This is a genomic window from Paraburkholderia piptadeniae (assembly GCF_900007165.1).
GTDB lineage: Bacteria > Pseudomonadota > Gammaproteobacteria > Burkholderiales > Burkholderiaceae > Paraburkholderia > Paraburkholderia piptadeniae.
In genome coordinates, this window is record NZ_CYGY02000084.1 from 1 (window position 1) to 40,998 (window position 40,998).

The following is a 40,998-nucleotide window of genomic DNA, read 5'->3' on the forward strand; positions in this document are numbered from 1 at the left end:
TAAGTGGATAGCCCTTATGGATATACAGTACCGGGATGCGATTGATAAGGAACGTGTGTCGTGGATATGCGCGTGAACAAGCCCGTCAGCCATCCTATGCCGGAGATCGCGGCTTTTGTCGCGGCCTTGAAGTCGGCATTCGGCGATCGGGAAATTGATGAAGCGATCCGCCGCGGCAAGGCTGGCGAACCCATGTTTTACGCATGCGAGAACGGCTTGTCGGTGGGAACGGCGATTTCGTCGGTGGGCGCGGGCCTGACGCACGAACATCCCCACGCGGCAAAAAACGATGCCCGGTAAGACGCGCGAGGCAAGGAGATAAAGCAATGAATGCAGGTCGTCGTCTCTTACCCGGAATGACAGCCGGAGTGCTCGCGCTGCTTATGGCTTCGGCAGCGCACGCGGAAAAGTACGTCGAGATCTGGAACCCGCCGGAGGCGCGCGGTCATTCCGCACCGGCGCCAAAGCACGTCCGCCCACACACGCAAACGGCACCACGGCTCGCGCGAAAGATCACCGAGCCGGGCGGCGCGCATCCGGATCAGGGCGCTTCATCGGTGGTGTCGTCGAAGAAGGCGCCGAATCGCAGCATTCCCCGCAAGATCGGTCCCGACGGCAACGTGTTCCGCGTCTGATGCAAGCGGGAAAGCGGCTGATGTTTGCGTCCCGCAAGCGCCGCTGTTCGAGCCGCTGTCGTGCGCCGCTGTTTTCAGCCTGTGTATTGCTAAACTCCACAACCGCGCTGCATAGCCCACTGCGTCACATGCAAGCCGCGCGAGCGGCGTCGGCAGCACCAACTGCGCACGTGGCGTATCGTCGAGTCAGGTTCTAACTGAAGCATCCGCCGCCGCAGTCCACATTCATCGCACGCCGCATCACGCAACATGAGCGTCATCACCCGCCGTATCGCGCATCTCGACATGGACGCGTTTTACGCATCCGTCGAACTGCTGCGCTATCCGGAGTTGCGCGGCAAGCCGGTGGTGATCGGCGGAGGGCGCAACTCGACGCCGGAAACGCTGCCCGACGGCACGCGCCGCTTCGCGCGGCTGCGCGACTATGCGGGGCGCGGTGTCGTCACCACGTCGACTTACGAGGCGCGCGCGTTCGGCGTCTTTTCGGCGATGGGCATGATGAAGGCCGCGCAACTCGCGCCGGACGCGATTCTGCTGCCCACCGACTTCGATTCGTATCGCCATTACTCGCGCCTCTTCAAGGCGGAAGTGGCGAAGTTCACGACGCGTATCGAAGATCGCGGCATCGACGAAATCTATATCGAACTGACGGACGTCCCCGGCGACGCCGCCGACATCGGCACGCGCATCAAGCAGGCCGTGCGCGATGCAACGGGCCTCACGTGCTCGATTTGCGTCGCGCCGAACAAGCTGCTGGCAAAAATCGGCTCCGAGCTGGACAAGCCCGACGGCCTCACGATCCTGACGCCCGCCGACATCCCCTCGCGCATCTGGCCGCTGGCCGCGCGCAAGATCAACGGCATCGGCCCGAAGGCGAGCGAGCGGCTGGCCGCGCTCGGCATCCATACTGTCGGCGATCTGGCGCATGCGGCACCAGACCTGCTGCAGGCCAACTTCGGACTCAGGTACGCGACGTGGCTGACGCACGTCGCGCAGGGTATCGACGAGCGTCCCGTCGTCGTCGAATCCGAGCCGAAGTCGATGAGCCGCGAGACGACGTTCGAACGCGATCTGCATCCGCGCCATGATCGCCCGGCGCTGTCGGAGTCCTTCACGCGCCTTTGCGTGCGCGTGGCCGAAGATTTGCAGCGCAAGGGCTATGTCGGGCATACGGTCGGCATCAAACTGCGCTTCGACGATTTTTCGACCGTCACGCGCGATCTGACGATTCCCGTCGCCACATCGGATGCAGCGGCGATCCGGCGCGCGGCGACCGAATGCCTGAAGCGCGTGGCGTTGACGCGCAAGCTGCGATTGCTGGGCGTGCGAGTGAGCGGGCTGTCGCATGCGAGCGAACACGCGCAGCCGTTGCCCGTGCAGGGTGAGTTGCCTTTTACTGCGTGAGGCGATTGCGCGGCGTCCGCTGGCGTACGCGTGCGCGGAACTGTCCACGGCCTTTCGACCAACGAATCGTCGACGCGCCGCATCCCCTCTCTGCCATCTCTTCCGACAAAACCGCGCGAAGCCGTCGACGTGATCGTGCAGGCCGCGATTATTGACGTGCCCGAACCACTGCGCGAGCCGCCCCGCATCCGTCACCGCAATGTCACGAAGCGCGGCTAATTTCGAAACGCACCCCATACAAAGCTTTCTGCAACTGTCTTGCATGGGACCAGAAAGGCGTGGAACGGCAGTAGGCACCAAAGCGCAAACTCTGGATCAACTGCTCTGCATGGGGCCGGCGTAAGTGCCAAAGCACTGACTCCGGCCAACCGCTAAATCGCCGACTCTGAATCAACAACAGGAGGTGACCATGAAACTCGCATTCCTCGCCGTGGCCGGCCTGATCGGCTCGCTGTCCAGTTCCTTCGCGCAGGCGGCCGACATCACGGGCGCCGGCAGCACATTTGCGGCGCCCATCTACACGAAATGGGCTGACGCTTATCAAAAGACGGGCGGCGGCCGCATCAACTACCAGGGCATCGGTTCGTCGGGCGGGATCAAGCAGGTGCTCGCGAAAACCGTCGACTTCGCCGGCTCCGACGCGCCGCTCAAGGACGACGAACTGGCCAAGGACGGCCTGTTCCAGTTTCCGACCGTCGTCGGCGGCGTGGTGCCCGTGGTCAACCTGCCCGGCGTGAAGCCGGGTTCGCTGGTGCTGTCGGGTGCCGTGCTGGGCGACATCTACCTCGGCAAGATCAAGAAGTGGAACGACCCGGCCATCGCCGCGCTCAATTCGGGCGCGAAGCTGCCGGATACCGATGTCGCCGTCGTGCGCCGCGCGGACGGTTCCGGCACGAGCTTCATCTGGACGCACTATCTGTCGCAGGTGAATCCGGAGTGGAAGAGCAAGGTCGGCGAAGGCACGACGGTCAACTGGCCGACGGGCACGGGCGGCAAGGGCAACGACGGCGTCGCCGCGTTCGTGCAGCGTCTGCCGGGTTCGATCGGCTACGTCGAATGGGCGTACGCGAAGCAGAACAAGATGACGTACACGTCGCTGAAGAACTCGTCGGGCGCCGTCGTCGAGCCGAAGACGGAAACCTTCAAGGCGGCCGCCGCGGGTGCCGAGTGGTCGAAGTCGTTCTACCAGATCCTCACCAACGAGCCGGGCAAGGACGCGTGGCCCGTCGTCGGCGCGACGTTCGTGCTGCTGCATTCGTCGCAGGACAAGCCGGACCACGGCAAGGAAACGCTCAAGTTCTTCGACTGGGCGTTCAAGAACGGCAACCAGACCGCGCAGGAACTCGACTACATCACATTGCCGGATGCCGTCGTGTCCGAAATCCGCACGCAGTGGAAGGCGAAGGTGAAGGACGCTTCCGGCAAGCCGATCGCCGATTGATCAGAATGCGCGCATAAAAACGGACCGGCGTGCAAAAACGCCGGCCGTCACTGAACAGTAACGGGGCGTCGTGATAATGCGAATCCTGGCCCGAAAGCGGGCACGAGGCGCGGCCCCCGTCGTTCGGGACGCAGCGCATCGGCCTGCATTCCTTTGAAAGAGCCAGAGACGTATCAATGACGATTCCCATGCTGACGACACACCGAGGCTATCGTTTGCAGGCCAGCGCCGCCATGGGCGACGACGGCATGCACGCAGCCGACCTGATCATCGAAAAGCCGGGGCTGCCGCCCCGCACGTTCAACGCGCTCGACTACTTCTACGACGGCGAACAGGCACTCAAATACGCGACCGCCTGGGGCCGCATCTGGGTCGACATGAAAGGCTGATGGAAGACTCCGGCGGCAGGCCTGCCGACAACTGCGGCGGGCCCTTCGGCCGCTTCAGCCGCAGCCGCCTCATTTCCACATAAGCGCCTTAAAAAAACCTTTAAATTCAGATGATTAGCGGCATAAAAGCAAATGTTGGGTGTCGCACACAGCCGTTTTTTCCTGCTCGACCGCCGCGTTTCCGCCCTATATGATGGCGCGTGACGGAACGCGTCTATTTGCTGGCTGATTTCGCATTGGGCCGGCGGTCCGATCCGTACGACGTGCAAGACGCGCTGGACATTCCAGCATGAAGGTCGTCTCGCGGCTGTCGTACGGAGCGCCGCATCGCGCCTGCATCCTTCGACCACAGACGCCGTATCGGGTCGGCTGCCCGGTGAGCGGAAAGGGGCGTGGCATGTTGAGCAAGTTGATCGATATCGCAAGAGATATCCGGCGCAGCGAACGGTTCAAACAATCGATCAGCACACCGGGCCGCATCTCGCTGCATGCGCAGCAGCGGTTGAACCACGGCTACTTCGCGATTGAAATTCGCGCGCATTCGGGCTTTTTCTCCGTGATGCAGATGGTGCTGTTCATCCTGATGTATTGCGACGAGAAGCACCTGACGCCGCTGATTTCCGCGCGCGGAGGGATTTACGGCGATCGGGAAGGCCAGGTCGACTGGTTCGCCGAATACTTCGATACCGTCAGTCTGTCCCCAAGGCCGGGAGCGAGCGTGCGGCTGCGAACGTCGGTTGTGCGCGATCTGAGCGTGCTCGGCTTTCGCAATCGCTACGAGCCGCGGCTCGAACTCAAGCATTCGAGCGCGCTCTTCATGGCGCATTACCGGCCCGCCGCGCCGATCCGCGCGGAAGTCGACGCAATCTGCCTGCGGCTCGGCATCGGCGCAGCGACGCTCGGCGTGCATTTTCGCGGCACCGACAAGAAGGTCGAGGCGCATACGATCGGCTGGGAAGAGTTGTGCCAGATCATCGATGCGACGCTCGCCGAAGAGCCGCATCTGACGAACATCTTCGTATCGAGTGACGAGCAGCCGTTCCTCGAGTTTTTCGCTGCCCGCCCGTTTGCCGTGCCCGTCAACGTCGCGCCCGCGCGGCTGCTGGCCTCGGGCGGCACGCCCGTGCATTTCAGCGGACATCCGGGGCTCGCCATCGGGCGCGAGGCGCTGGTCGCGAGCCTGCTGCTCGCGCGCTGCGGCTATCTGCTGAAGACGCCGTCGTATCTGTCGGCGTGGTCGAAGATCTTCAATCCGTCGCTGCCCGTCAAACTTGCCGTGCCGCCGCGCGCGACCGCGTTCTGGTTCCCGGACAGCCAGATCTGGAACGAGCAGCAAAAACGTAACGAGGAAACGTCAGAATCGGCCGTGCAGTTTCCCCACGAGAAGACGGCATAAACGGAAGACTGCATAACGAACGGCAGCGGAACGGCGGCGCGCGCCACCTTGCACAATGTAGAAGCAGCGCAACGTGAAGTGCGGTCCAGGCCACAACGGCGAATCGAAAGCCGGGGTGCGGGCGCGCCCGCGACCGGTAGGCTCGCTTAGGGTCGCGTAGAATCGACATAAAAGACAGCACGGCAATCGGGGAAGGGAAGGGCGTGAAGATTCACAGCCACTACGACAATCTGAAAGTCTCGCGGGATGCTCCTCAGGAAGTGATCCGCGCGGCCTATAGGACCTTGTGTCAGAAATATCACCCAGACCGACGGATCGACGATCCGGACGCCGAGCGGGTGATGAAGATCATCAACGCGTCTTACGCGGTCCTGAGCGACCCGGCGCAACGCAAGGAACACGACGAATGGCTCGCGCGCAAGGAGCGCGAGGCCTCGGCTGCCGCCGCGACGGCGGCGGCCTCGTCGCGTCCGTCCGGCTCGTCCCCTTCGTCGGCTTCGTCCACATCCGCCGCCTCGGCCTCCCAGCACATGCCCCGGTACGCCGCTTCGCAAGCCGAGGCGTCGGCGCGCTCCACGCCGCGCGGAAGCGGCTGGACGTCTCAGGCGAGGGTCGATCCGCGCGCCGCTGCGCGCAAGAAGTCGCGCGTGTCGTTCGGACTTGCTCTGCGCAGGGTCTCGTTGCGCGGCTGGATCGCGATTGCGGCATGCGCGTTTGTCGGCTACGTCGTGATCACGGAATCGATGTCGCCGTGGCCGTTCACGCGCAATATCACCTCCGGTGCGCCGTATCGCGAGCATGGCCATGCCGATGCCGACGGCGCGGCAGCAACCGATGGCAACGGCCGCGCACTGGCGGCGATGGCGTCGGCGCAGGCAGCGACGTCGCCGTGGACGAACGACGCATCCGTCGCCGCGAGCGACGCGAGCGGGCAGGCCGGGGGTTCGCCCGCCGCGTATGTGCGCCCCGGCGTCGCGCCGAACGGGGCGCCGTGGCCGGCCACGGCGGGTTATCTCGACGGCATGCCAGTCGGCGCATCGGGCGGGCATTCGTCGGTGACGATCGACAACTCGATCAACCACTTCGACGTGTTCGGCAAGCTGGTCTACAACGCGTCCGTGTTCGATCAGCCCGTGCGTCACTTCTTTGTGCCGGCAGGCCGCACCTTCACGCTGAAGGACGTCGCGCCCGGGAGCTACGACGTGCGCTACCAGAATCTCGACGACGGCGGCATTTACAAGTCACAGCCATTCGGGCTCACCGAGCAGGCTGTCGGCAACGGGCTCGACGCGACGCATATCAGTGTCATGCTGTACGCGTCGCCGGGCAGCATGCAGGCGACGACGATCGGCCGCGGCGAGTTCTAGTTTCAGGCGGTCCTTCCGTCGCGCAGCGGCGCCGCCATGCGCCGTCATGCGCCGTCATGCGGCTTGCAGATCGCACGGCGGCATGACAACGGTATCGATCCCAAAGCGCTATACGGCCGATACGCTCACGAGCTTCGACCTCTCGCGCGAGTGTTGCGGCGGGTCGTTCTCTTGCGGCATTCTCCACGCGGCGCGTAGCACGCGCATGAACATATCCTCGCCTTCGGAAAGATGCCCGTCGGCGTGCGCGCTTTCCTTGCACAGCGCAATGACTTCGCGTCGCAGACGCGCATCCTTGACGTCCTGCGCCAGCTGAAAGATCACGGCGGGGTCGAGCCGGCAGGTGTCGCCCCAGTTCAGATAGGCCGTTGTCGTGAGGTCTTCGCACATCTGCTGGATGACGGCGAGCAGTTGTTCGCGGTTCAGCCTGAGCCGCTCTTCCATGCCGTAACGGTCCAGTGCTTCGAGTTCGTGGATGCCCACGTGTCCATCCGAGAGCAGGCAGGCAGCGACGATACGCGCTGCGGCTTCGGGGCTGTCGCATCGATAGTGACGCATTTCAGATCTCCATTTGCATTGATCGATTGAATCCGGTCTTGCGCGGCGTGCCGCCGCTCATGCGATCCAGTCGCGCGGCATGACGCTCGAATGCACGTGAAACGGATGGCCGCCGTCGTCGAGCAGACGCATGCGCCGTTCGAGATCGGCGACATCGGTCGACGAAGCGAGGAAGGCATCGCGTTCACGGTTGCGCGAGAGCATGAACAGCGTGCCAAGACGATGAACGAGTTGGGTCAACATGATGGGCTCCTTCAGTGATGCAAAGAATCAGGAACGTGCGGGCGAAGGATGGGTTCGCGTCGCTGCGTGGATGCGATGCGCTTGAAAACTGCGTGCCCTCTGTTGCTCGGAGTCGGGCCGCTGCATCGACGGGTTGCATCGTAGTCAGGCCGAATTAGCCGGAAATGAGTCAGGCATGCAGAAAACGGGCGGCGCGACGATGAGATAGGGCACGACGTGACATATCGGGGTCTGTGCCGGCGGGATTAGCGGCGCTCAGTCTGTGCTCACTATTGGCGCCCAGAATGCGAATGAACCGATGCGTCGAACGCACGGCATCGGAGACTCATTCGATAACCTCTGGAGAGAAACGTCATGAAATCGCTGATTCAAACCGCTACTGTCGCTGTGGTCCTCGCATTGCCCGTTGCATCGTTCGCGCAGACGAACGCACCCGTCACGAGAGCCGACGCGCGGGCCGAACTCGTGCAACTGGAACGCGCGGGCTACAACTCCGCTAGCGACCACGTGCACTATCCGGCCAACCTCCAGGCGGCGCAGGCATGTATTCAGCCGCAGGACGCAAGCGAATACGGTGGCGTTGCCGAAGGCACATCGCAGAGCGGCGCATTTGATCATCCGCGATACGACGTCGGATTGAAGTCGATCTACGTCGGGCATTGAACACCTGCCAGCAACGTCTTTCGTTGCACATGAGTTGCGGACGCGCGGAGCACTCTGCGCGTCCGCACCGCCGCTTCGAGAACGAGAAGAGCGCATAGCGCGGTGTAGAATCGGCTCGCAACGACGAAGCGCGAGCGCGTCTCTCTCGCGCGCCTTCGTTGCGTTCAAAGCTGCAAAGCTGCGCGTACAACGCTCTTCGGACGGCACGCTTCATCACCATGTCCATGCCCAAGATCCGGTCGTTAAGAAATCAGCTCGTGCTCGCCTTGTGCGTGCTGGTGAGCATCGTCGGCGTGGTGCAAGGCGTCAGTTCATATCAATTGTCCAAAGCGGGCATGAGCGCGCTGCTCGACCTGCGCCTCGAACAGGTGGCGACGCGCCTGTACCGCAGCGGTCTCGCCGAGTCTCTGCCCGCGATACCCGCGCGCGGTTCGCAGCCCGAGCGCGATATCGTTCTCACCGTCTGGAAAGAGGGCATCGAAACGCCCTATCGCTCGACGGAACCCACGCTCGCGTTGCCGCGCAATGCTGAAGCGGGCTTCCTGACCACGGAAGTCGGCGGCGAAAGCTGGCGCATCTACACGCTGCGCGAGCCGGGCACGGTCGTCCAGGTCGCGCAGCGCTCGCGTGTGCGGCACGAACTCGCGCAGGCCCGCTCGCTCAACACGCTCTGGCCGATGGTCGTGCTCGTGCCGCTCGTGTGGCTTGCCGTGCTGCTGGTCGTGCGGCGCGCGCTGCGCCGTCTGACGCGCCTCGGCGCCCAGGTGCAGGCGATCGACATGACGCATTTCGAGCGGCTGTCGACATCGGGCGTGCCGACCGAAATACGCCCGTTCATTGTTTCGATCAACACGATGATCGAGCGTCTCGCGCAATCGATCGAAAGCGAAAGAAAGTTCATCTCCGACGCCGCGCACGAATTGCGCACGCCGCTCACTGCGTTGCAGTTGCAGGCCGACAATCTTCAGCCGCATATCGCGCCCGGCAATCAGGTGCGCTTTCGCGAGCTGCAAAGCGGCATACGGCGCAGCGGCAGACTGATTGCGCAATTGCTGCGGCTCGCGCGCGCCGATGCGGCGTTGCAGCCCGATACGCTGATGCGCGTCGACGTGACGAAAGTGGTCGTCGATGCCGTGGCCGAAGTGCTGCCGATTGCGATGAAGCGCGGCATCGATATCGGCGCCGACGAAATGGCGAGCGCGCATGTGCGTGCCAACGAAGCCGACATCTGCATTGCGCTGCGCAACCTCGTGAGCAATGCGATCCGCTACACGCCGGATGGCGGCAAGGTCGATCTGAGCGTGCACGTGCGCGACGGCATGGTGTGGATCGAAGTCGTGGACACGGGGCCTGGCATCGACGAGGCGCTGCTGCCGCGCGTGTTCGACCGCTTCTTTCGCGCGAACGCGCAGATAGAAGGCAGCGGGCTGGGGCTGTCGATCGTGCAGGCAATCGTGAACCGGTATGGCGGCGCGGCGAAGTTGCGCAATCGTACGGATGGACAGTCGGGCATCGTCGCTTCGATCGGATTCGACGCCGTGCCTTGAGCGTTGGCGCGCGCGGGCGACGCTCATTCGCTCATTGTTCGCTAAGTCTGCGCGCCGATGATGGAACTGTTGGAGCAGGCCCCTCTGGTTCTGGCGCGGCGACCCGCGTACGCCGGAATCCTTGCGCCGACTGCGCGAGCGGTCGGCTTTTTTTCGCCCTCGCCATCGCTGACAGCCGCGCAACGCACGGCGAATAAACGCGAGCAAATCGACGGAAACAACTCGGCTATCATGCGTTGTGGCCGGTGCGCCGTAGGGGGCTTGCACCGGCGGGCTACGGCCTGGAATCACAATTCGCCGCCTGGGCGCGAGTCGTCCCGCCGCGAACGGTCCTCGCGCCGCAGCCAACGACAACGCTTCGTTGCTGTGGACACGACATCATGCGAGTGCTACTGGTTGAAGACGATCTGCAGATCGGCCAGAGTCTGCTGCGCGCGCTTCAGGACGCCGATTACAGCGTCGACTGGGTACGCGATGGCAAGGCAGGCAGCGCGGCCATCGCGGCCGCCGAATACACGGTCGTCCTGCTCGATCTCGGCTTGCCCGGCATGGGCGGCATCGAATTGCTGAAGTCGGCGCGCGCGGCGGGCAACACAGTGCCCGTGCTGATCCTCACGGCGCGCGACGATCTCGACGCGCGCGTCCAGGGCCTCGACGTGGGCGCCGACGACTACATGCTCAAGCCCTTCGACGTTCCCGAACTGCTCGCGCGCATTCGCGCCGTGCTGCGCCGCAAGGCGGGCTATGCATCGTCGCGGCTCGGCGACGACGCGTTGAGCCTCGATCTCGACAAGCGCACACTGTGCTGCAACGGCGTGTCGTCGGTGCTGTCGGCGCGCGAGTTCGCGCTGATGCTCGCGTTGCTCGAACGCCCCGGCACGATCCTGTCGCGCGATCAGCTCGAAGACAAGCTGTACGGATGGGGCAAGGAAGTCGAGAGCAACGCCGTCGACGTGCTCATCCACTCCGTGCGCAAGAAGTTCGGACAGTCGGTGATCCGCAACGTGCGCGGGCTCGGCTGGACGGTCATGCTCGGCGATACGCCGAAGACCTGAAGGCCGCCGGCGCATCGCTACACTTCCACTTCAAGCGCGCGCCGTTTCGATCGACGCGCCGCTCGCGTGAACCGTATCGTCGATGGGGAAATGCAGCAGCGCCGCGAACAGTCCCGCCAGCGCCGTCGCGCCCCAGATCAGCGAATACGAGCCCGTCACGTCGAACACGAAGCCGCCGAGCCACGCGCCGAGAAACGAACCGATCTGATGGCTCAGGAACACGACGCCGAACAGCGTCCCGAGATGCCGTGTGCCGAACACCTTCGCGATGAGTCCGCTCGTGAGCGGCACCGTGCCGAGCCATGTCAGGCCCATCACGGCCGCGAACAGCACGACGGAGAGCGTCGATTTCGGCAGCAGGAAAAACGACGCAATCGTCGCGCCGCGAATCAGGTACAGCCAGCCGAGCACGTGCTGCTGACGGAAGCGCCCGCCCAGCCAGCCGCACGCCCAGCTGCCCGCCATGTTGAAGAGCCCGATCAGCGCGAGCGCGGTGGCGCCGAGTCCCATCGGCATATGGCACAACGTGAGGTATCCGGGCAGATGCGTCGCGATGAACGCAAGCTGGAAACCGCACGTGAAGAAGCCGAGCGTCAGCAGCCTGTAGCCGCGATGGCGCGTCGCGTGCGCGAGCGTCTCGCGCAGCGACGTTACGGGCGCCGACACCGCCGCTTGTGAAGCCGCCGCATGCGGCACGGCCGCGCCTCTGTTGCGGCGGTCGAGCACGATGCCGAGCGGCGCGGCGATCAGCATCAGGAACGCAAGCGCGAAGAGCGACGTCGATACACCCGACGTTTCGCGCAGCGTCAGCGCGAACGGCACCATCAGCACCTGCCCAAGCGAGCCGCCCGCGCTGGCGATGCCCATCGCCATGCTGCGCTGCTCGGCCGTCGCGACGCGTCCGACGGACGTCAGCACGACCCCGAACGTCGTGCAGCTGACGCCGATGCCGACCAGCAGCCCGAGCCCCGCAATGAGCGAGAGCGCTGACGGCGCGCCCGCTGCGAGCGCGAGGCCCGCCGCGAACGTCGTGGCGCCGAACGCGACGACGGGTGCTGCGCCGTAGCGATCGGCGGCCGCGCCCGCGAACGGTTGCGCGAAGCCCCACACGAGATTGTGCAGCGCGATCGCGAACGCGATCAGCGTGACGGGCAGGCCCCGGTCATACGAAAACGGCCCGATGAACAGGCCGAATGTCTGCCGGATGCCCATCGCGGCGCTCAGGATCAGCGCGGCGGCGACGATCACGTAGAACGTCGGGTTCTTCAGTGTTGTTGCGTAAGTTGTTGCATGAGCGCGTTTGGCCGTCGACATGTTTCCGTTCCTCCTCGCGGCCATCGTCGCAGCAGCGACGCCACGCGACAAACGAAAAGTTTTCGGCGACAGGTGAACGGAATTCACTCATGGCGAAAGACTCGCGGCGGTGAGAGCTTTGGGAAGAGCCACTAGCGCTACCGCGACGCAGCTATCGCGGACGAAGGCGCCTCGTCGGCTGGATGCTGGTCGTCGAATATCTGCGCTTCGTGAAGCAGCCAACGCTTGAACGCCTGCAGATCGGGCCGCTCGTCGGCGCCCTGCGCGCTGACGAGCCAGTACGCGGTCTTTGCTTCGACGGTCGGCGCGGCGGCTTCGACGAGCGTGCCTGCATCGAGCTCGCGGTTCACCAGCGGCCGGCGGCCGATCGCGACGCCCATGCCCGTCGATGCCGCTTCGAGCGCCAACTGGATCGTGTCGAAGCGCAGCCCGGGCGCCGCGTCGACGTCGCCGATGCCCGCGCCGTCCAGCCACGCCTGCCAGTCCTCGCTCGCGGTATCGACGTGAATCAGCGTTGCGCGACGCAGATCGACGTGGCCGTGCTGATCGACGAGTGTCGCGCGATAGGCCGCGCTGCAAACGGGCACGAGCCGCTCGCCGAACAGCCGGCTCCAGTCGCTGCCCGGAACGGGGCCGCGGCTCAGTCGAATGCCGAAGTCGAAGCCGTCGAGAGGAAAGCCGACCTGGCGCCGCGACGTGTCGACGGAAACGTCGATACCGGGCCAACGCGCGCGAAAGTCGTGCAGGCGCGGCACGAGCCAGCGGACGGCTAGCGTCGGCGCGCAGCTCACGGAGATGGTTCGGTGCGTGCGGCTGTCGGGCAGCCGCTGCGTGCCGAGCGCGATCAGCGAAAACGCTTCGGCGATATAGGGGAAATACAGCTGGCCAGCAGGCGTGAGCGACAGCTTGCGTGGCTCGCGCACGAAGAGGGCGACGCCGAGCGTTTCCTCGAGCGCGACGATGCCGTGGCTGACGGCGCTCGGCGTCACGTTGAGCTCGGCGGCCGCGAGCTTGAAACTGCCGTGCCGCGCCGCCGCCTCGAAGAAACGCAGCGAGTTCAGCGGGGGCAGGCGCAGCGGCATGACACGTCCTTCTGGCGTGATGGTTGACGGCCGCGCATGACGACCGCCAATGCGGATAAGGCCGATAACGAGCGGCCCGTTCGCATGCCGCTCATGGGTTCAAGGACAGCACGAGCAGCCGCGATGCCGCATGCCGTAGCCGCCCTCGCCATCGGACGCGGCGCCACCCGACGCCGACGAACCGCCGAGCAGCGCGGGCGCGCCGATCCGCACGCGTTCGGCGGGGCTCCCGCAACGGGGACAGTCGGCGGTTTCGTCGCGCTGCGCGATAGGCCGCACTGCTTCAAACGCGCCACAGTCGGCGCACTCATAGTCGTACACAGGCATCAGTTGCTCCCACGAATCCCGTCATCGTACCGTGTCCGCCGCGCCTGCGTGAACTCCGCATTGCGCGCCTGCGCATCGCGAAGCGCTCCCCGTATGCGGTTGGCACGAGGCCGATGCGGCGCCGACGAGACGTCGATGCATGCGCCGCGCGCAATGACCATGCCGCACCGCACGATGCTATGCTGGTCCTTCCTTGTCGAAGAGAGGCGGCAGGCATGACGATGGTCGATACGCAAGCGAAACCCGGTTCGAGCGCGCAAGCCGAATACAGGCCGCCCGTCAGCGAAGACGAGCTGTTGCTGAAATGGATACGCCGCGCGCGCGAATCGCAGAAGAGCCATTACGACATGGCCGATCTGCTGGCCGCACGGAACCGCCTGTTCGGCATCGGCGTGACGGCCGTGTCGGCTGTGGTCGGCACGACGGTGTTTCTGTCGCTGGTGGCGTCGGCGGACTCGCCGTGGGCGCGGCTCGTGGTCGGAATGGTGAGCATTGCGGCGGCCGTGTCGGCGGCGTTGCAGACGTTCATGCGCTACGCGGAACGGGCCGAAGAACATCGCTCGGCGGGCGCGCGTTATGGCGCCGTGCGGCGTCAACTGGAAGCGATCTATGCCGGCGATCCCGGCTCGCGCGACGGGCACTATGTGAGCGCGGTTCGCGAAACGCTCGACAGGCTTGCGGACGATTCGCCGAGCGTGCCGCCGCGAGTATTCAGACGCACGCAGGAAACGTTGCGCGTCGCAGCGGCGCAAAGCCGCCACGAAGGGCGCTGGGAATGAATGCGTCCGATGTGCGAGGCGGGCGCGCGAACGCCAGGCGCGCCGACGTCATTGTGCAAACGCTACGCCCTCAAACGCTACGCCCTCAAACGCTGCGCCCTCAAACGCTACGCTCTCAAACGCTACGCCCTCAAACGCTACGCCCTCAAACGCGCCCCTGATGCGCCGTTGCTGCCAGCGGACGCGGCATCGGCGTCAACGACGGCGTGAGCGTGCCGTCGACTTCGGCATCGCTGCCGAACAGGCGGCAAACCTCGCTCGCGCTGCCGCATCCACGCAGACGCTCGCGGAAGTGCTGATCGCAAAAGCGCTGCGCGACATCGGCGAGCAGGTTCAAGTGCGTCGTGTTCGCGCCTTCGGGCACGAGCAGCGCGATGACATCGCTGACGGGCTTCGAATCCGGCGCGTCGAAATCGAATGGCACGGCGGGGCGCACATAAACGACGATCGCGTTGCGCAGACCCGCGATCTGGCTGTGCGGCACGGCCACGCCTTGCCCGAGACCCGTCGAGCCCAGTGCTTCGCGCGCGCTCAGTCCCGCAACCACTTCATCCGCCCGTACACCGTAGCGCGCTTCGCAAAGCTCGCCGAGCCGCGAGAAGAGCGCGGCTCCATCAGCGATGCTCGCATCGAGCAGTACGTTGCCGGGGTTCAGCAGGCGGTCGAGCGACTCGACCTCGTCGCTGACGGGCGGTTGTCTCGCTGCGCGCAGCGCGTTGGCCGCGTGCGTCCAGGACGTCGCGCGCAACAGATCGCGCCAGCCGTCCGTCGGCGTTTCGGGGATCTCGAACAGATGGCCGAATTGCGCGGCGGGCGCGATGCGCGTCACCTGCGCGATGGCGCCGTTGACGGCGTCCTTCGGCAGATACAGCGACAGTTGCACGCGATCGGTATGCGGCAATGTCGCGATACGGATCGTCCAGGGCTGGCCCGCGCAGTCGCGGGTGAGCGCGCGCCGCAACGGCGTGACGTGCTGCGCGTCGAGCGTCACGCGCATCATCACGCTGCGACCGGCCGCGTGTCGCCGCGCGACATCCGCGCGGGCGCGGTGGACGCTGAAAATCGCGCGCAGAATGGCACTTGTCCTCGTCATGCCCTCTCTCCCGACCTTGACACGATGACTAGCGTAGCGCGATCCGCATTAAAGCCGAATAAAAAAGTGGTGTGCGGTGCGCTCGCGGAATGCGGGGTGCCGCACTGCGCGCCAATTGGCGCGAAAAGATGATCACGCCCGGGCACTGCGTGGTCGTGGCGGCTTCCGATGGGCGCGCAATGCAGGTGCCCGATACAGGCGAAGATGGAACTCCGGCGACGCATTCGCTGTCATCAAGTAGGGCCGTCCTCCGCCGACGCGAGGACGGCGCCACCGTCGCGACAAAAATTCGGACTTACAAGGGAGAAAACAATGCGCCGCCGCCGATTCCTCGCCATGACCACTGCCGCAGTCGCCACGAGCGGCCTGTCGCTTGCCGGCTGCACGACCACGGGTCCGTCGTCGGATGCGACGCCTGAAGCGAACGCTGGCAAGCGTCAGTCGATCGACGCCGACGTCAACGCGACGCTCACGCGTCTTTTCAACACGATCGGCGGCTCGCGCGAACTCGCCGACAAGGCGCGCGGCATTCTCGTGTTTCCTTCGGTGATCTCGGCGGGCTTCTGGTTCGGCGGACAGTACGGGCAGGGCGCGCTGCGCATCGGCGGACAGACGTCGGGCTACTACAGCATCGCGGCCGCGTCATTCGGCTTGCAGATCGGCGCGCAGTCGAAGGCGATCGTCATGCTGTTCATGACGGACGACGCGCTCAACAGCTTCACGCACAGCCAGGGCTGGGCGGCGGGCGTCGATGCGACCGTCGCGGTGCTGAAGGTCGGCGCGAACGGCAACGTCGATACGTCGACGGCGACGAGCCCCGTCGAAGCCTTCGTGCTGACGAACGGCGGATTGATGGCGGGCGTGTCGCTCGAAGGCTCGAAGATTTCCCGTCTGATCATCTGACCGCCTTGATGCTGCCGTGATGCGGTGGCGATTGCGAGCCCGCGATGGATGCGGGCTCGCGACGAGCACGGCTGCGCGGGCTTTCGTATGTCATTCTCGTGCGACATCCTGTCACTCAGGTTTTGCACTCGGTCTGTCGTTAAGAGACGGGTTGAAGTGTCATTTCCGTTGGGCGTCCGCAGACCCCGTCGATGCAACAGCTAACCGGCGAGGCCGCCTGGCTTTGCCGGTGTGCATGCCATGCGGACGTCTGCGAAGGTTCGCCGCTCTGAGCCAGTCGATGATAAACACGAGCAGTTACGCTATTCCCGTTTCACGCCTCATCGCGCGCCCGATGGTGACGTGCGCGCCTGCCACGCCTGCGCGCGAAGTCGCGCGGCGCATCTTCGCGGAACGTTGTAGCTCGATTGTCGTGATCGACGACGGCAAGCCCGTCGGCATCTGGACGGAACAGGACGCGCTCGCCGCCGGCGAGGATGCCGATGCGCTCGATCGCCCGATCCGCGACATGATGAGCGCGCCGCTTCTCACGCTCGATGCGGGCACGCCGCTCGGCGAAGCGGCCGTCCGTTTCAAGCAGTCGGGCATTCGCCATTTCGGCGTGGTCAGGGATGGCGCGTGCATCGGCGTGCTGACGCAGACGGACGTGATCGTGAATCAGGGCGCCGAATTCTTCCTGCGCCTGAAGCCGATCGAATCGGTACACGTACACCCGCATGTCGCGGTGCCCGCACATCAGCCGCTGCACGACACGATCGCGCAGATGCGGACTCGCAAGCTCGATGCCGTCGTCGTCGAGTATGACGATGGCGAGCACGGCATCCTCACTGAGCGCGACGTGTTGCGACTGATCGTGAACGACCGGCTCGACTGCGCGGTCGGCGATCACGCGAGCCGTCCGTTGCAGGCGCTCGCGGCGACGCAGAACCTGTACGCCGCGCAGCGCCTGATGCTGCAGCGGCATATCCGTCATGTCGGCGTGTGCGACGGCGACGGACGCCTCGCCGGATTGCTCAGCTTCGCGGACCTTCTGCAGAACATCGAGGACGAGTACGTGAGCGAGCTGCAAAACGCGGTGCGCGAGCGCGACGAGGCGCTCGGCCAGGCGCGCTTCAGTCTGCGGATGGCGGACCGCGTGTTCGAGTCGGCGCTCGAAGGCATCATGGTCACCGACCGCGACGCGAAGATCGAGCGCGTGAACCAGGCGTTCACGCGTCTCACGGGCTATACGCAAGAAGAGGTGCTCGGGCGCGACGCGAGCCTGCTGAACTCGGGCCATCAGCCGCCCGGGTTCTATGCGGAGCTGTGGCGCTCGCTCGAAACCGACGGACACTGGCAAGGCGAGATCTGGAACCGCCGCAAGAACGGCGAGCTGTATCTCGAGTATCTGACCATCACGAGCATTCGCAACAACGACGGCGACATCTCGCACTACGCGGGCATTTTCTCCGACATCACGCAGCGTCGTCAGACGGAAGAGCGGTTGCGCTACCTCGCGACGCACGATGTGCTGACGGGGCTCGCGAATCGCGTGCTGTTCGAGGAGCGGCTAGAGCGGGCGATCATTCATGCGGGCCGTAGCAGACGCAAGTTCGCCGTGATGTATCTCGACCTCGACCGCTTCAAGCTGGTGAACGACACACTCGGCCATGGCGCGGGCGACAAGGTGCTGAAAGTGGTGGCCGAGCGGCTGCGCGCCGGACTGCGCGAAAGCGATACCGTCGCGCGGCTCGGCGGCGATGAATTCGCGCTCGTACTGGAAGACTTCAACGATGTGCGCGACGTGGGCCATGTCGCGGGGATGCTGCTCGACTCGGTGGGACAGGCGATCGATCTCGGCGGACGCGAGATCTTCACGACGCCGAGCATCGGCATCAGCATCTATCCGGACGACGGCGCGCAGGCCGAGCAACTGATGATGCGCGCCGATCAGGCGATGTACGGCGCGAAGAGCCGTGGACGCAATGTGTTCCAGTTCTTCGAGAGCAACATGACATCGTCGGCGATCGCGCAACTGGAGACGCTCGGCGAACTGCACCGCGCGCTCGATCAGAATGAATTCTGCCTGTACTACCAGCCGCAATACGACCTGTCGAACGGACGCGTCGTCGGCGTCGAAGCGCTGCTGCGCTGGCGCCACCCGCATCGCGGGCTCGTGCCGCCCGGTGAATTCATCGGCATCGCCGAGCAGTCGACGCTGATCGTGCCACTCGGCCGCTGGGTGCTGCGCGAGGCGTGCCGGCAGGCGCGCGCGTGGCTGGATGCGGGCATCGAGTTCGGCCGTATCGCCGTGAACCTGTCGGCGCGGCAGTGCCTCACCGACGAGTTCCTGGGCGACCTGTCCGCCATTCTCAGCGAGACGGCGCTGCCGCCCGAGCGCCTGCAACTCGAACTGATCGAGAGCATGGCGATGAATACGCGCGAAGAGATCGGCACGCTGTTGCGCGAGCTGGTCGCGCGGCGCGTGAGCCTCGCCATCGACGATTTCGGCACGGGCTACTCGTCGCTCGCGTACCTGAAGGATCTGCCCGTCGATACGCTGAAGATCGACCGCTCCTTTCTCGGCAGCAGCGACGCGCAGAATCCGGATCGCGCGATCATTCGCGCCGTCGTCGTGATGGGGCGCGCGCTCGGCCTCGATGTGGTGATGGAAGGCGTGGAGACGCCGGAGCAGCTCGCGTTCCTGCAAGAGGTGGGCTGTCATCAGGGACAGGGCTACCTGCTGGCGAAACCGCAGCCTGCGCAACGGCTGGCGGAACACATGCGGCACAGTTGCGATGCGGTACTCGCGCAACTGGAGAGTGCATAGAAAGCGTCGCTTGATTCGGGCAATACACGCCGGCAAGATTCCTTGCTCAGGGACTTCGTACGAGCAAGGAGCCATGGCCATGATCGAAACGCGTCTGCCCGCCATCTACCGGGATTACATCGCGTGCCTGAACCAGCAGGACTGGCCTGGCCTCGGACAGTTCGTTCACGATGACGCGATTCACAATGGCCGGCGGATCGGCTTATCGGGTTATCGCGCGATGCTGGAGCGAGACTTCGACGCAATCCCGGATCTTTACTTCAACGTTCAGTTGCTGGTCTCCGATCCTCCTTACATCGCGAGCCGATTGCAATTCGACTGCACGCCACGCGGCGTATTTCTTGGGCTCCCCGTGAACGGCAGGCGTGTTTCGTTTGCCGAGAACGTGTTCTACGAATTCCGGGCAGACAAGATCAGGGAAGTATGGTCGGTCATCGACAAGGCCGCCATCGAAGCCCAGCTTTAGCGGCAAAGCAAACAGCTACGATCGCGTCCGCTACAGCAGGAACAGCATTTGCTCATATCAATGATTCCGACGCGGCACTGACGCATGCATGCTTCACTGACGCGTGCCGCTACCGCTCTTCACGGACACAAGACGTTGCAACTTCTTCCTGTCTGCCTGGCCGTCTGCATCGTGCTCGGCGGCGCATGGCTCGCGCTCGCGTGGCGCCGGCTCGGGGCCGCGCCCGCGCTGACCGGGGCGAGCCGAGCCGCGGGCATCGGCGGCGTATATACGGAGGTCGGCCGCTGCCGGATGTTTCATCGCGTACATCCCGGACCGGCCATGACGCAGCATCGGATGCCTGTCGTGCTGGTCCATGGCCTTGTGATATCTAGCCGTTATATGGAGCCGCTTGCGAGCGCGCTGGGCCGTCATTTCCGCGTGCTCGCGCCGGACCTGCCGGGTTTCGGCGAAAGCCGTCTGATCGACGGCAGCCGCTCGCGGACGTTGTCGCTTGCGCAACTCACCGACGCGTTGCGCGACTGGCTGCGAGCGCTCGGCGTCGAAAGGGCGGCGTTTGTCGGCAATTCGTTCGGCTGCCAGATCATCACCGATCTTGCGTGCCGCCATCCGGATGTCGTCGACCGGCTCGTCCTGCAAGGGCCGACCTCCGACCCCAGGGCGCGCACGCTCATGAAGCAGGTGTATCGCGATCTCGTCAACGGCAGGCGTGAGCAGATGCGCGCGCCCGCCGCGACGGGACGCATCGACTACGCGAAGGCGGGCCTGCGCCGCGCGTTCGCGACGATGCGTATCCTGATTTGCGACAGGATCGAAGAGCGGCTGCCGCATGTTGCCGCGCCGACGCTGGTCGTCGCCGGCACGCGTGACTCCGTGGTGCCGCTCGAATGGGCGGCCACCGTCGCGCGGCTCGTCCCGCGCGGAACGCTTGCTGTGATCGAGGGTGGCACGCACACGTTGAGCTATGTCTATCCGCACGCTTTTACGCTGGCGGTCGCGCCATTCCTGACGGCAGGCACGCACACTTTTGCAACCGAGGCCGCACGACCATGAACAAGCCGCCGCGCGGCATTGCCCGTTTCGACTCGGCGGCCGGCATGGCGCAGGCGCTGGCCGCGACGCTGCACGGCAAGCCGTTCGTGAGTCCGAGCCAGTCGCGTGTGCAGGACTGGCTGATGTCCCGCGCCAACAGGTTGTCGCCGCGCGCCCGCGAACGGTGCTACAGCATCGGCGGCATGATGGAAGGGATACGGCGGCGTCAGGTCCGCAAGCTGGATCTCGAACGCATCGCCGAATGGCTCGCGGGTCTGTATCCTCAACGGCAATACGATGCCGCCATCGTCGGGTCGTCGAATGGCGCGCTGGTTCATCTCGCGGCCGCGATGCGGATTCCGTGGCTGCCGCAGACGTTCCTGTGCCCCGTGCGCGCACCGTTCAGCGATCCCGACGACGCTCAGCGCGGTTTCAAGGAAGGCCGCGCGATCGCCGATGCGTTGCTCGCCGCCGATGAGCGCATCGCGGTCCATCATATGCAAGACCCGAATCAGGACAGGCTGATGCTGCATTCGATGCACTATTTCCGCCTCAAGCATCTCGCGCTGCCGCTTGCGTATCGCGAGTTTCTGCTGAGCAGCCTGCGCCCCGGCGGGACTTTGTACGTGAACGCGTGCACGCTCGCATGGCCCGTCACGCGCACGAGCTCGCGCTCCGTCTATCAGTTCGGCGCAACGGGCGGTGCGACCGAGGACGAGTACCTGCACGGCGGTCCATCCGTGAAAACGAGCCTCGCGCGCTACGGCAGCAAGCGCACGCACTGGACGCCGCCCGCACCCAACGACATCGCGCCCGAAGCCGAGTGGGGCTTCGACGAACGGCTGATGCGCGATATCGAATGGCTGGCCTCGCAGATGAAATGGCGTATCGTGGAGATCCGCTACGAAGAGCCCGAGAGCCTGAGCTTCGTGACGGCTGCCGTGTATCGCGACTGGTATCGCGATGCGGGCATCGTTCCGCGCAGGCTAGTCGTCGATTCGTTTTTGCTGATGGAGCCGCTCACCACCATGCGTCTTCACGCGCTGCCGTTCTGGCTGCTGTTTTGCGTCGAGTCTTCGGCGGACGCGTTGCAGCGTTATCTGCAGACGCAGCCGGCATTCGACGAGATCGACATGATGCTGTTCTCGCATGGCGTCGAGAGCATTGGCTTTGCGCCGATCGCTCGCTGGCGCGCGCTGCTCGATACGGCGAAGAGCGAGGGCCGCTTCGCAGGCGTCGATACGGCGCACTATCCGCGCGACTTCGCGACGTTCGCGCGTTTCGGCCGCGCGCTTGCGCGCCTGGAACCTCAATTCCCGACACCGCCTGCATTGAAGTGCGCGCGCTTCGAAGCGCTTCTTCAACAGCATGGCTCGGCGCATCGCGTGCAGTGCGCCGAGCGCGCGTCCATCCAGGGCGCGACGGCATGAACGAGACGGTGCGGCTGATTCTGCTGTCGCTGCTTGCCGTCGTGCTCGCCGGTTACGCCATCGCCGTCGCGCTGCTGTTCTGGCTTCAGGGCCGACTGGTCTATCCGCTCGAACAGATCCGGGGCGTGACGCGCAACGCGGCCGCCGATCACATTGAGCCTGTGACGGTGCGCACGGCAGACGGCCTCGTGCTGCCGGGCCGTTATGCGCCCGCGAGCCGAAGCGATGCATTCACCGTCGTGCTGTTTCATGGAAACGGAGAAGACCTGTCGCAACGCGCGCAAATCGCACATGACCTGATCGAGGCGGGGCACGGCGTGTATCTTGCCGAATATCGCGGCTATGGAGGCGCGCCGGGACATCCATCCGAAGCAGGCCTGTTTGCGGATGGCCGCGCGGCACTCGACTTCGTCGCGCAGCGCACGACCAGGATCGCCGTGCATGGGTTTTCGCTCGGCACGGGTGTCGCGGTGCGAATGGCGTCGGAGTACGAAGCGCTTACTGCGCTGATTCTCGAAGCGCCGTTCACCTGCATCGCCGACGTGGCGAGAGCGCGCTTTCCGTTGTTCGCATTCCGCTGCATGGTGCGGGACCGCTATGACAACCTCGCCAGCATCGGCCGCGTGCGCGCGCCCGTGCTGATATGCGGCGGCCGCGCCGATGCCGTCATTCCGCCCGTGCAGTTCGCGCGGCTCTACTCGGCTGTCCGCGCGCCGCGCCGGCTCGAACTGATCGACGGCGCGGGCCATGTCGATGTATGGGAACAGGGCGCGCGCGAGCACGTATTGCGCTTTCTCGACGATCTCCGACGCGTGAGCGCCGCCGTCGAAACGGATCGGCACCGCGTGCGGACTGCGCCACACGATGCGTAAGGGCCGCGCATAACAGACGCGCGTCACGCGAGGTGCTGGCGGCGATGCGAGCCGTTCGATCGACAACGTTTATGTGTTCGCATCGCCGCTTCTTGTGCTTGCCGTTACGTTATCGCCGCACGACGCCCATCAGCAGCGTCACGATGAAGATCACGAGGAAAATGAAGAACAGGATCTTCGCGATGCTGGCCGCGCCCGCAGCGATCCCGCCGAATCCGAAGACGGCGGCAATGATCGCGATGATGAAGAAAACCAGAGCGTAGTAAAGCATGGTATGGATCTCCTTTTATGGGGCCGCCGCGCCGGGGTTAGCGCGTGCGCTTCACAGGGACCGAGCAACCGTCGTGCCGTCGTTTCGTGAAGCCGGAAAGCGGGTGTCCGTGCGTTGGCCGAGTGGCATCACGCGGCCGCAATGCAAGCGCTGGCCCTGGAACGAGCTTGCCGAAGGCGATGCCCGCCTTCGTCGGCACGCTGAACGATGTGCAGATCGCCAATGTGCTGACCTATCTGCGCAGCGCATGGGGCAACAACGCGCGGCCGATCACCGCCAACGGCTTTTGCGCATTGCGCGAAATTCCGCACAATTGAATTGGCCCCGGGGAACGGCATGCAGATTGCTGCAGCCCCGGCAACGAAACGTTGTCGGCAGCAAATGCGATGAATGTGCCAAGGCAGGTCGTATCGTCTCCCGGTTCGCGCGGACTCAGGCTCGCCGCGGCCGAGTCGTGCACGGCCGGCCTGATTGCGTCTCTGCTCGCTGAAGTGCCCGGTAGCGGAACGTGCCTCGATGCGGGCTTCGTCGCATACTCGCCCGAAGGAAAGGCCGGCTTTCCGGGCGTGCGCGAGGCTACGATGCAGCAGTACGGCTTGACGAGCGGTCAGGCCGCTCGGGAGATGGCCCAAGCTGCGTTGCGGCATGAGGGTGGCAGTGTCGACGTCTCAGTCGCGAAAACGGGCGTCGCCGATGGCGCGTCATCCGGCGGACTGCCCCGCAGGCACGCAATGCTTTGCATGGTCGTGCCGGCTGCGCGGCGGCATCGCGACATTCGCCGAGACGAACCAGTTTGGGCAACGGGAACGAGGTCGGGCGACGCGCCGCGCAGTACGCGCTCTCGCGGATCGAGCATGACTTCAACACGCTCGGCTCACGGGCGTTGGCGCTTTGCATCGTCAGTCTAGCGGTGTAGCCTGCACCGTCACAACATCGGAGAACAAGGGGACAGCATCATGGAAATGACCTATGCGTCGTGCACCGTCGGCGTCACGGCCGGCATCGCGGACGGCAACCTGGTGGCAAGCGTGCGGATCTATCGGCCATCGAATGAAGACGCCGCAATGGAGACCTACGAGTTCGAAGTGCCGGGGAACTTTCTCGACGAGAAAGAGGCGATCGTTTTCGGCACCGAATGGGCGAAGGAATGGATCGACGAGCATTGCGTCTAGTGGCGCACGAGAGGCCTTTGCGATCGGGACGTGCGCAACCCAGCGGGGCCGCCGACACTCGTAAGCGCTATGCCGGTTTGTGAGGAAGTGGTGTGCGAGTAGTTCGTCTGACGCTCTGCCGGATTGGCTTTGCGTTGGGCGACTTTGCGATCTGATCGAACCGTGCTTTGAGGCGCGCGGCATCGAATGGCGCTTCGACTTTCGTATCGTTGTCGAAGTAGACGAGCACGTCGCGAGAGCGTCGCTGCGTCGCTGGCTTTGGCGCGAAGCGCACCGCGTCGTGTGGTTCGCCGCCGTGCGCCCATGCATCGATGCGGGCCGCGAGCCGTTCGAGCGTGGCATCGGCATAGGCGCCGCTGTAGAGCGTTTCGCTGCCGTGCAGACGCAGATAGACGAAGTCGCTTGTCACGTCTTCGCCGTAGGGCCAGCCTGCCGTCGAGTCGGATATCACGAGTGCTGCCTTGTACTTCCGCAGCAGTGTCACGAATTCGGGCGTGCAAAAGCTCGGGTGACGAATTTCGATCGCGTGCCGAATGCGCCGGTTCACGTCGACGTTGAACCACGGATGGCTGACGCGTGCATCGTGTTGTCCGGCGCACTGCACTGCCGACGCGAAATCCACGGGCAGCAGCGCGAGCAGCGCTTCGAACGCTTCAGGGACGAACACGAAGTTCGGCGGAAATTGCCATAGAAACACAGCGAGCTTTTCGCGCAATGCGAGCACGCCGGACGCGAAGAAGTTCGCCATCGCCGGACGTGCCGTTTCGGCGCGAAAGCGCAGCATGTGAGTCAGGTAGCGCGGACCCTTCACGCTGAAAACGAAATCGCGTGGCGTTGCGTCGTACCACGACAGATAGCTCTCGACGGTTTGCAGCGAATAGTGCGAGCCGTTTATCTCGATCGTATCGACGGCGCGCGATGCGAATTCGAGCTCGCGTTTTTGCGCAAGCCCTTCCGGATAGAAGACGCCTCGCCAGCCCGAATAGCGCCAACCTGAGATACCGATCCTGGTCGTCATCGTGCTTCTCCTCGTGAAAGATCCGTGGCGCTCGGGCGCGAGATCCGCATCGAATGCATTCGTCAGATCCCGCGATTTACGCGCGTCATCTCGTGCGCTTCGCACGCGGCTTGCCGGTCATATCGTCGTGAGGGGTGTTGCCTTCCTGCGGGTCTTCGCTTTCGATATGCCGCTTCACCGATTGCGCGGCAGGCTGCCCTTCTTGCGCATTGCCCGCGCCCTCGGATTCGATCTGCCTGCGCGCCGTGTCCCAGTACTCGTTCGCGTGCTTCTTCGGATCGTTGTCCTGCTCCCAAAGATGGTACGCGCGTTCCCTGATGAGATCGTCTGTGCTTCGTGCACTGCTTTGCGTGGCCATTGCGTTCTCCTCGATCCATAAGCGCATGACAGCAAGCATGCGCAATGCCTGATGCGCAATGCTCATTCAGCGCTAAGTCTCGCGCGTCATCATGCCTCCATGGCACAGACGCAACGACGGAGGAACACACAATGATCAGGCACATTCTGGTAGCGGTCAGCGCGAGCACGAACGACGCCGTGCTGAAGACGGCGATCGACAAGACGCGCGACACGGGTGCGCGGCTCACGGCGGTGTATGTCGTCGATACGATGCCGTGGTGGGCGATGATGGGCGCCGAGCACGGCTGCATCGATACGCCGCAGATGGTCCACGAACTCGAGCGTGTCGTCGAGCGCCGTTGCAACGATACGTTCGATTGCGAAGCATGGGACATTCAGACACGCGCGATCACTGTTCCGCTGCGAGGCCACAGCGTGGGGCGCGAGATCGCAAATCTCGCCGTTCAGCTCGGCGCCGATCTGATCGTGGTCGGCGCGGGTCGCGGCTCGAAGTGGAAGTTCTGGGAAGAACGGATGAGCGATGTGATCGGACGTTGCACGCGGCGCACCGTGCTCATCGCGACAGACCCGCAGCCGTCGGGCCGCGAGCACGACTGCGCAACGGCGCGGGCCGACGCGCGACGCGCGGGCGCGGCTCATGCGAATGTGGTTTGACTCTCAGCAGGTGGTTCGACGGATCGGGCGTGCAGGCTGAGCGTGAATCAGTCTGAGCGTAAATCAGGCCGAGCGCAAATCAGGCGCAAGCGTGAATCACGCGCCGCCGATCAGCTTCAGCCCCGCCGGCAGCGATTCGCCGAACACGCGGCCGGTGTCGGCCTCATCGAGCGCGACGGTCTCGCGGACCATCCGGACCCACGCGGGCGCCGCGCCGAGCGCTTCGAGCCGCCGGATCACCGTCTCGCGCGCTTCGTCGGGCAGGTCGCGCGAGCGGTCGCCTGTCATTCGCGACAATTGCACGGCGGCGAACGCGGCGGGCTCGACCTTCTTCCAGTCGAGCGCGAGCACGGCATCGAGCCATGGCAGCGCGACCTCGGGCGGCACTACGCCATGCGCGCTGCCATAGAACGGCAGACGTGCGCCGATGCGCCCGATCGCCCACCACGTCTGGTGGTTCTCCGTAGGCTTGCGCAGCCGTTCGAGCAACTGCTGCGCGAGCGCGATCTTGCGGTCGACGGAAATGCGTTCGAGCGACGCCTGCACGCGAATCATGTCCGCATAGCCGACCTTCGCGGGATCGAACGGCAGCTTCTGCTTCTTGATGCTCGCGGCTTGCAGGAAGTCCATCGCGTCGAGCAGCTGCAATTGCGCGTCTTCGTTCAGCCCGCCCGCCGCGCGTCGCCACAGCGTCCACCATTCGGACCAGACCTGACTTTCGTGGATGTACTGAATGCCGTCGTCGAAGATCGACCAGAGCTGCTCGACGCGCCATTCGTCGAGCGGATAGCCGAAGCCCGGGCGCACGCAGTAGCCCATGAGGTTGAGCCACAGCCGCTCGTGAGCGGCCGAGCGCCGTCTGCGCTTCGCACGTTCCCATAACGCGCCGAATAGTTCGCGCAGCAGCGCGACGTCCCAGTTGTCGCGCGGCCCAAGCGTCTGCTCCAGTTGCGCGCGCAGCCGCTTCACTTCGTTCGGGCCCACGTCCGACGAACGCGCGCCGAACGAACGCTCGACCAGCTCGATCGCGTGATCGAGCGACGGATGGCGCCCGGATTCGGTTGCCTCGTCCGTTTCAGCCGCCGCCTCGTCGCGCCGCAGTTCGAATTGCAGCAGCCAGCGTTGCGAAGGATCGTCGGTGGCGATGCAGGTCACTTCGAGCGTGCCGACTTCCGTCATCGACGTCGTCAGCCGGACGGGGCGCTCGTCGGCGTCCGTCACGTGCCGGCGCTGCACGACGGTCGCGATGGGCGGCAGGCGCACGAAGTCGCCTTGCGACAGATCGGCGAGTTCGCCTGGCGCGAAGCGCGTGTCGGCGACCGTCGACATCAGGTGAAAACGCACGGGCTGCCCCAGGCGCAGCGCGAATACGCGCTCGTCGAGATGCACCTCGTGCGCTTCTTCCGTGCCGCGCGGCAACAGGCAGATGCCCTGATCGCCTTCGAGCACGAGGAAATAGCTGCGCGCCGAGCCGCCGCCGATACGCGGCGCGTTGCCCGCGCGCGCAAGGCCATACGCGACGGCGCCGCGTGCCACCGCGACATCGGGATGATCGTTGCGCAGCACGTGTAACGGCTCGCCGCGCCACGCGCCGAGCGTTTGCGCGAGCCGCTCCGTCAGCGGCTGCGCGCGGAACACGCCGCCGTTGAGCAGCAGCGTGTCGGGCACGGGCAGCGTGTCGGCGTTGTCGCTGCGCTCGGAGCGTTGGTCGCTTTCGCCACTTTCGCCGGAAACGCCCAGCGCCTCGCGCGATTGCGCGGCGAGCCGCTTCAGAAACGCCGCGACGTGACGCGTAACGGCCGCGTCGCTCGCATACGGCAGGCCGAACTCGACGATCGCCGCGCGCGAGCGGCGCGGCATCTCGTCGGCGGCGACCTGCGGAAAGAATCCGTCGACGACGACCTTTTCGATTTCCTCGCGCGTCACGTGTGCGGTGCGCGCGCCGCCGATCACGCGCGAGCCTGCACCGAGCAGCGTGATCGCAACAGACTCGGGTGCGTTCGCATCGAGCAACTGTTCCTTCGCGACACGGCAGCGTTCGACGAGCTGCGACAGACTTGCCGCCGACAGCCGCGTCTGGCCGTCCTGGGTGTGCGAAAGCCGCGTCTCGACGAGCCGTGCGAGCGCGAGGTCCATGTTGTCGCCGCCGAGCATCAGATGGTTGCCGACGCCGATGCGCGTCAGTTGCGGCTCGCCGTTTGCGTCGATCTGCACCTTGATCAGCGTGAGATCGGTGGTGCCGCCGCCGACGTCGCAGATCAGCACAAGCCGCGTGTCGGCCAGCTCGTAGCCGAGCCTCGCGCGATGATGGAACAGCCAGTCGTAGAAAGCGGCTTGCGGTTCTTCGAGCAGCCGAAGCGCGGGCAGCTTCGCGAGACGCGCCGCTTCGAGCGTCAACGCGCGCGCGCCTTCGTCGAATGACGCGGGCACGGTGAGAATCACGTTCTGCTGTTCGAGCGGCGCATCGGTAAAGCGCGCGTTCCACGCGGCCCGCAAGTGCGCGAGATAGCTCGCGCTCGCGGCGACGGGCGAGACCTTCGCGACGTCGTCGGGCGCGCCCCAAGGCAGGATCGGCGCGAGCCGGTCCACCGATGCATGCGACAGCCAGCTTTTCGCGCTCGTCACGAGACGCCCGGGCACCTGCGCGCCGAGCGTGCGCGCAAGCCGCCCGATGATGGGTGCCGGCTCATCCCGCGATCCATCGCGTGCTTCATCCGTTGCGCGCGACCACGGCAGTTGCAGATCGCCGGGATTCAGCTCGCCTGCCGCCGGGTGATAGCGCACGGACGGCAACAGCGGCTGCGCGCCCACTTCGCCGGGGCCGACCAGTTGCTCGACCTCGAACACGCGGATATCGTCGGAGCCCGGCTCGACATATGCGACGACGGTATTGCTCGTGCCGAGATCGATGCCGACCGTGTAGCGCCTGCCGGCTTCGGGCTTTCGCTGCTGCGGCTGCTTTCGCTTCATCGATGCGTAGATGGTCAACCCTGTGCTCAGCCCTGCGCGCCGCCGCGCACGTCGAACTCGACTTTCCAGCGCTCTTCGGTGCCGCGCGGGATCGCTTCGAGTTCGAGCGTACCCGTTTCCGTCACGCGCGCGTGCAGCTTGACGGGCACGACTTCGCCGACCGTGCGGCCTTCGGCGGGCAGCGACGCCTCGATCTCTTCGAGTTCCTGCAATTCGTCGGGCGACCAGTAGTCGAGCATCGTGCCGACGTGATCGAGACGCCGCACCGACGAGCCGAAGAAGCGAAAGCGCACCGGCTCGCCGACCACGAGACCGAACTCCTGTTCCGGCAGCGGCGCATCGGTGCCTTCTTCCATGCCGAAGGGCGCGACGCACAGCGCCGAGATGGGCGGCTCCATGCCGGGCACGGCGGGCATCGCCGATTCGATCGCGACGTAGTACGAGCGCGCCGTGCCGCCGCGAATGCGCACGCCACGGCCGCGCTTCACGTAGCCGTAGTAAGCGGCGCCGCGCGCCACGGCGAGATCGAGATCGGCGCCTTCGAGCAGACGCGCCGCCGCGCCGCCATCGGCCGCGAGCCAGCCGTTGAGCGTCGTCATGATGCGCTCGACGAGCAGCGGCGACTTGAACACGCCGCCGTTGAACAGCACGGCCGTCGGATGCAGGAACGTCGCATTCGGTTCGAGCGGCAGTTGCCCTCGTGCCTGCGACTCTTGCAGCTCTGCGAGCGCCGCGACCTGGCGGCCGAGGAACGCAGCGAGATGGCGCGTGACGCCCGCGTCCTGCGCATACGGCAGACCGAGCTGCGTGAGACCCGCGCGCGTGCGAGTGATGGGCCGCGCCGTCGCGTCGACTTGCGGGAAGAAGCCTTCGAGAATGGTCTGCGTGAGCTCGTCGCGCGTGAGTTCGGTGCGGATCGATCCGCCGATCAGCTTCGAGCCGCGGCTCGGCACGACGAGCGGAACGGCATCCGTCGACGGATCGGACAGCAGCGTTTCCTTCGCGCCCCGGCACGCGTAGGTGAGGGCGCGCAGTTGCCACGGATCGGCCTGCGTGCCCTGCGACGCGAGCTTGCGCGCGACCACGTGCGCAAGCGCGAGGTCCATGTTGTCGCCGCCGAGCAGAATGTGCTCGCCGACCGCGACGCGATGCAGTTCGAGATTGCCTTCGCGTTCGATCACGGCGATCAGCGAGAGATCGGTTGTGCCGCCGCCGACGTCGACGACGAGAATGATGTCGCCGATCCTGACCTGCTTGCGCCATGCGCCGTCGCTCTTCTGAATCCAGCTATAGAGCGCGGCCTGCGGCTCTTCGAGCAGCGTCATCTGGCCGTAGCCCGCGGCATTCGCGGCTTCCGCCGTCAGCTCGCGCGCGGCGGGATCGAACGACGCGGGAATCGTCACGGTGATTTCCTGGTCGTCGAACGGCGCGTCCGGGTGCGCATGGTTCCACGCTTCGCGCAAATGCGTCAGGTAGCGCACCGAGCTTTCGAGCGGCGACACGCGCGTCACTTCGGGCGGCGCGTCGCCCGGCAGAATGGCAGCGCGCCGGTCGACGCCCGGATGGCACAGCCAGCTCTTCGCACTCGACACGAGGCGGATCGGCGTGCCCGCGCCTCGGCTGCGCGCCATTTCGCCGACGACGAAATCGCGTTCGCCCGTCCACGGCAGAGCGAGATCGCCGGGCGTCAGTTCGCTCGCATGCGGCAGGTAGAGGAACGACGGCAGCAGATCGAGGTCTTCGATCGCGCCGGGCGCCGTGAGCTGCGCGACGGGCATCACGCGTTGCTCGGTCTTTTCGCCGTCGCTTGCGGCGAGATCGACATACGACAGCGCGCAGTGTGTCGTGCCCAGGTCGATGCCGATCGAATAGCGCGGATCGCTCATAGTTCCACCTCGGCGGGAGCGAGCACGGTGGCGTCATGGCTTTGCGTGAGCTTCGGCAGGCGCACTTCGGCGACGCGCCAGCCGCGATGGCTGATGCTGCCCGTGAACGGCGCCTTGCCGACCACGTTGCCCGTAAGGCGGATCGCCGTCGCGTCGAAACCGTCGTTGATCGTCACACGGCTGCCTTCCGCTTCGTCGCGCACAGGGCGGATCGTGAAATGCTCGCGCAGCGTCGCGCGGCAGCCGTCATGGACGAGGCGCGCGGCGGCGCCGATGTCGGCGTCCGAGTACTTCGCGATGTCCTCTTCGACGAAATCGATGAAGCGCGCGTCGCGTTGCAGGAGACCGAGCAACTGGAGCGCGGCGTCAGGCGTGGCTTCCTTGATCACAGGCGCCGGCGCGGGCGTCGCGACGGGGGCGGCCGCCGGAGCGGGCGCCGCGCCGCTGCGCAGACGCAGCACGCTCGCGGCGAATTCGCGGTCGCCGAGGATGCTGAAAAATGTGCCGAAGGCAAGCGATAGCCTGCTCATCAGCGAAACGTTCGGTTCGGTCATGAAAGATCGCTCCTGATTCTCTGGATACTGCCGCGGCGCGCGGTGCCGCGCGGCCGCATGGGGTTCGGGGCGGATGGCCGTGGCCGCCGGAAACGGGCGGCTGCCCGTTGCTAAATCCCGCGTCAAATCCGCGTCAAAAGCGGTATTTTGCCTTGTTATGAGCCAACGACGGCTCAGAGTCTGATTCCAGCACAAGAATGGCGGCCGGATTTTACGTCCTCAAGTAAGAATAGGCGGCATCGTCCTGTCATTTTTTGCGGCGAGGATAGCGGTTCGAGCGGGCGCATCGGGCGCACGATTGCCTACAATCTCCACCGGACGCCTTGCATGCGTCGATCCCGCGAAATCCCATGAGGCGGATGTTCGGGGCCGTTTCGTCGAGCGCGGCGCCGTCGCCTTCAACCGATTGTCTGGAGGAAAGCCATGAGCATTTTCAGCACGATCCTCAGCAAGATCTTCCCGTCTAGCCATCCCGCCGTGCAGGCCGCCACGGAGGCGCCTGAAGACGCGCCCGCCGCCGAGCCCGCCTCGGCACCCGCCGCGGCGCCTGCTGCCGCACCGGCCGAGCCCGTCGATGTCGAAGCCGTTCTCACCGCGCTCGCGGACCAGAATCCGGAAAAGCTGAACTGGCGCACGTCGATCGTCGATCTGATGAAGCTGCTCGGGCTGGACAGCAGTCTCGCGGCGCGCAAGCAGCTTGCGGAAGAACTCAACTACAGCGGCGATACCAACGACTCGGCCGCGATGAACATCTGGCTGCACAAGCAGGTGATGACGAAGCTCGCCGAAAACGGCGGCAAGGTGCCCGACGATCTGAAGAACGGATAGAACCGGTCGGCCGCGTCCGGCCGGCGCGACGCGGTCCGGCCGCGCGCGGAGACTCGCAGCGCGCGTGGGTATGGCACTTGCGAGCGCCCGATGATCATGAAGCTCGCGACGTTCAACATCAACGGCATTCGTTCCCGGCTTCCCGCATTGCTCGAATGGCTAAAGCGGGAAGCGCCCGACATCGTGTGTCTTCAGGAGCTGAAGGCGCCCGATGCGGGCTTCCCCGAGGCCGAGATCAATGCGGCTGGTTATGGCGCGATCTGGCATGGGCAGGTGTCGTGGAACGGCGTCGCGATTCTCGCGAAGGACAGCGAGCCCATCGAGACGCGCCGCGGCCTGCCCGGCGATCCCGACGATACGCATAGCCGCTATATCGAAGCGGCCGTCGACGGTCTGCTGGTCGGCTGCCTGTATTTACCGAACGGCAATCCGCAGCCGGGGCCGAAGTTCGACTACAAGCTCGCGTGGTTCGAGCGGCTGATCACCTATGCGAAGAAGCTCGCCGACAGCAGGCATCCCGTCGTGCTGGCGGGCGACTACAACGTCGTGCCGACCGATTTCGATATCTACAATCCGCGCTCGTGGCTCAAGGATGCGCTGCTGCAACCGGAGAGCCGCGAGTGCTATGCGCGCCTGCTCGCACAGGGCTGGACGGATGCGTTGCGCACGCGCTTTCCCGACGAACAGGTCTTTACGTTCTGGGATTACTTCAGACAGCACTGGGAAAAGAATTCGGGGCTGCGCATCGATCATCTGCTGCTCGGCAAACAGGTCGCCGCGAAACTGCGCGATGCGGGCGTCGACAGGTGGGTGAGAGGCGAGCCGCATGCGAGCGATCATGCGCCGGCGTGGGTCGAGCTCGATTTCGGCGGGCAGCAAGGCGCGCTCGGAGGGGCGTCATCGGAGAATGGAGGCGCTGATGTAGATGCAGAGGTTAGACGCAGCGCGGCGAAGGCGGCTGTGAAGAAAAGTGCAACGAAGCGAAGTGCAGCGAAGAAGAGTGCAGGGACGAAGAGTGCAGGGAAGGAAAGTGCAGGGAGGGAAAGTGCAGGGAGGGAAAGTGCAGGGAAGGAAAGTGCAATGAAGCAAAGTGCAATGAAGAAAACTGCATCGAAGAAAAGTGCAGTGAAAAAGTAGCCGTGCTCGCTTCGCGCACGGCGACACTACGTATGGAAATGCGGCAAGACATCGGCGGCCAGTTCCTCGATCACTTCGCGCACAGGGCGATCAGAAGTCAAATTCAGCGTCACGTGATGCGTGCCGTTCTCGCGCATGTCGTCTAGCAGTTCAATCAGCGCATCCCGTCCCGCGCGATTGCCGAGCGAGAGCGGCGTAGCGCGTTCATGCGGATCGCTGCTCAGATCGAGCCGCATCGCAACGCCGAACGCGCGAAAGCCGGGCGTCGGAAGACGTTCAACGGCCGCGCGCCACATGCTGTGTCTCGCACGCTGGGTTTCCGGCTCGCGGTGATACGTCATCCAGCCAATCGAATGCCTCGCGATCCAGTCCACGCTCTGTCCGCCCGAGCCCACGGCAAGCATCGGCACGGGTGAGGGCGGCTGCGGCAAGAGCATGAATTCGGGTGCACCTTCCGGACGACGATCCGCCACCACGCGCGGCGCTTCGCCGAGCGCCGCAGCAACCGTCTCCCAATGCACGCGATACAGTTCGCGCCGCTCTTCGCCATCGCGTCCGAACGCCGCGTATTCGGGCGGGCGGTCGCCCGAACCCAGGCCGAGAATGAAGCGGCCATTCGACAGCGTTTGCACGGAGCCCGCGCCCTTCGCGATATGCAGCGGATGGCGCAGCGTCAGCACGATCGCGCCGCTGGCGAGCGCGATTTGCGTCGTGTGCATCGCGAGCGCGCCAAGCAGCACCCACGGGTCGAGATGACCGACAGGGTCGGGATAGCCCGCGCTGTTCAACGGCACATCGCGCACCCAGAGCGCGCGGAAACCGAGTGCATCCGCAAGCGCCGCGAGTTCCACCTGCTCGCCGAAGTCCGCGACGATATCGCCCGCGCGCAGCAACGGCAGCGTCAGTCCGATCGACAGACAGCCTTCGGAAAACACCCGGCGTTCCGTGGTGGATGCAATTGAGTTCATGAACGTGCGTCAACTGCTGCCGCGACGCTTCCGATGGTTGAACGGAAGCCGATCCTAGCATCGGCGCGCGAATCGCATCGGGAGCGGGCACGACGACCCTGAGAACCGCATGGGCAATGCGCTGGCGTCGGCGTGTGGTTTTCCCATTGTTTGAAAAACGGGAACTGTGATTTCAATCTATGAGCATAGAAGTTTGATAGGACTCGCCTAAACTCATCCTCAACCGACGCCGCGCCAGAACATCCGGTCGCGACGCCTTCCTGATTCAACACTATCCGGAGTCACGTCATGAAAACCCGTCTTATCGCAGCTTTGCTCGTCGCTGTATCCGCAGCCGTTGCCGCACCGGCTTTCGCGTCGGGTTACGGTCCCGCACCGTTCTATCATCCGTCCGTCGGCGCGCCGGCTTCGCAACGCGGCGTCAGCGCTCAGACGATCGCAGCCGAACGCAGCCAGGCAGCGGATGCGAACAGCGCAGTCGGCGGCGTGGCCGACACATCGTCGGCATCGGGCAGCCGTCAACCGGCCGAAGCCGCTCGCGAAGCGAACGTGTTCAAGGGCCACTGATCGCCGTACGCGGCGCGTGCAGCGCGCCGCCTGGACGACCATGGCGATCATCGCGACCATTGCAGGAGGTCATGGCATGAGAGCGTTTTTCGAAGGACTGGTGTTGCTGGCGGCAGTGATCGTGTATTTCCTGCCTGCCATCGTCGCCGATGCACGCGAGCGCGACGACGCGTTCGCACTCACGGTCTTCAACGTACTGTTTGGCTGGACGGTGATTGGCTGGATCGCGGCGTTCGTGTGGGCGCGCCATCGCGTGAGCGAGAAGCGGCTCGCGAATGTCGCGACGAAAACGCGCCGCTCGATCGGGCGTGTGACGATCGCGAAGCTGGTCGCGCGTTCGCAACGTGCGCGTCTGGCGCGGCGTCAGTCAACGGCATCCGTGCTGTAATAAGTTTGGTGGACGAAGCCGCCGGTCTCTGAGGCCGGCGGTTTTGTTTTTGCGCGAAGGACGCAAGCGCTTTCGCGAACATCAATCACGCGGCTTTCGCGCACACAGTCAGTACGGGTTCCGATCCGAATCGGCTCACGACAATCAGCTCATCTCACAGAGCAGGTGTCCACCCGTTGAGCCCCACATCGTGCAGCGCCTCGCGTAGATTCTGCACGAATGCATCGGCGCGCTGGTGACGGCTCTGCTCGCGAGGATCGTAGCGGCGATTCAGCGCGAGCACATCGACGATGCCTCGCGTCGAGACGCTCGTGTCGAGATCGGAGACGTCGGTGACTTTGGCCCACGTGCAGCGTGTGATTTCGTTGCTGGGCACAGGCGATTGCCGCTCGTCGATATGCGCGGCGAACACGTGATGACAGGTGCGCGTGCCCGCGAATGCGAACAGATACTGCATGCCGATGGCGTGAAGGCGTGTCTCTTCGATCAGTTCGCGCATGGCGGCCGCTTCGAATGACTCACCCACTTCAGGCTTGCCGCCCGGCAGCGACCAGCGCGAATTCGCCTTGCCGACCAGCAGAATGCGTGTGCCCACCCTGCATACGACAGTCGCACGTTGCTTCACAGTGTCTCTTCCATGTAGGGACGCGATAGCACCGGATTGAGCAGGCCGTGTGCCGCGCGATGCGATGGCGCTCTCAGCCGCCATTCGTCCGTATTGTCCGCTGATGGTGCGTATCGCACGTGACACCTTTATGACAGCCAACACCGGAGTGACGCAACGCTGTCACATGCATCGGAGAACCTTGATTGCGACAACGCGCCGCCGCGCGCGATGCCATGTGAAGCGCGGCATCGCATCGTACTGGCGGCGTGCCTGCAACGGCCGGTCGAAGCGGCCGGCGAGCGTCGAGGTGAATCGATGAATCCACTGTCCACGCAGCACAATTTCCAGAGCCTGTCGTTGAAGGATCTGCTCGAAGCGCGCGACCTGTATCACTGGCATCTGTCGAACAAGGCCAATGTGGTCGGCACGGCCGTCGGCCTGTATCTGATCCGCACCGATGAACCGTGGCCGGACCAGCACGCCGACCCGAAGGGCCACGATTCGCGCAACGGCAAGGCGAAGGGCATACGCACATTCGACAACTCGGAGGTGCGGCCGTATTCATGGCCCGCCGTGATCGTTCTGGTGCGAGACTGGATCGATGCGACGGAGTTCGGTCATGGCAAGGTCGATCCCGATCATATGGTGCCGCGCACGCTTTACATGCCCGATGGCCGCGCGGTGCCCGTCTGCGTGGTCGCCGTCGAGCCGACCGAGCCCACGACGGGCGCACCGGCGGATGCACGCTGGCCGTCGACATACATCGGCGGCGGGTGCCCGTTGATTGCGGATGCACAGGGCGTCGAGCGCACGGCGAGCGTCGGTTGTCTCGTCACCGATGGACATACGGTCTACGCGCTCACCAACCGGCACGTCTGCGGCGAACCCGGCTCGGCGGTGAAGGCGCTGTTGCGCGGCGCGGTTTCGGAAGTGGGCATCGCATCGGACCGGCAACTGACGCGCGAGCCATTCACCGATGTTTTTCCCGGGTTCGCAGGCAATCGCAGCTTCATGACGCTCGATATCGGGCTCGTCGAAGTACACGACGCCAACGACTGGTCGAGCCAGCCGTTCGGCATCGAAGGCACGATCGGGAACATCGTCGACCTGAACGAGCTGAGTCTCAACCTGCAATTGATCGATCAGCTGGTGACGGCGTTCGGCAGCGCATCGGGCGCGCTCGACGGCACGATCAAGGCGCTTTTCTATCGTCACAAGTCGCTCGCGGGCTACGACTACGTATCGCAGTTTTTGATCGCGCCCGCCAACGGCAGCCGGCAAACGCAACCCGGCGATTCGGGCACGTTGTGGTATCTGGTGTCGCCGGAAAATGCGGAAGATGAAAAGGGAACGCGTAACGGCTCCGCGCGCAATGGCAAGAAGCGCAACGCCGTGAAGAGCGCGCGCCGTCTTCATCCGCTCGCGATCGAATGGGGCGGCCAGGCGCTCGCGAGCGACGGCGAACGGCGGCTGAACTATGCGCTCGCGACGGGCTTGAGCACCGCGTGTCAGTTGCTCGACGTCGATCTCGTGCGCGCGCATAACGTCGGCGCGAATCCGTTCTGGGGACAAACGGGCCACTACAGCATCGCGACGGCGGCAATCGAGTCAGTGAAGCGGGGACCGCTTCACGATTTCCTCGATGCGAACGTGGAGCGCATCAGCTTCCGGCCGAATGAACTGACGCCGGAGCAGATACGCGAGAAGCTGGCGCGCGGCGACTTCGTCGAACTCGCGGACGTGCCCGATCTCGTCTGGAAGAAGACGCCCGACCGCGTACCAGGCGGGCGCGACTATGCGCAGAACGCGGGCCCCGAGCATCCGAATCATTACGCGGACATCGATCAGCCCAACGCCGACGGCAAGACGCTGCGCGATGTGACGCTCGATAACATCGCCAACATGAGCGTGGCCGTATGGTCGAAGTGGTATGCGGACGAAGGCGAAAAGGACGCGCGCGATGAAGGTCTGTTGCCGTTTCGCGTGTGGCAGATATTCGACGAGATGGTCGCGCAACTGAAGGCGCGCAACGACACGAAGTTCCTGTGCGCGGCGGGCGTGCTCGCGCATTACGTCGGCGATGCGTGCCAGCCCTTGCATGGCTCGTATCACTCGGACGGCTACAAGGATGCCCCTGGCGCAACCGCGAAGAAATGGCCCGGCAAGGGCGTGCATTCGACCTACGAGGACAAGATGGTCGACCGTCATTCGAGCGACCTGCTGCCGCAGATCGGGCCGCAGGCGAAAGCGTTCGAAGGCAGGATTCCCGCGATCAAAACCGGCCGCGATGCCGCGTTCGCGACCGTGACGTTGATGAGCGAGGCGGCGCGGATTCTTCCGCCCAGCACGCTGATCGACGAGTACATTCGTCTGGGCGGCGGAAGTTCGGCCCGTGTCGTAGATGGTCTATGGGCGGCCTTCGGCGAAGACACGGCGAAACTGATGGGCGCGGGCGCACGCTTTCTCGCTGCGATGTGGGAAGCCGCGTACGCCGTCGCCGATACGTCGCTGCCGGCGGGCGCGCGTGAAATCGACGAGCAGGCGCTCGCGCACGTGTATCAGGACAAGACGTTCGTGCCGTCGCTGACTCTCGACAAGATCGGATCGGTGATCGGTTGAGCGCTTTCGTGTTTCGTCGCCGGGCTACATCGCCGCGAGCTTGCTGCTCTGTTTGAGCAGGCCGTCGAATATCGCCGAGGCGAGGTCTTCGGGGAAAGCGGCGGGCAGTTGTGCGGCCACGGTGTCGATGACGTGTTGCGTGTCATTCGTCACCGACGTGATCAGCGCATCGACGGCATCGGGTGGCAAGCCGACCTGCTGCCCTTGCGCGATCCAGTGCCGCCGCACGATCTGCGCGATCAGATAGTGATTGCTCGTGCCGCGCACGGCCATCGCCATTTTCGCTTTCTGCATCGGGATGCGGTTCGCGCCGCGCCCGATGATGGGATGCGCTGACAGCACGTCGTAGAGCGGCGTCGCGCGATAACAGTTGCCCGGCAGATGCGCGATGCTGAAATTCTTCGCGTGACCGTCGGTGGCCGCGAGCAGCCAGAAGATCAACTGCGTCCTGAAGAAACGCGTGGTGTCCGTGGCGGCGTCGACCGATCCCGCGAGTATCTCCATCACAGTGTCGATGCCGGGGCCGCCGTCCGCCTGATACTTCACGATGGGCGGCGTGCCCGTCGCCTGGCACATGTCTTCCTGCGGCAGGCGGACGATCCACGTGCCGTCGCTCGACAGCCGGCGATCGAAGCGCTCGACGACAAGTGCTTTCTGATCGCCGAAATGCGCGATCTCGCATGCGGCGACGGGCAGGCCGTACGCTTCGACGATCTTGGAGCAAAGCCATTCGTTTTCGACCGACGTGCGCATGTCGGCGCGCATGTTGCCAACGAGTCCCAACGGGAGCTTGAGAATGTGTGTGGTAGGCGTGCTGCCCGAGGGCAACACCCAGCGGCCTTTGTGCCGCAGCAACGCCGTCTTTTCCTGCGCGCCGGCGATGGACAGCCGCAAGTCGCCGGCGTGATCGCGCTGGCCGAGCGGCGCGGCCGATGTCGTGTCGCGCAGCAGGCGGCCGATGTCGTCGTCGGTGAGCGCGTCGCCGTTGATGCGGTAGAGGTCGGCGGGTGCTTCGCCTGGCGGCAGCATCTGGAGCGCGCCGACGCAGTCGCGCCCGAGCGCCGCGAGCAGGTCGAACGGTGCCGTGCCGCCTGTGCGGTAGCGCTGCGCCATTCGTCGCCGGATCGGCTCGCTGTCGGGCAACAGGTTGTCGAAGAACGCCGATACGACGGCGCCGCGATACGGCTGATTGCCCGGCGTGAACGGCAACGAAAGCGACAGCGGACGGCCCTGTTCATCGTCGATCCAGTCGTCGAAGTAGACGAGCCGCTCACCGCCGCTGGCTTTTTCCCAGTAGCCGACGGCAAGGCCGTTCATCCACAGGTCGAGTCGTTGTGTCTGTGAAGGGCGCCGCATGTTTACCAGTTTTCGCGCTTTTTCGGTGGTGTTGCCGCACGCTTCGCCTTGACGGGGGCGGGCGCTTTTCGGCCGGACGCAGTCTTGCGCGCAGCCATGCGGGCGCCGGGCGCCGCCGCGCCCGGTTGCACCCGCTTGCCCGTCTTGCGGGCGGGGGCCGCGCGTTTCGTCCCGGCTTTGCGGGGCGTTGCCGGGCGAGTCTTTGATACGTTCCCGTTAGTGGCGGCTGCGCGGTGCGACGGCGCCATCTTCGCAACGGGCGCAGTGCTAGCCGGCGACGGCGCATCCTGACTGAGCGTGATGCCGGCGTTCAACAGCCGCAAAACCTTGAACAGCCGCTCGACTCCGGCCGCCGCCGGATTCGCCTCGAACTGCGCATAGCTTTGCTGCGTGATGCCGAGCCGCTCGGCGAGCATGGCCTGCGTAAGTCCCGCGGCCTTGCGAAAGCCGCGCAGAACGGGCCGCAGCTGGCTAAGCGTCTTGACGGAATAATCCACGGCGGGCCTCGAATGAGACGGTTGAAGGCGGGCAGGCCAGCGTGCGCATGCGTCGCTGCCTGTCGGTCAGGATACAGGTCAAGGACTGTATTGGCAATATACAGGCTTTAGACTGTAAAGCGAAAATACAGGCTTGAGACTGTGTCGATGCGCACGTGTCCGCGCACGAACGTCCCGCGTGCCGCGCCGCACGAAAAGCGCATGCCATATCGGGAAAGGACCAGGGAATCCACTGACACGGATCGCGTGCCGATCGGAGACACCCGGGAACGCCAAGTGCTGACGACGCTTGTCCGTCCGCTCGATCCGTCGACAGCGACGTCAACGGCACCCCCAACGGC

The 40,998-nt window shown here is 64.9% G+C and carries 41 protein-coding genes and 1 pseudogene; 26 read left to right on the forward strand and 16 right to left on the reverse strand.

Annotated elements, in window-relative coordinates; translation table 11 throughout:
• Nucleotides 1-60 precede the first annotated feature (60 nt).
• The 7 genes from BN2476_RS37305 (at nucleotide 61) to BN2476_RS37340 (ending at nucleotide 6,632) form a co-directional block, all read left to right on the forward strand.
• Nucleotides 61-300, forward strand: a complete 240-nt coding sequence (locus tag BN2476_RS37305) for a hypothetical protein (RefSeq protein WP_087739216.1) — start codon at nucleotides 61-63, stop codon at nucleotides 298-300.
• Between the two features lie 26 nt (nucleotides 301-326).
• Nucleotides 327-635 (forward strand): hypothetical protein, encoded by a 309-nt coding sequence (locus tag BN2476_RS37310; RefSeq protein WP_235851133.1) that lies wholly within the window; start codon nucleotides 327-329, stop codon nucleotides 633-635.
• A gap of 249 nt (nucleotides 636-884) precedes the next feature.
• Nucleotides 885-2,039, forward strand: coding sequence for a DNA polymerase IV (gene dinB / locus BN2476_RS37315; RefSeq protein WP_087739218.1), 1,155 nt, complete (start codon nucleotides 885-887; stop codon nucleotides 2,037-2,039).
• Between the two features lie 409 nt (nucleotides 2,040-2,448).
• Entirely contained in the window at nucleotides 2,449-3,480 is a 1,032-nt protein-coding gene (gene pstS / locus BN2476_RS37325; protein WP_087739220.1) for a phosphate ABC transporter substrate-binding protein PstS, read from the forward strand.
• A 176-nt stretch (nucleotides 3,481-3,656) separates the two neighbouring features.
• Nucleotides 3,657-3,869 (forward strand): hypothetical protein, encoded by a 213-nt coding sequence (locus tag BN2476_RS37330; protein ID WP_087739221.1) that lies wholly within the window; start codon nucleotides 3,657-3,659, stop codon nucleotides 3,867-3,869.
• Between the two features lie 397 nt (nucleotides 3,870-4,266).
• Nucleotides 4,267-5,265: an O-fucosyltransferase family protein gene (locus tag BN2476_RS37335; protein ID WP_087739222.1), complete on the forward strand. Its 999-nt coding sequence runs from the start codon at nucleotides 4,267-4,269 to the stop codon at nucleotides 5,263-5,265.
• A gap of 203 nt (nucleotides 5,266-5,468) precedes the next feature.
• Nucleotides 5,469-6,632 carry a J domain-containing protein gene (locus tag BN2476_RS37340; protein WP_087739223.1) on the forward strand — a complete coding sequence of 388 codons (1,164 nt, stop codon included), beginning with the start codon at nucleotides 5,469-5,471 and terminating at the stop codon, nucleotides 6,630-6,632.
• A 108-nt stretch (nucleotides 6,633-6,740) separates the two neighbouring features.
• Here BN2476_RS37340 and BN2476_RS37345 read toward each other — a convergent pair whose 3' ends face one another.
• Complete coding sequence (locus tag BN2476_RS37345; RefSeq protein ID WP_087739224.1) at nucleotides 6,741-7,190, reverse strand: tellurite resistance TerB family protein; 450 nt, start codon at nucleotides 7,188-7,190, stop codon at nucleotides 6,741-6,743.
• 57 nt (nucleotides 7,191-7,247) lie between these two features.
• Nucleotides 7,248-7,433, reverse strand: a complete 186-nt coding sequence (locus BN2476_RS37350) for a DUF3563 family protein (RefSeq protein WP_087739225.1) — start codon at nucleotides 7,431-7,433, stop codon at nucleotides 7,248-7,250.
• A 354-nt stretch (nucleotides 7,434-7,787) separates the two neighbouring features.
• Between BN2476_RS37350 and BN2476_RS37355 the strand changes: the two genes are divergently transcribed.
• From BN2476_RS37355 to BN2476_RS37365, 3 genes are all read left to right on the forward strand, one after another.
• Nucleotides 7,788-8,096, forward strand: coding sequence for a DUF4148 domain-containing protein (locus tag BN2476_RS37355; protein ID WP_087739226.1), 309 nt, complete (start codon nucleotides 7,788-7,790; stop codon nucleotides 8,094-8,096).
• Between the two features lie 218 nt (nucleotides 8,097-8,314).
• Nucleotides 8,315-9,643, forward strand: coding sequence for a sensor histidine kinase (locus tag BN2476_RS37360; protein WP_087739227.1), 1,329 nt, complete (start codon nucleotides 8,315-8,317; stop codon nucleotides 9,641-9,643).
• Between the two features lie 380 nt (nucleotides 9,644-10,023).
• Nucleotides 10,024-10,698, forward strand: coding sequence for a response regulator transcription factor (locus BN2476_RS37365; protein WP_087739228.1), 675 nt, complete (start codon nucleotides 10,024-10,026; stop codon nucleotides 10,696-10,698).
• Between the two features lie 30 nt (nucleotides 10,699-10,728).
• Here BN2476_RS37365 and BN2476_RS37370 read toward each other — a convergent pair whose 3' ends face one another.
• The 3 genes from BN2476_RS37370 to BN2476_RS37380 form a co-directional block, all read right to left on the reverse strand.
• Nucleotides 10,729-12,012, reverse strand: coding sequence for an MFS transporter (locus BN2476_RS37370; RefSeq protein ID WP_087739229.1), 1,284 nt, complete (start codon nucleotides 12,010-12,012; stop codon nucleotides 10,729-10,731).
• A gap of 137 nt (nucleotides 12,013-12,149) precedes the next feature.
• The gene (gene gcvA / locus BN2476_RS37375; protein ID WP_087739230.1) at nucleotides 12,150-13,094 is read right to left on the reverse strand and encodes a transcriptional regulator GcvA; all 945 of its coding nucleotides are present in this window, start codon (nucleotides 13,092-13,094) and stop codon (nucleotides 12,150-12,152) included.
• Between the two features lie 99 nt (nucleotides 13,095-13,193).
• Nucleotides 13,194-13,421, reverse strand: coding sequence for an FmdB family zinc ribbon protein (locus BN2476_RS37380; protein WP_087739231.1), 228 nt, complete (start codon nucleotides 13,419-13,421; stop codon nucleotides 13,194-13,196).
• 215 nt (nucleotides 13,422-13,636) lie between these two features.
• Between BN2476_RS37380 and BN2476_RS37385 the strand changes: the two genes are divergently transcribed.
• Nucleotides 13,637-14,200 carry an SLATT domain-containing protein gene (locus BN2476_RS37385; RefSeq protein WP_087739232.1) on the forward strand — a complete coding sequence of 188 codons (564 nt, stop codon included), beginning with the start codon at nucleotides 13,637-13,639 and terminating at the stop codon, nucleotides 14,198-14,200.
• 145 nt (nucleotides 14,201-14,345) lie between these two features.
• Here the strand turns inward: BN2476_RS37385 and BN2476_RS37390 are convergent, their stop codons facing one another.
• The gene (locus BN2476_RS37390) at nucleotides 14,346-15,293 is read right to left on the reverse strand and encodes a PTS sugar transporter subunit IIA (protein WP_087739233.1); all 948 of its coding nucleotides are present in this window, start codon (nucleotides 15,291-15,293) and stop codon (nucleotides 14,346-14,348) included.
• Nucleotides 15,294-15,605: 312 nt separating this feature from the next.
• Between BN2476_RS37390 and BN2476_RS37395 the strand changes: the two genes are divergently transcribed.
• The 6 genes from BN2476_RS37395 to BN2476_RS37420 all read left to right on the forward strand — a co-directional run bounded on the left by BN2476_RS37395 (nucleotide 15,606) and on the right by BN2476_RS37420 (nucleotide 22,805).
• A complete protein-coding gene (locus BN2476_RS37395; RefSeq protein ID WP_087739234.1) occupies nucleotides 15,606-16,196 on the forward strand; it encodes a BPSL1445 family SYLF domain-containing lipoprotein in 591 nt (196 codons plus the stop codon).
• Nucleotides 16,197-16,476: 280 nt separating this feature from the next.
• A complete protein-coding gene (locus BN2476_RS37400; RefSeq protein ID WP_438942932.1) occupies nucleotides 16,477-19,005 on the forward strand; it encodes an EAL domain-containing protein in 2,529 nt (842 codons plus the stop codon).
• A 79-nt stretch (nucleotides 19,006-19,084) separates the two neighbouring features.
• Nucleotides 19,085-19,471: an ester cyclase gene (locus tag BN2476_RS37405; protein WP_087739251.1), complete on the forward strand. Its 387-nt coding sequence runs from the start codon at nucleotides 19,085-19,087 to the stop codon at nucleotides 19,469-19,471.
• A gap of 135 nt (nucleotides 19,472-19,606) precedes the next feature.
• Nucleotides 19,607-20,524 (forward strand): alpha/beta fold hydrolase, encoded by a 918-nt coding sequence (locus tag BN2476_RS37410; protein ID WP_235851134.1) that lies wholly within the window; start codon nucleotides 19,607-19,609, stop codon nucleotides 20,522-20,524.
• Nucleotides 20,521-21,933 carry a hypothetical protein gene (locus BN2476_RS37415; RefSeq protein ID WP_087739236.1) on the forward strand — a complete coding sequence of 471 codons (1,413 nt, stop codon included), beginning with the start codon at nucleotides 20,521-20,523 and terminating at the stop codon, nucleotides 21,931-21,933. The genes BN2476_RS37410 and BN2476_RS37415 overlap by 4 nt, the downstream gene beginning before the upstream one ends.
• The gene (locus BN2476_RS37420; RefSeq protein WP_087739252.1) at nucleotides 21,930-22,805 is read left to right on the forward strand and encodes an alpha/beta hydrolase; all 876 of its coding nucleotides are present in this window, start codon (nucleotides 21,930-21,932) and stop codon (nucleotides 22,803-22,805) included. The genes BN2476_RS37415 and BN2476_RS37420 overlap by 4 nt, the downstream gene beginning before the upstream one ends.
• Nucleotides 22,806-22,914: 109 nt before the next feature.
• Here the strand turns inward: BN2476_RS37420 and BN2476_RS37425 are convergent, their stop codons facing one another.
• Complete coding sequence (locus tag BN2476_RS37425; RefSeq protein WP_087739237.1) at nucleotides 22,915-23,076, reverse strand: DUF1328 domain-containing protein; 162 nt, start codon at nucleotides 23,074-23,076, stop codon at nucleotides 22,915-22,917.
• Between the two features lie 167 nt (nucleotides 23,077-23,243).
• Between BN2476_RS37425 and BN2476_RS37430 the strand changes: the two genes are divergently transcribed.
• The 3 genes from BN2476_RS37430 (at nucleotide 23,244) to BN2476_RS37440 (ending at nucleotide 24,248) form a co-directional block, all read left to right on the forward strand.
• Nucleotides 23,244-23,393, forward strand: coding sequence for a c-type cytochrome (locus BN2476_RS37430; protein ID WP_175607942.1), 150 nt, complete (start codon nucleotides 23,244-23,246; stop codon nucleotides 23,391-23,393).
• A 69-nt stretch (nucleotides 23,394-23,462) separates the two neighbouring features.
• A complete protein-coding gene (locus BN2476_RS37435) occupies nucleotides 23,463-23,984 on the forward strand; it encodes a CinA family protein (protein ID WP_328590439.1) in 522 nt (173 codons plus the stop codon).
• Nucleotides 23,985-24,032: 48 nt separating this feature from the next.
• Nucleotides 24,033-24,248, forward strand: coding sequence for a hypothetical protein (locus BN2476_RS37440; RefSeq protein WP_087739239.1), 216 nt, complete (start codon nucleotides 24,033-24,035; stop codon nucleotides 24,246-24,248).
• A 67-nt stretch (nucleotides 24,249-24,315) separates the two neighbouring features.
• On the opposite strand, the gene BN2476_RS37445 is transcribed toward BN2476_RS37440, so the two are convergent.
• On the reverse strand, nucleotides 24,316-25,266 hold the full coding sequence (locus BN2476_RS37445) for a DUF72 domain-containing protein (RefSeq protein WP_087739240.1): 951 nt from the start codon (nucleotides 25,264-25,266) through the stop codon (nucleotides 24,316-24,318).
• Nucleotides 25,267-25,351: 85 nt separating this feature from the next.
• On the reverse strand, nucleotides 25,352-25,624 hold the full coding sequence (locus tag BN2476_RS37450) for a DUF2934 domain-containing protein (protein ID WP_087739253.1): 273 nt from the start codon (nucleotides 25,622-25,624) through the stop codon (nucleotides 25,352-25,354).
• Between the two features lie 131 nt (nucleotides 25,625-25,755).
• Between BN2476_RS37450 and BN2476_RS37455 the strand changes: the two genes are divergently transcribed.
• Complete coding sequence (locus BN2476_RS37455) at nucleotides 25,756-26,280, forward strand: universal stress protein (protein WP_087739241.1); 525 nt, start codon at nucleotides 25,756-25,758, stop codon at nucleotides 26,278-26,280.
• A gap of 96 nt (nucleotides 26,281-26,376) precedes the next feature.
• Here BN2476_RS37455 and BN2476_RS37460 read toward each other — a convergent pair whose 3' ends face one another.
• The 3 genes from BN2476_RS37460 to BN2476_RS37470 are packed head-to-tail and all read right to left on the reverse strand — an operon-like array spanning nucleotide 26,377 to nucleotide 31,690.
• Nucleotides 26,377-29,250 carry an Hsp70 family protein gene (locus BN2476_RS37460; protein WP_087739254.1) on the reverse strand — a complete coding sequence of 958 codons (2,874 nt, stop codon included), beginning with the start codon at nucleotides 29,248-29,250 and terminating at the stop codon, nucleotides 26,377-26,379.
• A gap of 26 nt (nucleotides 29,251-29,276) precedes the next feature.
• Nucleotides 29,277-31,136 carry an Hsp70 family protein gene (locus BN2476_RS37465; RefSeq protein ID WP_087739242.1) on the reverse strand — a complete coding sequence of 620 codons (1,860 nt, stop codon included), beginning with the start codon at nucleotides 31,134-31,136 and terminating at the stop codon, nucleotides 29,277-29,279.
• Nucleotides 31,133-31,690: a DUF2760 domain-containing protein gene (locus tag BN2476_RS37470; protein WP_087739243.1), complete on the reverse strand. Its 558-nt coding sequence runs from the start codon at nucleotides 31,688-31,690 to the stop codon at nucleotides 31,133-31,135. Before BN2476_RS37470 ends, BN2476_RS37465 begins: the two co-directional genes overlap by 4 nt.
• A gap of 423 nt (nucleotides 31,691-32,113) precedes the next feature.
• Here BN2476_RS37470 and BN2476_RS37475 point away from each other — a divergent pair, with 423 nt between their 5' ends.
• Nucleotides 32,114-32,518, forward strand: coding sequence for a DUF3597 domain-containing protein (locus BN2476_RS37475; protein WP_087739244.1), 405 nt, complete (start codon nucleotides 32,114-32,116; stop codon nucleotides 32,516-32,518).
• Nucleotides 32,519-32,614: 96 nt separating this feature from the next.
• A pseudogene (gene xth / locus BN2476_RS37480) lies at nucleotides 32,615-33,403 on the forward strand (exodeoxyribonuclease III); the annotation flags it as partial.
• Nucleotides 33,404-33,681: 278 nt separating this feature from the next.
• Here xth and BN2476_RS37485 read toward each other — a convergent pair.
• Nucleotides 33,682-34,623 (reverse strand): LLM class oxidoreductase, encoded by a 942-nt coding sequence (locus tag BN2476_RS37485; RefSeq protein ID WP_087739245.1) that lies wholly within the window; start codon nucleotides 34,621-34,623, stop codon nucleotides 33,682-33,684.
• 288 nt (nucleotides 34,624-34,911) lie between these two features.
• Between BN2476_RS37485 and BN2476_RS37490 the strand changes: the two genes are divergently transcribed.
• Nucleotides 34,912-35,190 carry a hypothetical protein gene (locus tag BN2476_RS37490; protein ID WP_087739246.1) on the forward strand — a complete coding sequence of 93 codons (279 nt, stop codon included), beginning with the start codon at nucleotides 34,912-34,914 and terminating at the stop codon, nucleotides 35,188-35,190.
• A gap of 76 nt (nucleotides 35,191-35,266) precedes the next feature.
• Nucleotides 35,267-35,578, forward strand: coding sequence for a superinfection immunity protein (locus BN2476_RS37495; protein ID WP_087739256.1), 312 nt, complete (start codon nucleotides 35,267-35,269; stop codon nucleotides 35,576-35,578).
• 154 nt (nucleotides 35,579-35,732) lie between these two features.
• On the opposite strand, the gene BN2476_RS37500 is transcribed toward BN2476_RS37495, so the two are convergent.
• Nucleotides 35,733-36,203, reverse strand: coding sequence for an NUDIX hydrolase (locus BN2476_RS37500; protein WP_087739247.1), 471 nt, complete (start codon nucleotides 36,201-36,203; stop codon nucleotides 35,733-35,735).
• A 297-nt stretch (nucleotides 36,204-36,500) separates the two neighbouring features.
• Here BN2476_RS37500 and BN2476_RS37505 point away from each other — a divergent pair, with 297 nt between their 5' ends.
• Complete coding sequence (locus tag BN2476_RS37505; protein ID WP_087739257.1) at nucleotides 36,501-38,804, forward strand: phospholipase C/P1 nuclease family protein; 2,304 nt, start codon at nucleotides 36,501-36,503, stop codon at nucleotides 38,802-38,804.
• 24 nt (nucleotides 38,805-38,828) lie between these two features.
• Here BN2476_RS37505 and BN2476_RS37510 read toward each other — a convergent pair whose 3' ends face one another.
• Both BN2476_RS37510 and BN2476_RS37515 read right to left on the reverse strand, forming a co-directional pair.
• Nucleotides 38,829-40,160 (reverse strand): type II toxin-antitoxin system HipA family toxin, encoded by a 1,332-nt coding sequence (locus BN2476_RS37510; RefSeq protein WP_087739248.1) that lies wholly within the window; start codon nucleotides 40,158-40,160, stop codon nucleotides 38,829-38,831.
• Between the two features lie 2 nt (nucleotides 40,161-40,162).
• A complete protein-coding gene (locus BN2476_RS37515; RefSeq protein ID WP_087739249.1) occupies nucleotides 40,163-40,657 on the reverse strand; it encodes a helix-turn-helix domain-containing protein in 495 nt (164 codons plus the stop codon).
• Between the last annotated feature and the right edge of the window lie 341 nt (nucleotides 40,658-40,998).

Excerpts from the sequence above, each read along its gene's own strand:
- BN2476_RS37365 (WP_087739228.1), top strand. The coding sequence starts at position 10,024 with ATGCGAGTGCTACTGGTTGAAGACGATCTGCAGATCGGCCAGAGTCTG.
- BN2476_RS37450 (WP_087739253.1), bottom strand. The coding sequence starts at position 25,624 with ATGGCCACGCAAAGCAGTGCACGAAGCACAGACGATCTCATCAGGGAA.
- dinB (WP_087739218.1), top strand. The coding sequence starts at position 885 with ATGAGCGTCATCACCCGCCGTATCGCGCATCTCGACATGGACGCGTTT.
- BN2476_RS37380 (WP_087739231.1), bottom strand. The coding sequence starts at position 13,421 with ATGCCTGTGTACGACTATGAGTGCGCCGACTGTGGCGCGTTTGAAGCA.
- gcvA (WP_087739230.1), bottom strand. The coding sequence starts at position 13,094 with ATGCCGCTGCGCCTGCCCCCGCTGAACTCGCTGCGTTTCTTCGAGGCG.
- BN2476_RS37505 (WP_087739257.1), top strand. The coding sequence starts at position 36,501 with ATGAATCCACTGTCCACGCAGCACAATTTCCAGAGCCTGTCGTTGAAG.
- BN2476_RS37470 (WP_087739243.1), bottom strand. The coding sequence starts at position 31,690 with ATGACCGAACCGAACGTTTCGCTGATGAGCAGGCTATCGCTTGCCTTC.
- BN2476_RS37370 (WP_087739229.1), bottom strand. The coding sequence starts at position 12,012 with ATGTCGACGGCCAAACGCGCTCATGCAACAACTTACGCAACAACACTG.
- BN2476_RS37455 (WP_087739241.1), top strand. The coding sequence starts at position 25,756 with ATGATCAGGCACATTCTGGTAGCGGTCAGCGCGAGCACGAACGACGCC.
- BN2476_RS37395 (WP_087739234.1), top strand. The coding sequence starts at position 15,606 with ATGCGCCGCCGCCGATTCCTCGCCATGACCACTGCCGCAGTCGCCACG.
- BN2476_RS37475 (WP_087739244.1), top strand. The coding sequence starts at position 32,114 with ATGAGCATTTTCAGCACGATCCTCAGCAAGATCTTCCCGTCTAGCCAT.
- BN2476_RS37460 (WP_087739254.1), bottom strand. The coding sequence starts at position 29,250 with ATGAAGCGAAAGCAGCCGCAGCAGCGAAAGCCCGAAGCCGGCAGGCGC.
- pstS (WP_087739220.1), top strand. The coding sequence starts at position 2,449 with ATGAAACTCGCATTCCTCGCCGTGGCCGGCCTGATCGGCTCGCTGTCC.
- BN2476_RS37350 (WP_087739225.1), bottom strand. The coding sequence starts at position 7,433 with ATGTTGACCCAACTCGTTCATCGTCTTGGCACGCTGTTCATGCTCTCG.
- BN2476_RS37360 (WP_087739227.1), top strand. The coding sequence starts at position 8,315 with ATGTCCATGCCCAAGATCCGGTCGTTAAGAAATCAGCTCGTGCTCGCC.
- BN2476_RS37490 (WP_087739246.1), top strand. The coding sequence starts at position 34,912 with ATGAAAACCCGTCTTATCGCAGCTTTGCTCGTCGCTGTATCCGCAGCC.
- BN2476_RS37385 (WP_087739232.1), top strand. The coding sequence starts at position 13,637 with ATGACGATGGTCGATACGCAAGCGAAACCCGGTTCGAGCGCGCAAGCC.
- BN2476_RS37330 (WP_087739221.1), top strand. The coding sequence starts at position 3,657 with ATGACGATTCCCATGCTGACGACACACCGAGGCTATCGTTTGCAGGCC.
- BN2476_RS37415 (WP_087739236.1), top strand. The coding sequence starts at position 20,521 with ATGAACAAGCCGCCGCGCGGCATTGCCCGTTTCGACTCGGCGGCCGGC.
- BN2476_RS37310 (WP_235851133.1), top strand. The coding sequence starts at position 327 with ATGAATGCAGGTCGTCGTCTCTTACCCGGAATGACAGCCGGAGTGCTC.
- BN2476_RS37435 (WP_328590439.1), top strand. The coding sequence starts at position 23,463 with ATGAATGTGCCAAGGCAGGTCGTATCGTCTCCCGGTTCGCGCGGACTC.
- BN2476_RS37495 (WP_087739256.1), top strand. The coding sequence starts at position 35,267 with ATGAGAGCGTTTTTCGAAGGACTGGTGTTGCTGGCGGCAGTGATCGTG.
- BN2476_RS37390 (WP_087739233.1), bottom strand. The coding sequence starts at position 15,293 with ATGACGAGGACAAGTGCCATTCTGCGCGCGATTTTCAGCGTCCACCGC.
- BN2476_RS37510 (WP_087739248.1), bottom strand. The coding sequence starts at position 40,160 with ATGCGGCGCCCTTCACAGACACAACGACTCGACCTGTGGATGAACGGC.
- BN2476_RS37425 (WP_087739237.1), bottom strand. The coding sequence starts at position 23,076 with ATGCTTTACTACGCTCTGGTTTTCTTCATCATCGCGATCATTGCCGCC.
- BN2476_RS37465 (WP_087739242.1), bottom strand. The coding sequence starts at position 31,136 with ATGAGCGATCCGCGCTATTCGATCGGCATCGACCTGGGCACGACACAC.
- BN2476_RS37400 (WP_438942932.1), top strand. The coding sequence starts at position 16,477 with ATGATAAACACGAGCAGTTACGCTATTCCCGTTTCACGCCTCATCGCG.
- BN2476_RS37440 (WP_087739239.1), top strand. The coding sequence starts at position 24,033 with ATGGAAATGACCTATGCGTCGTGCACCGTCGGCGTCACGGCCGGCATC.
- BN2476_RS37335 (WP_087739222.1), top strand. The coding sequence starts at position 4,267 with ATGTTGAGCAAGTTGATCGATATCGCAAGAGATATCCGGCGCAGCGAA.
- BN2476_RS37345 (WP_087739224.1), bottom strand. The coding sequence starts at position 7,190 with ATGCGTCACTATCGATGCGACAGCCCCGAAGCCGCAGCGCGTATCGTC.
- BN2476_RS37420 (WP_087739252.1), top strand. The coding sequence starts at position 21,930 with ATGAACGAGACGGTGCGGCTGATTCTGCTGTCGCTGCTTGCCGTCGTG.
- BN2476_RS37485 (WP_087739245.1), bottom strand. The coding sequence starts at position 34,623 with ATGAACTCAATTGCATCCACCACGGAACGCCGGGTGTTTTCCGAAGGC.
- BN2476_RS37405 (WP_087739251.1), top strand. The coding sequence starts at position 19,085 with ATGATCGAAACGCGTCTGCCCGCCATCTACCGGGATTACATCGCGTGC.
- BN2476_RS37445 (WP_087739240.1), bottom strand. The coding sequence starts at position 25,266 with ATGACGACCAGGATCGGTATCTCAGGTTGGCGCTATTCGGGCTGGCGA.
- BN2476_RS37355 (WP_087739226.1), top strand. The coding sequence starts at position 7,788 with ATGAAATCGCTGATTCAAACCGCTACTGTCGCTGTGGTCCTCGCATTG.